Consider the following 57671-nt stretch of genomic DNA (forward strand, 5'->3'; position numbering starts at 1 on the left):
TGCAACACCCTGGTTAGATAATCGCCACGCCGTATTCGGAACGGTGATTGAAGGAGAAGATACTCTCACCAACCTAACCCGCATCGACCCCAACTCCCCAGCTGGGGAGACTCCAGATCTCATCGAAACAATAGAGATTTTGATGGTTAGCTAATCAAATATGCCGACCCTCGGGCGTCCTAAGTCAATAGTACACACTTTTTTTGCCCGGTTCTTAACACTACTAAATACCTAGCTAATCAGCATAAGGTTATGGAAAACAGAACAAACGCCCTTCAGCGACTTGATTTATTGAACATAAGATTACACAACGCTGAACTGGACGTAATCCACTACGCTGAAAACAAACCGTCATGAAGTCTGAAGTCTATAGAAATCCTTCCCAGCGCCTCAAGCCCGGTCTAACTAATCAATGGGAAGGATTTCAAGGACTCTCGCACCTATGTTGGTTGATAAGTGATTGATCAACACGGTAACGGGTACATCGTTTCTGTTGGGTTCTTTACGACTCCTAAAACTGATCGTCTCATTATCGACTTCGCGGTCACCAAGTACCGCAATATAAGGCACTTTGTAGATTTCAGCATCTCGAATCTTCGCATTCATCCGTTCACTACGACTATCGACCTCAGTCCTTATACCTGCCTTCGCAAGCTGTTTACGTAATTTTTCAGCGGGACCACTATGTCGATCAGCTATCGGGACTATCCTCACGTGTTCTGGGGCTAACCAAAGTGGAAAATCACCTGCAAAATGCTCAATCAGGAACCCAACCAATCGTTCATGGGTACCTAATGGTGCACGGTGAATGCAGAGTGGCACTTGTTTTTGATTTTGCTCATCGATATAAGTAAGCCCAAGTCGGCCGGGTTGGGCGAAATCAACTTGATTTGTCGCCAAGGTAAATTCCCGACCAATCGCGCTCTTAATCTGAACATCAATCTTCGGCCCGTAAAAAGCTGCTTCATCTTCAACCTCAATGAACTTGATGTTAGCTGACTGCATCGCATTTCGTACCATTGTTTCGGTTTTCAACCACAGGTCCGGATTATCGACATATTTCTTTCCTAAGCCATCTTTACCGTGCTTGGAAAAGCGCATGATATAATCATCTATTCCAAACAGTTCAAAGTACTTGAAGTAAATCTGTATTACCTGCAAAAATTCTTCCTCGAATTGGTCTTCCGTGCAGTAAATGTGAGCGTCATTCATCTGCAAGCTACGTACCCGCATCAGACCCATTAACGCCCCAGAATCTTCGTACCGGTAGCAGGTGCCATATTCTGCCAAACGAACCGGAAGATCTCGGTAACTACGAGGCCGAGCAGCAAAGATTTTATGGTGGAACGGACAATTCATCGGTTTAATAAAATACGTGGTGTTTTCCAATTGCATAGGTGGATACATGTCTTCTTGGTAATACGGTAGATGACCGGTTTTCAGGAAAAGCTGTTCTTTGGCAAGATGAGGACTCCTGACCCGTTGATAGCCAGCGGAATACTCAACTTCCTTTGCCAGTCGTTCTATTTCTTCTATCAAAATCGCGCCCCGGGGAAGCCAAAGCGGTAACCCCGGTCCCACGTCCTCATCTAAGACAAAAATATCTAAATCTGTACCGATTTTACGGTGATCCCGTTTTTTGGCCTCTTCGAGTTGCCAAAGATGTTGGTCAAAAGCTTCTTCTTCTTTGAAGGCAACCCCGTATATGCGTTGCAACATAGTGTTTTGTTCGTCCCCCCGCCAATAAGCACCGGCGATAGACATTAGCCGAAAGTGTGGGGTTATTGTTCCGGTACTTGGCACATGAGGTCCTCGACAGAGATCAGTGAACCCCGCAGACCCTCCTTGGCGGTAAAAGGTTATTGGTACATCATTTGGAATATTCTCAATCAAATCTATCTTGAATGGGTCTCCCCTTTCCGTGTATGTTCTTAAAGCGTCATCTCTCTCAACAAAATATTTCTCAAGACTAAGGTCCGCTGCTATGATGCGACGCATCCGCTTCTCGATCTCTTCCAAGTCTTGTGTGGTTAGGCTCCGTGGGAGATCGAAATCATAGTAAAATCCCGCATCTATAACCGGTCCTATACCCAATCGTATCGAAGGTCGGTCCTCTCCCTCAGCGACTAAATACTCAATTACGGCCTGGGCCATCACATGAGCCAAGGTGTGCCGCATAAGATCAATGGACTCTGGGTCACGGGTGGTGACTATTTTTATATTTGCACCCTCAGGAATTTCTGATAGAAGATCGCGTAGTTCCCCATTAACCACAATACCGAGTGCTGCTTTGCCCAAACCAGGCCCAATAGTAAGGGCGACTTCTGCGCCCGTTGAGTTTTTGGGAACATCTAATCTTTTGCCATCAGGCAAAACAACGTGCATTCTTCACCTCGGTCTACCAGGGAATGTTTAGCTGGGTCTTCAAAAGCACACCAACAGCTGCGTTCAGGAGCTACCCAACAACCGGTATTATATTAAAATCTCCCCTCGGCCCAATGTAGCGCAGCATTTCTTATCCCAAACTTGACTTTCTCCTTACCCATCAGACCGGTATACTGAAACATGCACCTTGTCGCCGTAGTTGGTCCTGAACCTGAACTAGAAGCTGTGCTTCGTAATCATGTGGACTCTAAACGGCGCTTCCACTTCCATCCTGTCCCTCCCGGCCCGATTAAAAAGATACTGGACTCTTTACCGTCTCTCGATTTTGCTGGGGCGCTGGTGTTTGACGAAGCAATGCAGAAAGGAGCCTTCCCTCACGTAAGCAGAAGTAGTCTTGACGCCCAAGAAGCAGAAGCTGTGGATACGGTTACAGTCACTCAAGGGGGATTGATTGGGGAATACAACCACGGCCGTGCCTTAAGCGCGGCTTTGCGTCAGGAAGGTTGGGATGCCCGAGAAGCCAAAGCTGTAGTGGTTGGATCAAATCCGCTTGCTCGAGCAGTGGCGCGGGACCTTTCTAGTATCGGCGTAGCTCAGTTGACTGTACTAGGAGAAAACCGTCCCGAGGCCGAAGCTATTCTTGGTGGACTTGCAGCGAGTACTATAACTATCGCTAGAGCCTCGAACGACCCCCTAGGTCGGGCTTACCTAGAACAAGCCGACCTGCTTGTTCGCGTTGAGCCAAAGTTCGAAATCCCAGATGACGTCCTAGGTCCCCATTTAACCGTCGTTGATCTTGGGCCGGAAGCAGTTTCGAAACTACGCGGCCAAGCCCTTCGGTTGGGGTCAATGACTCTAAATCTTCGGGACATTCAAGGCCATCATATTGCCTTGGCTCTGAAACATATTCTTGGTGGAGACATTACTCCAGGACCATTTCTTGAAGCCCTCCACAAAATCTAAACCCCCTAGTTCCCGTTACAAATTGGATTCCCCGTAAGATTAGGATCTCCACCTCGACGTTGGGCCCAGAGCACTAGCGCCTCGTTGTAGATTTCCAACGCCTGCTGCCGCAGTAAACTGTTTTGATTTATTTCCGACTCTAAATTCCGGCATCCTAAGCTTTTGCATTAGGGCCTGTATACTTAGTCGCCTATGTTGCCACCCGTTCTAACAATCCTGTTGGGAACACTGGTTTTGTCCTTTTCTTATGCTCAAAAGCCAACTGTCCATTTCGATCTCGGTTTTTCTGGAGAATTTGTTAGCGGTCGATGGAACCCGGTCCGTGTTGAATTGCGGGACATCAATGAAGCAGAGTTAGAGATTCACATTGACCAGGGCTCTCTTCTGACGGGAGAACTCCCGATGGTCTACCGGGCACGTTTACCCGGCGGTAACGGTCTTTCGGTTTTTGAAGACGATTTATACATTCCCACATGGCGACAACTTAGTTGGTTAATTAAGTCCGGCAAGAACACACTCGCTAGCGGGTCTTTTAACCCACAAGAACGATCATCTTCTCCCCTGGACATCATCGTTTCGGTTCACCCTGGTAGATGGCGGTCTTTTTATGACTCGTCCTCCCGTGTCCTAGAAACAGACCCCGGCCGACTACCGAAAAGACTAGCGGCATATAACGGTGTTAGGTCTTTACTTATAGATGGCACTTCTGAACCTCCACAACTCGAAGCCATTGCTGCTGCTGCAGCATCCGGCGTAAAGGTAATTCTTAACACCCCTTTACCGAATAGCCACGACAATCTTTCCCTCTTGGCAACATCCCCTTTAAAACGGCTTGGCGCTGGTTGGATCATAGCCAACGGTAAAACACCTGATGAATTTAGAACTTTTCTTTCGGTCCATAACGGTTTAGATGGTCCACTTTTTGAGAGAATAGTAGGTGCAATCGAGCATACTGCCCAACGCGGTGCCCCTCGGTTACTTTTGCTAGTAGTTTTGGCCATTTATAGCTTGTTAACCCTTTTTCTTCTAAGGTTAGGCAATGCTGTTGCAATAATAAGTACACTAGCCCTAGGAGTAGTATCTTCCTTAGGGGCCTGGGTTCTTCTTCCACCTGAAACTCCCAGGTTAACTTCTACTTTATCGTTAACAATCTGTGGAGGAGAATTGGCGGCTAATTTGCGGTTCCATTCAATTTATAACCGCCCTCGAGGAGAGCTCAACTTAGACTTAGTTGGTCATCCGATTGAAGATCGATCCTATGTGATCGGCCCGCGGGGTATAACATTCTCACTAGAACGGGGGGAGCGCACAACCATTTTCGCCAAGCCTATCCTTTCCCCGGCCCCCCTTGTTTGGCAAGGGAGCTCCTTAATCAATACAGGGTCAGAGAGTCTTTCCAATGTCTATGTCAATGGGTTCGGAATGCAGGACAACGAATTGTTACCGGAGTTTGCTCTGGTACCGGCGAACAAATCGACCACAGATCCGCCTAGTTTGTATCTCGACCTTGAAAACCATTTACCCAGGGGTACAGCTTTCGCCTTAGCTGGGCGAAACCTGATTATCGCGTTGCCCACTGAAACTGATATTTCTATGCCTCCTCACGAAAACTCCAAGGAGCCTTAAAGAAGATGCATCTGTTCGATTCAATAGCTTCTCAGGCTAGGCAAGCAAACTTCATTCAACTCCTGGCTCTGATTTTGGCTATCCTTACATTCGTTACCTATTCTCGGTGGGAGGTAGCCGGACACTTATTCAACAACTCATGGTTCACAGTAACCCAGGTTCGCCTATTTAGCCTTACCCTGATAGCCCTAGCTTACGGGGGTTCGTGTGCGGGTTCCCAAAAAACCAAAAAACAAACTACCGCGGCATTGGTCCTAATATTCGCCCTGGCAACATTACCCTTCGAATTGGTGTCGTATTTCCCAACCCTCCCGAGCACCTCTCTATTAACGACTATATTTATTCCTTTACTGACAGGAATAGCGTTTTATGGATTGGGCTTAGCGGTGGGTACGATGTTACTAATCATACGGAGTGGTAGTTTAATGCCGTTGGCAATAATTGGAGTGATAGTCGGGATGTTAGTTATCGATGTAAGGCTTAAAACAAATTTCCTGAATCCCTTCAAGGGGACAACATCTCCAACCTGGGAACACTCCGTAATTATAGGGATCATGGCTGCAATAACCGTACTATTTTTATTATGGCCCCAAAAAAGACAACACAACCGAGATTCTCGACACTCCCAAAATATATTTGAGCGAGTGAGCCGCTAGGGACCTGAGATAAACCATGATCAATACTTCTGACTCTCGCCGGACTAGCACCGAGATTAACCGCATTATTTCTAATGAAAAACTACACGAACGACTTTCTCTAGCTCGTTTCTTTAACATCCGAATACTCATTTGCAGTTCGATTATTTTGCCGTGTTCGCTTTTAGGCTGGCTGCTTGCGACTCCTCTTCTTATACATTCCTTAATTCTTGCACTGTGCTTGATCGTCCCTTGGAGTTTCCCGAGAGGGAAACGAGCCTCCTGGGGGTTGACTAAGCTAACCGAACAAACAGGTTTGAGTTACGAAACAGCTATGGAATATAGCAATCAAACTGACGACAAGTACGATTTAATCAAGGGCCTTAGGATGCGTCGAGAAGAAATGGTCCGGAATTTTGAAGTCCCCCGATACCCACCTTGGTGGATACCCCTTCTAATTCTTTCTATAGGGTTTTTGTTTTTACCTTCACCTGGTGGAGCAACCGAACACTTAATCCGTTTTCCCACCAATGCACTAGATAATATAGATTCCAACAAAGACTTACATACTGCGGACGACCCCGGCTCATACCTTAGGAATAATCCTGACCCCGAATTAGAACTCAGGCAAGACTTACCGAAAGAACACGTACCTAGCGAACATGACACATTAAGATCTAACCTACGCAGCGATATAGGTGTAAAGGGAAAACCTACAGACGAAAATATCCTTGCTGATTTCGTCACCAACCTTTCTAATCGCAATGCCGCCACAGACCTGACTCAATCTCAGCCAAATCCGACCACCGGACCAACGTCTCCGCAAGCCCCTTCCCCTGTTCCTGAGACCACCAACTTACTAGAAAATGCCGGAATGGCTGATCAAGGCTCATCAGACGAACCTGGAGCAGGTCCCCCAAGCGCTAGCCAGGATCTCGCGACCGACCCCGAAGGAGTCCCGGACGGCCTCTCCGGCATTGACCCCCCAGAAAATGCGGCACCTTTCCTTCAGGAAACACAATCAGTGGTTTCTGGACAAAATAATGAAACCGATTCAACCAATAAGGAATCCGTCGATACCCAAGAAGGCTTGCCCTTGCCTAGTCAAACGTCCCCTAACGATAACGAACCTAATGCAAGCCCAGAGGACGCTGTTGAAACACTGCCTGGGGAAGGAAATTTGGATGGCGACCAGCCAGGAAATGGCTCCACTCCAGGAAAACAGCTTGGGGAGGCTACCGGGACACTTCTACGCAACCAACAACGGGAGAAAGTTGAATCTGAATTCACCCCTGAATTTATAGAAGGAGTACCTTCTCGGAGTCGAAATAATCGTGGTGGTCTAACCGAGGTACATGGTGAAAAGAATTCCGTCACCTTATCGGATTGGTCGGAATTTGATTACGTCCAGACGCCTGAAAAAGCTATAACAGAGGGCCGTATTCCAGTTGATTACCAAGAGATTATTCGTAATTACTTTCGCTAGCCTCCGTCAAGGTATAACTAGTTTTTAACCAGTTTGCGAAATAGCTAGAAATCTCTTGGATGCCTAGCGTTAGGACCTCTACATAGTCGGGATCCTGGTCTATAGGAAGAATGGGTGCTGTGGCAGATTCAGTACGGTCCATTTCAATAAATGGACCGAGATACTCTCGAAGAATCCGCCCCTTCGCAACCCCTATGACTATTAACTGCAACCTGAGCGAGATCTTAACTTCCCTAACCTGCTGGAGAGGGTTAGGTAGCCCAAGGCTGAAATATTCACGTGTGGTTCGTTCAAAGTCTGGCACGCCTACCAGAACAACTAACTCAGCGCCTATGTTACGACCAATTCGAAGGGCATCATTAACTAACCGGCCAGGACCAAACGCGTGGGACCGTTCCCTCGCCCGGACAGAAGCTGGCCTAGAAAACCGAACTTCCTTGAGTTGAAAAAGACCTATTTGATCCTGAACCTTTTCAGCGAGGCCATCTAGCGCTATAGAACGTGGCCCATTGGCAATGGCGATTTCCGGCAAATTCGAAGCAGCCAGCTCACCTCGGGGAAAACATCCTATTAGGGCAACCATTAGCCCTAAGTAAGTGAAATACGCTCGGAGCACGGTAATCAAGTTTTACCCTTTTTTCGGTTCGTAGGTTAATAATTAGTTAAGGCTCCTTAACAATTGAGCAAAGATGTTTTTCCTATGGCCAAATCCTTTAACCTCAGCCTGCTTACTTCCATACCACCCTTTACTCGCTGCGCAAGACGATATTAGACGGTATTTGTAATTTTTTAGTGTTTCTTATTTCACCAACTCACCGCCGGCGAACTTATCGGATTTGGCGCCTGCACACGCCTGATCGGGCACTCCGTCATTTTGGCCTGCTTAAGCCGCAGGTAACAAACGCATGGTAAACTACACCTCGTTTAGTGTTGTGTCTACACGGAATTTAGAATTCCCAATTAGACCCTATCCACAAGCTATGCTCGGCACAGTGAGGTAGGCTCGCCCCTGGATAAAAGGAGTTATCTTGAGTCTAGTCCTTTACAACACGCAAACCCGCGCTAAAGAAGTGTTCACTCCAATTACCCCAGGTCGGGTCGGAATTTACTTTTGTGGCCCAACCGTTTACTCCGAGCCTCATTTAGGACACGCTCGTGGTGCTGTAATTTTTGATGTTTTACGTCGTTGGCTCAGGTCTGAAGGTTATTCGGTCCGTTTAGTGTCAAACGTCACTGATGTTGGTCACTTAACTGACGATGGCGATAGTGGTGCTGACAAACTTATCCAGCGGGCCAAACTTGAACAGTTGGAGCCTATGGAGATTGCCGAAAAATACTTCTGGTTGTACTTTGATGGCCTGGCTGCATTGAATGTACAACGTCCAGACGTCATCCCTAGAGCTACAGGACATATACCAGAACAGATTGCTATTACCGAAGAACTTATTAATCGTGGCCTTGCCTATGAGCGTAACGGGAGTGTGTATTTCAAAGTATCAAAATGGAACCAATACGGGGAGCTGTCAGGTAGAAATCCCGAAGATCTTTTAGAAGGAACTCGGGTACAAGTCCGTACAGAAAAGGACGACCCAAGAGATTTCGCATTGTGGAAACGAGCTGAAAAGGAGCACTTGATGCGTTGGAACAGCCCCTGGGGAGAAGGCTTTCCTGGGTGGCACTTAGAGTGCACAGTCATGAGCACAAAATACCTAGGCAACGAATTTGACATTCATGGAGGTGGACTTGACCTTGTCTTTCCGCATCATGAATGTTAATTGGCACAAGCTCGTGGAGCCGGTATGCCCTTTGCCCGGTTTTGGCTGCATTGGAACATGATAACTCTTGGTGGGGAAAAGATGGCCAAATCGAAAGGCCACTTCATAAGCCTGAGCCAGTTATTTGAAAATCACCATCCGTCTGAAATCCGTTTCCATCTCCTTCGCTCTCATTACAGAAGCGTTTCAGAATTTAGTGAAGAATCCCTAGCATCTTCATCTTCAGGACTCAAACGCCTATTGGACGCCCACAACTTACTATCATCAACGCCCGACCAAAAGGGGATTACTCCCGACACGTCGAACCCCTTCACGACCCATCTTGAATCTTTTCAAAAAGCAATGAAGGACGACTTAAACACCCCGAAAGCTATCGCTGTTTTGTTCGATGCGGCGCGAGATGTTAACCGCGCTATAAAAAAAGGGGTCTCAGATTCTCTTCCGGACGCCAAATTCCTCTTCAACTATGGCCTCTACGAAATACTAGGCCTCTCCCCAATCAATGACCAGAACATAGCTACGACTAGATTAGATGGTCTAATAACAATGTTGATAGGCCAGAGAGATCTAGCGCGACAACAGCGAAATTACGCACAGGCCGACAAGATTCGAGATAACCTTCACGACTTGGGAATTATCCTTGAAGACGGTCCGGATGGAACCAACTGGAAATTAGATTAGAGAACTGGAAACTAACCTAGCCTGGGTACCCCCACACTTTATAGATAATCTTCGGTACGTCAGTAAGGGTCTTAGCATTCCTGAACCGTTCCGCCTCCGGCCCATAAACAATTAGTGGAACGGGATTACGGGTGTGCAGACTTGTGTTCATTTCTTCGATATTGCCATGATCGGAAGAGATTATTAAAGTTGTGTTTAGACCAAGCTCTTCCAGCACGCCACCTATAACCTTATCAACCTTCTCGACGATATCTAGAGCCTCTTGAAAGGAACCTCGGTGGCCCACCCGATCTGTCATCCAGAAGTCAAAAAACGTAAACGTGTGCTTCCGTGACATCTTGGCCAAATCATTACCTGCCTCGCCAGGAGATAGGGGATTTAAATTAGGAACGGTTTTCCTAAGTGCTTCACGAGTAATGTCACCACTCACCGCCTCCCGATCAACCAATTCGTTTATTGAAGCCAGTTTTCCGCCCGAAGCCAGAGCTGCGTAAACGGGCACATTTACCCGGAACCGACGACGTTCGAGGGCCTTAAAGTACGAAGGAGGATAAGCGTTTGCTAAAATAGCACCACCCCGAAAACAATTAGCCCTAGAAAATAGAGTCCCTTTATCTAGAGCTGATTTAAGGGTTGGACCAGGCCAGGGACCGTAATGGCCAGACATCACCTCCGCACCATTTATTCCGGCAATTAAAGAAGTTTGGCCTGTTGCAGACTGCGGTAACCCATCAAAGCCTAGTGTAGCGTCAAGCCTTGCAAACAGTACCCGCTGGCATCGTCTTTCTAGTAGAGTCCTGGTTAATTTACCTCCAATTAAATTGGTTAAATAAGGCGTTCTGGCCAAAACAAACGGGTTGGCCTCTTCATGATCTGGACCAATCCCAACTCCGTCTAGGAACAGGAAGAGGAACTTGGAACCCATTTACCCTATGCCTACTGCCCCTTTTACTTTATCAAGTACCGGCCAGGCTATTTCTCGCGCTCGTTGCGCTCCTTTGTGAAGAATTCGGTCTAGCTCTGCTGGATCTCCCATATAGGAGTTAAACTTTTGTCTAATCGGCTCAAGTTCGTTAAGCACCAAGTCGGCAACAGCAGATTTCAGATACCCATAGCCCTCACCTTCGAACTCGGCTTCGACTTGTGATTTTGCTAAGCCTGATAATACGCGATAAATAGTCATTAGGTTGAGAACGCCTGGCGAAGCATATTTAAATCGACATTCTCGTCCCGAATCTGTTACCGCAGACATAATCGTCTTCCGTACGACCTTCTCAGAATCTAGAAGGTTGATGGCGTGCCCGACCCTTTCTTGATCAAAGCTTTTGCTCATTTTGATGGTGGGATCGTCCATTCCCATAATTTTTGCCCCAATATCAGGAATACTCACTTGCGGAAGGGGGAACACCTCCCCAAAAAGGTTATTGAAGCGAGTGGCTATATCTCTTGTCAACTCCACATGTTGGCGCTGATCTTCTCCTACTGGTACTAAGTCTGTATTGTATAGAAGAATATCTGCTGCCTGAAGAACAGGGTAATCAAGGAGTCCTGTTCCAATACTAGCGGTTGTTTGGGATTTGCTTTTGAATTGAGTCATCCTCTGTAACCATCCAAGTGGCGTGGTGCAATTCAATATCCATGCTAGTTCAGCATGTTCATGAAGATGAGATTGCACAAAGACAATATTTCGGTCAGGCTCAATCCCGCTTGCAAAAAACAACGCCGCAACTACTCTAGACGCCTCGCGGAGTTTTTGGGGGTCTACGGCTTCTGGAATAGTTAACGCATGTAGGTCAACTACACAAAAAATATTGTCTCTTTCTTCTTGGGACGCTACCCATTGCCTCAGAGCTCCTAAGTACGTACCGAGATGCAGGGTACCTGTCGGTTGCACCCCGGAAAACACCCGAGGCAAAGAATCTTTATTGGACATATGGGACGAAACGTTGGTCGAGCTAGATGGTTCCATGCCACCAGTATAGCTGTGCCCGATTAAGTTGCCGTGCAGTTTCTTGTTCGAAGAAGCCAGCCAAAACCGATTTTGCCTATAACGTCCCACCTAACCAATTTTGTTGGCCACAGTTTAAATTGGCTGACTGCACCAAACAATCCAGCGATTAAGTAATACATTGGTTGGGGGTTCAATGTTCAACATCGAGCTCTAACCATCTGAAGGGGTTCATGGGTACTCCCCGAAGCCGCACTTCCCAATGAAGGTGTGGGCCTGTCGATAACCCCGTTGACCCTACATACCCGATGACCTGCCCCCGGTTCACCCAATCTCCAGTCTCGACCAACATGCGAGATTGATGGCAGTAAATACTTGATAGACCCGCCCCATGATCGATCACAACTACTCCTCCCCTAATTGAGAAAAACCCGGTTTCAACCACGACGCCTGAATTGGTTGCTAGGATCTCAGTGCCCGTTTTTGCAGCAATGTCGACCCCAGAATGTGGATAGATCTCAGGTAATCCGGGGTATCGTCGGCCTTGTCCGAAAGCTCCAGTAATAGGTCCGATAACGGGAACCCTGAAGCTACTCTGCCATAACCTGTCGATCCGTCCATCCCCATAATCTTTCCTTAATCGAGATTCTTCGATGACCCTCTCCTTCAGGTCCAGACTATTTAAATTACCTGACCCGAATTCTAAATTAAGTACGGGGTGGGCATACTCTAAAATCCTGACTGTTTTTTCAACGGTTCTTTCTTCCCGGAATTCGTCAACAATCCTCCCGGTAAAACTGATCACCCGATTATCGGAAACCAGGTCTATGCTGCCAAAAGCGTAGCCAGACGTGCCAGAAACAAAAACCGGGAGCTCCTGATCTCCAGCCAGAATTTGCACCGCTTCTACCCAAGCGTCCTGGTCACCCAAACCCTCCCAACTAAGACGAATAACGTATGGATCTCCTCGATAAATAGAATCAGCAACGTGGATCTCGACTTTTTGAGCTCTTATTGCGTTAATTTCTCTAATTTCAATAACTGTATTACCGGCATTGTCGCGAGCGGTAACCGTCAAATTTTGCAATCCAGGCTGTCCGGAAAACAAGGTCCTCGAGTCATGCGCCGTAACCTTTTTTATGTCGTCTCCGTATTCTAACTCTACGCTAACCAGTGCGTTGGCAGTGACAAATACCGGGAATGTTTCATCTGCTAGAACTTGCTCTTGAACCTGGACTGATATTTCTAATGGGTTACCAGTGGCCATTGATACTGAAAACCAGCCAGCGAAAACTAAATATGTGGCAAGAGAAATCCTCCGGCACATTCGCTGTAGTGACCTATCTACCTCACCACCCAAGCCGAGTTTCACCCCATATGGGAAGCCCCTCGACAAGGACGTTAGGTGGGTCGATTCCATTATTTTTGGGTTAAGCCTTTTGGCTGGTGATAAACGGTAGATTCCTATAGATCTGGTCGGCATCTAAACCATAACCGTAAACAAAGGCATCCTCTATCTCAAAACCTAGGTAGTCTATTCCGACTTCGACAAGTCTGCGCGAAGGCTTAGATAGTAAAGCAGCAACTTTAACGCTAAGCGGTTCTCTGCCTTTCAGATATCTCAGCAAATACTGCATCGTTAACCCGGTATCAACAATATCTTCAACAAGAATTACATGCCGATTTTTCAAACTTTGATCTAGATCTTTGGTTAATCTAACCTCGCCGCTGGATTCCGTCCGGGAACCATAACTAGAAACAGATAAGAAATCGACGGTTATTGGAGCATCAATAGCGCGCACCAAATCCGCTAAAAAAATAAATGCTCCATTAAGCACACATATGAGATGGGGGCTCTGGCCCGCATAGTCACGACATATAGCTGACCCTAATTCTTTAATTCGCGTTTGAATGACCTCGGGATCGAGTTGAACATTTCCAGCTCCAGAGGAAAATATACCTTTTCCGCCCACAGTCTAAACACCCCACAATATTGACTAAATCTCTGCCTATCCTTACCTAGTTAACTTCCCTCGAAAGTATACCCGGCTGCTTCCATATCATCAGCCTGTAAAATCCTGAACTGACCCACCCCTATTTTACCAAGGACTAGCTGACCTATCCGCACGCGAACTAACCTAGAAACCGTGTATCCGATTACGGTCAACATTTTGCGAATTTGTCGGTTACGACCCTGATGAATGGTAATGAAACAACCACCTTTAAGAATCTTTACTTCATCCGCGACTGCAAGTCCATCATCAATCTTTACGCCACGTAGCAACTTTTGGCGAGCGTTTGAACTAAGACTTCCTTCCCTCGTCCAAACTCTATAGCCCTTGGGAGTCCGATGCTTAGGATGAGTAAGAGTGTACGTAAGATCGCCATCTGTTGACAAAAGCATAAGACCCTCAGAGTCAGCATCAAGACGTCCTACTGGGTGTAACCCACGGACATGGGGCACCAAATCCATTACAGTAGGCCTTCCCTTATCGTCTTTTACTGTGGAAACCACTCCAACTGGCTTATGAATCATGTAGGTAATATGGGTTTTCCGCCTTAGGACCGGTTTACCTGAAACCGTGATTTCATCATTAATTCCAACTGTCGCGCCGAGATCAATAACAACACCATTGACCTTAACTTCTCCTTGTTCAATCAACTGTTCGCATCTACGTCTACTAGCTACTCCCGCTCGAGCAAGAACTTTTTGTACCCGCTGACTGCTCACGTATCCGATTTTACTCCGTTTGGACACCCTTAATCCTCTCGGTAAACACTGCTTTGGCTTACCTTAAACCGAAGAGCCCCCCAACATGTTCCTCTCCCAAGCAAATTCCTATCGGGCATCTACCCTAGATTAATGTTCCTTTACGGACCCGGCTATGTTCCAGCCTATCCTAGAAAACAGAGACACTGCTAATTTGCCTGGTACCTCAATTTTAGATCTTCCCTCCAAGGCGGTGACACCAAAATTAGATCCTTGGAATCCACTGCACTTTCCCACGTTCCGGGCTCGATCGTCCTTTCGATTCGAAGCCTGTCGGAATGACCCCTTCCCGACTCTCGGACAGCGGCCTTGCACCTTAACCCCGTTTTCGTTACCTAAATATCTATGGCTCCTGAGTGTTTACCCTCTCAGGCATTCGACTTCGGATCATTAGTTATGTCCCGGAAACACACCCCGTTATGCTTTTTGAGCTCTCTCAAGCCCATTGTTTTCAACTTATCTACTATCGCGATAGCGGGCTCATTATCGATGCAGCGACCGGAGCTGGATTTCACAGACTCTCCTAGTACCTCTTACCAAGGTTACGGTCCTCAAAACATTCACATACCTCTTGAATGGAAAGCCTGGAAACACTCTCTTATGCAAAACCTTCTGTGTTAAACTGCGCTCTTGTCGTTCCGAATCTTCGACCATGCCGAAGTGGCGGAATTGGTAGACGCGCATGATTCAGGGTCATGTGGCCGCGAGGCTGTGTGGGTTCAAGTCCCACCTTCGGCACCATTTTAATGTTTTAGGACATCACGGTTGTTTCTTTGCTAAAGCCAGCGCACTCCTAAAGGGTTACTCCTTCGACCCTTTCAAGGTTACCTAGACTGGAAAGGGTTTCTTTGACTTCCTTTAGAAGAGCGAGTCGATTCCTTTTAACCTCTTCCTCATCAGCCATAACCAGTACTTTATCTAAAAAATTATCTAGCGGCTCTTTTATAGCAAGGATCCCGCTAATCTCGTGACTTAACTCTTGTGGTCGGTCAGGAAGGTTTGCCTGCAGATCCCAAGGTATAAATGCCTTATCAGCTTTTTCTATTAACGCCCGTGTAGCCTCTCGAAATTGCCCTAAGGATTTTGCAAGATACGATTCTGCAGGATCACGAAATAGAGCTGGGTTTATTTGTCCATCAGTATTGGTTTCCCCAATTAAATTAGAAGCACGTTTAAACAGAGCCAAAAGATCAGGAAATTCTCCTATCGTGCATAAGTGCGATAGGAGAAGGGCCCGTCTAGCATTATGTATGACGGGCAGTTTTATATCAGCCGCAGCGCGGGTAATCGATGTTTTAATCCCATGTTCTTGAAGTATCGATACCATCCGCTCGTGAAGGAATCGACTCACCTCTTCAACAGTTGCCTCGCTTTCGCTATTAAGTAACGGCCGCAGTGTGCCTGCTGATATAGAAATTAGATCGCGAGCTGGTATTTTCCACCCCTGCCGATTAAGAATTCTTACTACAGCTACGGCCGCCCGTCGGAGGCCGTAAGGGTCAGTTGAGCCCGTGGGTCCTGACCCGATAGAAAAAAACCCGGTTATCGTGTCTAAGCGATCCATTACAGAAAGAAGTGCACCGACATTATTTCCTGGTAACCGATTCATTGACGCTTTAGGCAATCTCCCTTCTTCTAGTATCTGGGCAATTTCCGGCTCAAGCCCCTCACTGAGAGCGTATTCTTTGCCCATCGTGCCTTCTAGATCTGGATGTTCCGCTACCATTTCGGTGCTTAAGTCTGCCTGATAAATTGGTAAAACTTCCTCTAATTGTTTCCTTGCCTCTTTGGAAATTGCTAAAACTCTGCTGACAGAAATTGTTGACCTACGAATCCTGGCCACCTTGTCAGCAATTGTCCCCAGTTTCCTGTGGAAATTGATCCCGGATAGCCTGTCGGCATGCTCTAACAACTTGAATTTTCTGTCTGCCTCCCAGAAGTATTTAGCGTCCTGGAGGCGACCGTTGAGAACCTGCTGATAACCGTTGCGAACCACATGGACATTTTTGACCGAATTATTTGAAATAGCCGCGAAAAAGGGGGCTATTTGCCCATTTAGGCCGCTGATTGGAAAAAATCGCTGATGTTTCATCATTACGGTACGCAAGACCTCTTCAGGTAGCTCCAGATGGGAATGATCGTATTCCCCTAAAATCCCAAAAGGCTTTTCAACCAAATTCGTAACCTCGTCAAGTAAATTTTGGTCAATGGTTACCTTTAAATTCCTTTTCCCTATTGCGGCTTTCAATTCCCTTTTTGTAGCTTCGAGACGTTCTTCAACATCGACAAGCACCTCGGCTTCCGAAAGTAGCTGCACATAATCTCGAGGATCCCGAATTTCAATTGGTCCAGGAGATAAGAACCTATGCCGATAAGTAATGCTGCCGGCATTTATCCCAGCCACTTCGAAGGGTACTAACTCCGACCCGAATAAAGCTGTCACCCATTGAATGGGACGGATGAAAGAGGTTCGTCCGGAGCCCCACCTCATTTTCCTGGGAGCAGGGATCTCTTGAATAACGTTATGGAGAGTCGAAGCCAAAAGCTCAGAGGTTGGTTCGCCACCCATTTCTTTAATAGCGAATAGATAAGGGCCTCGTTCGGTTTCTTCAACGATTAGATCTTGAACTTCTAATGAATTAGCCCGGGCGAATCCTATTGCAGCACTTGTTGGAAACCCTTTTGCGTCAAAGGAAGCTATTTTAGCGGGTCCACGCCGCCGCTCCTCCCGTACCTGGGTCATTGGGCTAACGCTTTCGACAAGTACAGAGATTCTTCTTGGCGAACCATAGGTGCGAACTGGACCATGATTGACCTGAATTTTGTTAAGGACCATTTTGATTCCCGAAGCTAGCTCCAGAGCTCCCTCGGCGATATACCAACTGGGAAGCTCTTCCGTGCCAATCTCTAGCAGAAAAGGTAACATCAGCGATTCGCATCTTCCGACAGTTGTTGTTCCAAGTACTCTTTAGCGCTACGCTCGGCTATTCGTCTAACTCGTTGGACATAACTTTGGCGTTGGGTTTGGGCTAAAACACCACGGGCATCAAGCAGATTGAATACGTGCGAGGCCTTCAGAACAAACTCATACCCCGGATAGACTAATTTAAGCTCAATAAGGCGATTCGCCTCAGTTTCATAAGCCTCAAATAGGGTGGCTAGCAATTCGGGATCACTTTGCTCAAAATTATATTGACAATGCTGTAATTCAAATTCCCGGCGTAAATCTCCGATGGTCACACCATCGCTATAAACAATTTCGTAAGCGTGATCCTTATTTTGTAGGTACATTGCCAATCGTTCGAGTCCATACGTCAATTCAACGCTAACTGGTTCACTGTCAATCCCACCGATTTGTTGAAAATATGTGAACTGGCTGATTTCCATCCCGTCCATCCATACTTCCCAACCTAGTCCCCACGCGCCTAGGGTCGGGCTTTCCCAATTGTCCTCAACAAAGCGTATGTCATGTTTACCTGCATCTATCCCGATTTCGGCTAGCGACGTCAAATACAATTCCTGCACTTCTAGGGGGGAGGGCTTCAAAACTACTTGGTATTGGTAAAAATACTGAAACCTATAAGGGTTATCACCATTTCTACCGTCCGCAGGCCGTCGACTCGGCGCAATTCCCGCTACTTTCCACGCCTTGGGGCCTAGGGCTTTAAGAAAAGTGGTCGATGCGAACGTTCCAGCACCTACTTCAGTATCTTGGGGTGGCGATATAACACAACCTCGATTTGCCCAAAATCGGTCTAAGGCCATTATGATATCTTGGAAATTCATGTTCGCTCTCCCCAAAACGCGAAACGTTTACTCATTTTTCTCCACGCGACCAAAACCAAACGTAACAAATGCCCTTTTGGTAACCAACGTCGAGCGCGTACTATAACATCATGTTGATCCCTGTCGATGACACATTAGACGCCTTGCGATCTACTTGGCTGTTTACATGTGTGGAGATCCTGTGAACCGTTACGACGATCGAGCCCGCCTAGTTTTTCACTTTGCCCGCGAAGAGGGGGCTAAATTAGGTCACGCCATGATTGGGCCAGAACATCTACTTCTCGGGCTAATGCGTGAGGCAGGCACCGCTTCCCAAGTCCTTGGTGAATTTGGCGCCACTTTAGAAGGGTTCCGCCGCCAGGTCGAGGAGATGGTCGGTCGCGGAGACGGTTTGCCGCGGAACGAAACGGCCGCTATTACACCCAGAGCTCGACGCGTAATGGAATTAGCTGGATCTGAAGCCCGTAGCCTGGGAAGCAATGTCATCGCCACCGAACATATTTTACTGGGAATAATTAGGGAGGGAGACGGGGTTGCATACCGTATCCTTCAACAACTTACTCGTGATGTAGACACCGTTCGCTGGCGCATTCTTGCGGCAGCAGACCCTAAAAATCAGACGGAAGAAACATCCACACCTTTCCTTGACGAGTACGCCAGGGATTTGACAAATGAAGCGCGCGAAAAGAAGCTCGATCCGGTAATTGGGCGGGCTGAAGAAATTCGTCGCGTGATCCAGATACTATCCCGAAGAAATAAGAATAATCCGGTTTTGATTGGGGAGCCTGGTGTTGGTAAGACTGCCATAGTTGAAGGCCTTGCCCAATCCATTGTCGATGGTAATGTTCCACCTAATCTCGGCGCTGTTCGTGTACTCTCGATCGACCTACCTAATATTGTTGCGGGAACCAAATACCGAGGGGAATTCGAGGAGCGCTTACGACAACTTATAGAGGAGCTGAAAAACCCTAAGGTAATAGCCTTCATTGATGAACTCCACACCCTTGTAGGAGCTGGTGGCGCCGAAGGTACTTTAGATGCAGCTAACATCTTAAAACCCTCGTTATCACGAGGAGAGGTACAAATTATTGGCGCAACCACCATTGGCGAATACCATCGCTACGTTGAAAAAGATGCTGCTTTGGAACGGCGTTTCCAACCAATAATTGTTTTGGAATCAACCCCTGAAGAGTCTTTTGAAATCCTCCAGGGGTTACAGGAACGATATGAGGCACACCATTCTGTTTCAATCCCTGAGTCGATACTGAAGATGGCAATTCGCTACGGGGAAAGATCAATGCCGGGCCGCAATTTTCCTGATAAAGCAATAGATTTGATCGATGAGGCGGCGGCCCGAACTAGGTTAAATAAATCTTTAGGCTCGCCTGTCTTACAAACTGAAGATGGAACCCCAATAGTCAGCCGAGAGGACATAGAAGCAGTCGTGAGTTCTTGGGGCGGCGTTTATATCGATGAGAAGGATCCGGCCAAATTGGATACCGTTTTTGACCGCCTCAAAGAAAAGGTCATTGGCCAGGAATCCGCTATAGCTTCTCTTTACTCTGCCCTCCGCAGAGCTCAAGTGGGATTAGGCGGTCGAACCCGTGTTTCGGCATCATTGCTTTTTGTTGGGCCTTCGGGTTTGGGAAAAACATATCTGGCCAAACAATTAGCAATTGAGCTTTTCGGGAGCGAACGCTCGCTAACGCGATTAGATATGTCTGAATACCAGGAATCTCACACCGTTTCTAAGCTAATTGGAGCGCCGCCTGGTTATATCGGTCACGAACAAGGTGGCAGATTGACTGAAGCTGTCCGGAGGCAGCCTTTTTCAGTCGTCCTATTAGACGAAATCGAAAAAGCCCATCCTGATATTTTCAATACGCTTCTGCAGGTGCTGGATGACGGGAGACTCACTGACGGACTCGGCGCTACAGTGGACTTTCGGCGAGCTATTTTAATCATGACAAGTAATTCAGGATTCAACTCAGCCACCAAGGTGGGATTTCAAGAGTCAGGTCTGCCGGACGTTGAGATGCCCCTAAGAAATATTTTCAATCACGCATTTATGGATCGACTAGACTAAATTATTGTGTTCAAAACTTATACCGAAACCGAGACCGTTTACATAATTGAACAAATGTTGGCGGAAATTAAAATCGAACTTTCCAATAGGGGTATCGAAATATCGTTTAGTCCTGAAGTCGCACATTTCTTATGTGAACGACTGCCGAAAGGCGACAGCGTTCGCAGACTGAGAACCATAATTAGAACTGATATCGAGGATCCCTTATCGCTCGAACTCCTAAACGTAACTAACGAAGACCCAGTTCTGGTTCACGTCGAAAACGGTGACCTTTGTTTCGCTCGCCCTGTCCCGATTCTTTGAACCCACCTCTAGCTACTAATAGCCCAAGGGGACTTCTCACTTTGAATGTTTGTTTCTTTATGCTCCGAAAACCTTCTTAGGTGTAAAAGTTAAAATGCTCGGTGTATGGCGAAAATGAGCACGGTTTATCGGTGCCGAGAATGCGATAGTCAATCAACATTTCCGTTAGGACGTTGTCCTCGTTGCGGTGAATGGGGAACCATGGAACCCCGGGCTGAGACACCTGCTCTAGATATTGATAACCGGATCGCCGAAATGAATTCGGCCCCGTCCGAATTGACTCGACTTTCGACAGTACAAGTAGATGACTCATCCCGACGTTCGGCCGGCATTCCTGAAGTCGACCGGGTATTAGGGGGGGGTTGGGTACCAGGGGGTGTTCTTCTCTTAACCGGAGAGCCTGGTGTTGGGAAATCAACATTACTGCTTCAATTGTCTGACCTTGCAGCCTCAGTAGGCCATCAGACCTTATACATCTCGGGAGAGGAATCTCTGTCTCAAGTGAAACTACGAGCTAACCGAATCGGAGTGAAAGCTGATCTAGCCTTAACACGCGAAATCAACGCTCATGCCCTAGCCCATCACTTCCAGAATACTTCAACAGATTTAGTGATAATCGACTCAATTCAGTCCATTCTTGCAGACACCAGAAGTACCCCAGGATCTTTGACTCAAGTCCGGGACGCAAGTGCTATTCTTACCCAAGCAGCAAAATCTACAAATACCACCCTTGTCTTAATCGGACACGTTACAAAGCAGGGCGGAATAGCTGGCCCAAAGGTAATAGAACACATGGTGGACGCTACTTTAAGCCTAGAAGCCGCATCGACTTTCAAGATCTTAAGGGCCCTCAAGAATCGTTTTGGGCCTGCCGGAGAGGTGGGAGTTTTTGAGATGGGCTCGGAAGGCCTTGTTCCTTTACCCAACCCTTCTCAGGCCTTCCTTGCTGAACGTCGAGGTGACATCCCTGGTTCGGTTGTGCTTGCTGCTTTGGAGGGCCAGCGGTCACTACTTCTTGAGGTACAAGCGTTGGCTTCCAAAACGCCTCATCCTTCTCCTCGCCGGGTGGTACAAGGTTTAGATCCAAGGCGAGTTGATGTTGTCTTAGCTGTACTTGAACGCCGTGTCGGTCTTCCTTTGGCTAGCCTTGACATCTTTATCAACGTTGCAGGGGGTCTTCGACTTACCGACCCAGGGGCAGATCTCGCAGTTGCATTAGCCACCTATTCAGCGATAATCGGCAAATCATTGCCCGCCCAAACGGCTGTGGTCGGAGAGGTGGGGCTTGCGGGAGAAGTCCGATCTGTCAAACAAATGCTCCAACGCCAGAGGGAATCCGAACGTTCGGGATACCCCCATTTAATTGCACCGACGACCCAATCCACAGAACACCCTGGAATTCGGTCAGTATCAGAAGCTATTACTTTGGCTTGGGGAAACGGGGTACCAATCGATGAGTCATAGGCCACCATTAAGTCTGGTCCTCACGATTTTTACTAGCGTCTCCCTAGGACTAGTGTTTTTCTGGCTTTCGGGTATCTTACTTCAAAACGGAGTTATTGAAGCGTCAAGCAGTCGAATATACATCACTTTGGTAGGCATATCTTTGGGCTCTTTGTCGACTCAACCAACGCTTCGGTTGATCAAATTTTTTACCCGCCAGATTTTGGCGAGAACAACCATCAGAACCAAAATCGACCTCCCCTCAGTATTCCTTGGAACAGTACTTGGGCTCCTCAGTACCGTTTACATAGATCACATTCTGACTCTAAATAATGCTTATGACCCTTACCGATCAGGAATAATAGCTCTAGCATTGATATTGGCTTTCTATTGGTTGAACGCAACCTTGATTCGCCGTTTCACATTCATTCGAACGCTCAACAGATCATTGTTCCCCTCTGACCCAATATTAACAGACAGCAAGGTCCTGGATACTTCCGCCCTAATTGATGGAAGACTAAACGCTATCATCAATTCCCACTTCTTAGAACCCCCATTCTTAGTCCCAAATTTCATCGTAAAAGAACTCCAAAATCTAGCCGACACCTCTGAACCTTTGAAGCGGCAACGTGGTCGGGCGGGCCTTGAATTGCTTAACCAACTATTCCGTAGCGGACCGTCTTTCATTCAACTGTTTCCTTTCGATCAGCTTCAAAATAAACCAGTTGACGATCGTCTCGTATCATTGTGCACCACTTTCAGAACTACCTTAATTACGACTGACTATAATCTCACTAGAGTTGCGCAATTAAGTGGAGTCCGAGTACTAAACATGAATATTTTGGCGACTGCTATGGTGGCTCCAGTCTTACCCGGCGACCAACTCTCCGTAGCTGTCGCCCAGAAGGGTCGGGCACGTGGACAAGGCGTCGGTTTTTTACCTGATGGCACAATGGTGGTCATCGAAGCCGCGCAAGACCTTCTCGGGAAGCAAGTCTCCGTGATAGTGACCCGAAACCTGCAGAGCGAAACGGGCAGAATGATCTTCGCAAAAGTGGCTTAGGTCAAGTTTAACCTTGACACTTACTCTGCTCGATGAGTATCGTCTGGACACTTGCTGTATTATGGGGCCTTAGCTCAGTTGGGAGAGCACCCGCTTTGCAAGCGGGAGGTCGCCGGTTCGAGCCCGGCAGGCTCCACCAGCTGTTTCTCGACACGTCAAACTCCTATAGTCGCCTCTTCCGCCTGGCTAGTCCAAATCAAACTAGCTAACTAATCGTTTAATTCTTTTTTAAATTTAATTCATACATGTCAGGTATAGATTAAATGCGTCCAATGCAATGTCAAATACCACCCAGCCTTCAGCAATACTTATGTTAAATTGTAAGGGGTAGAACACTTTAAGTGCTTCGAGCGCCTAAAGCCCTTGCATTTAGGTGCTCTTTCCTGGAGGTAGGTCTGTACAACAGTAAACACCTTTCCACTGGCCGGACGTGGATAGCAAAACTATCTTTCGAATATTTCGTCTGCAAGACTGGTAGAGGCGCCTGATGCCGCAATATTTTCCACCTATAGCTAATGCCTTTGCGAAATGGACCGTTATCGGCGGTTTTATCTTTACGGTGTTATTGGTAATTACGCTCGTTATTTTTGCAAGAACTAGTAATAATAAGGTTGGCGTCCCAGTAGAACAACCAGTCGCTTTCGAACACAGTCTTCATGCCGGTGAACTTGGCTTAGATTGTCGTTACTGCCACTCCTCGGTTGAAATCGCGGCTACGGCTAGCATTCCCCCCACCGAAACGTGTATGACCTGTCACTCCCAAATACGCGTTGGTGCTCCCGCGTTACAAACCGTACTGGAGAGCTGGGAAAACAATACTCCGATCCGGTGGAATCGAGTACACGACCTAGCTGACTTTGTGTACTTCGATCACAGTGCCCATGTTGCCAACGGCGTGGGTTGTCGTTCATGCCACGGTCAGGTTGACGAGATGGCCGGAATCTGGAAGGCTGAACCGCTTACGATGGGGTGGTGCCTCGACTGCCACCGTACGCCCGAGCAGTTCGTCCGTCACCGTAGCGAGGTATTCAACATGTCATATAAACCCCCAGCCAATCAACGTGATCTTGGAGGCGAGTTGGTCAAGACATACCATATAGCCTCTGACAAGCTCCCTCAGTGTTCGACGTGTCACCGATGAGCACTGAACCCAGCATCTCATTAATTAGGCAAAAGCTTGAGTCGAGTTCTGGTAAAGACTTCTGGAAGGGACTGGATGAACTAGGTGAGACTGAGGAATTTACCGAATTCCTAGAGAAGGAATTCCCTCGGCAAGCTGCCCCTCTCGCCAGCGCCGTAGACCGTCGCGACTTTCTTAAGATTTTAGGAGCCTCTTTAGCTTTCGCCGGCCTTTCCGCTTGCGCACGACCGGGGGCACCTAGTGAGAAGATAGTTCCTTACGTAAAAGCTCCGGAAGAAATGATACCGGGTCAACCGCTGTTTTTTTCCACAGCTATCAATAATGGTGGTTATGCTGAAGGCATCCTTGTAGAAAGTCACCAAGGCAGACCTACTAAGATAGAAGGAAACCCCGATCATCCAGCCAGCCTTGGCGCGACCAGCGCTCGGACCCAAGCCACCGTGCTAACAGTTTATGACCCCGACCGCAGTCAATTCATTTCCGAAAACGGCGATCAGCGGACCTGGGCTGAATTCACGGAAGCTTTAGAAACCGCTCTGAGGACCCTCGATAATGGTGTTGGCTTGGCCATTCTTACTGAAACGGTAACCTCCCCTTCGTTGAGTAGCCTTTTGAATCAGGTGATTTCCCGGTACCCAGGGGCAGCATGGTATCAATATGACCCTACTCACGACGATGCAGCTACCAAAGCTGCCGAAGCATCTTTCGGCCAAGCTGTGAGCATCCAACACGATTTCAGTAAGGCTGATGTAATCCTTTCTTTCGATTTTGACTTTACAAATGAGGGCCCCGGTAATCTACGCTACGCTAAAGACTTTTCGCGCAAAAGGCGAATTAGACAGGCTGGTGAGGAAATGAACCGCCTCTACCAGTTGGAAAGCTTTCCAAGTCCAACGGGGGCTTTAGCAGACCATCGGATACCGCTTAACCCCTCGGAAATCGCCGCTTTTGCAGCTAATGTCGCCCGGGGCTTGGGCATAGATGCTCCTGACGTCCCCCTTCCAAGTGATACCGAGTCCTACCTAGAAGCAGTTCTGGAGGATTTGCAATCAAATAAAGGCAATAGTTTGGTATTGGCAGGACCTAATCAATCACCGGATTTACACGTACTTACTCATTCCATAAACGAGGTACTTGGCAATATTGGTAACACAGTCACGATTCACGAGCCGGTGGAAGTGAACCCTGTAGACCAAACTGCGTCCCTAAACGCGTTGAGTGACAGACTTTCCAACGGCGAGGTTCAGGTTCTATTGGTTTTAGGAGGGAATCCTGCCTACAATGCCCCAGTTGGATTGGGTCTTAAAGAATCGATTAAAGCCGTTCCCTTCAGCCTTCACCTTGGTGATTATCGGGATGAAACTGGAGTTCTCACCACATGGCATGTCAACCGAGCTCACTATTTGGAAGCATGGGCCGACTCAAGAGCCTATGACGGGACCGTTACGATACAGCAACCCTTGATCTCTCCGTTTTACGGAGGTCGCTCTGATCTCGAAATTTTAGCAGCAGCATTAGGAAAACCGAACGCAACGCCTTACGAGACTGTCCAAGACCACTGGAAGCAGCAGGTGTCAGGAGATTTTGACGCGTTTTGGCGCTCGGCCCTTCATTCGGGAACGCTTGAAGGAACTAGCGCGAAGCGTTTAGATTTAAAACCTAACCTTCTCGAAGTGCATTTCCCTGAAAGTTCGGGAACAAGGATCCTCGTGCGGCCTGACCCGACCATTTGGGACGGTCGACACTCCAATAATGGATGGTTGCAGGAGTTACCCAAGCCCTTCAATAAAATCACTTGGGAAAACGCAGCGTATTTATCACCTAGGACGGCTGAAGAATTAGGGGTAAGAAGTCATCAACTTTTGAACCTATCGGTTGGCGAACGAACAGTTACGGTTCCAGCTTGGGTCCAGCCTGGACAGGCAAAAGATACAGTTGTATTAACGATGGGTTACGGTCGACAGGAGGCCGGCCGGATCGGTAACAACATAGGGGTAGATGCCTTTTCTCTTCTTAACGGTGACGAAAACTTCGATGCGCCAGTTCAAATCGAATTTGCCAAAGGCAAGGCACGGTTAGCGACGACACAAGTCCATCAGAACCTGAATGGGACTGGAGAACGTAGGCATATTATTCGATCTGGGACAATCGGTGAACTTAACGAACATCCTGATCACGTACCATTTGTTCATCCAGTCGAACATCACACTGAGGACCTTTATCCAGATTACGAATACAATGGCTACGCTTGGGGCATGGTAATCGATATGACTGTGTGTAACGGTTGTAATGCCTGTATTACAGCTTGCCAATCAGAAAACAATATACCTATTGTCGGGAAAGAGCAGGTGCTTATTGGTCGTGAATTACATTGGATCCGGGTAGATAACTACTATCGCGGGGACATTGACGACCCAGAAATACACCATCAGCCAATGCCTTGTCAGCAATGTGAAAAGGCTCCATGCGAACCGGTATGTCCCGTTGGCGCAACCGTACATGACCACGAGGGGCTAAATGTTATGGTCTATAACCGTTGTGTCGGAACACGCTACTGTTCCAATAACTGCCCCTACAAAGTACGTCGCTTCAATTTCCTGCAGTACGCTGAGCTAGATACCACTTCAACAGAATTATCCTTAGCCAATAATCCAGATGTGACGGTGCGTAGCCGTGGGGTCATGGAAAAATGCACCTACTGCACACAACGAATTTCTCAAGCCCGGATCACGGCGGACAACGAAGATCGCAAAATTCTTGACGGCGAAATCATTACGGCTTGTCAGGGCGCTTGTCCCATGGAAGCAATTGTTTTTGGAGATATTAATGACGCTACCAGCGATGTTTCTATCGCAAAAACCTCCCCGCTGAACTACACAATGCTTGAAGAATTGCAAACAAAGCCACGTACAAGCTACTTAGCGAAGGTAACCAACCCCCATCCTCTCCTCGCACCAAAACAATCGGGTAGCCACTGATGGGTTTAGCCTCCGGGGACAGGGACCTTGTTGAGACCCAACGAGTAATTGGTAACGGGCAGACATACGGCAATGTTGACGATGTAATCAATGACCCGGTTCTAGCTGGGCCGTTCAAAACCCCTATGTGGTGGTGGGTAGGCTTTGGCATAGCAGGAGCCTTCCTGGTCATGTACTTAGTCTCGATTGTCTGGTTAATCACAAAAGGCACAGGAATTTGGGGTAATAACGTTCCCGTGGCCTGGGGAATGCCCATCATCAATTTTGTCTGGTGGATCGGAATTGGGCACGCAGGAACTTTGATCTCAGCTGCTTTGCTACTTTTCCGCCAACCTTGGCGCACCTCGATAAATCGTTTTGCCGAAGCCATGACAATATTTGCTGTAGTGTGCGCAGGACTCTACCCCATTCTTCACTTGGGCCGGCCGTGGGTGTTTTATTGGTTGATGCCCTATCCTAATACCTATGGACTTTTTCCCCAATTCAGGAGCCCACTTGACTGGGACGTTTTTGCTATAGCCACGTACGGGAGTGTTTCTGTACTTTTCTGGTTCATTGGTCTTGTGCCAGATCTAGCTACCTTAAGAGACCGTGCGCAAAGTAAATTTCAACGTCTCCTTTACAGCATCCTGTGTTTAGGTTGGAATGGTTCCGCAAAGGGGTGGCAACGCTATCAAAGGGCATACCTACTCCTAGCAGCCTTGTCATTTCCTCTTGTCTTATCTGTGCACAGTACAATCGCAATGGATTTCGCTGTAGCCCAGGTACCTGGATGGAACAACACCGTAATGCCGCCGTACTTCGTTGCTGGCGCCGTATTCGCGGGGTTCGCCATGGTTCTTATCCTTGCCATCCCTCTAAGAAGGGCCTTCGGTCTGGAAAAGCTCATAACTATGCGCCACCTTGATAACTCAGCAAAATTAATGTTGGCCACGGGACTGGTTGTCGTTTATGGGTATGCTGTTGAAATTTTCATGGCTTGGTATAGCGGGGTGGAATTCGAACGGTATATGATCTTTAATCGAATCCTCGGAGCAGACCACTGGTGGGCTTTTTGGCTACTGATTCTTTGCAATGCAGTTGCAATCCAACCTCTTTGGTTCAGGGCTGTCCGTCAAAGTCCATTTGCTTTGTTTATTATTTCGATTATCGTATCGATCGGAATGTGGCTCGAACGCTTCGTAATTATTTCCGTTACGCTTACTAAAGACTTTCTCCCCTCTTCCTGGGGAGACTATAAGTCAACTTTTTGGGATTGGTCGCTTTATCTTGGCTCTTTTGGTTTATTCACCGTACTATTCCTACTTTTTATCCGCCTGTTACCGGCAATAGCCTCTACGGAAATGAAAGAACTCATTCACCACGATAAACATCATGGTAGTGATTCTTTCGAAGATATCCGCCTCGATTACTTCAAACAACCTAAGGAGTCAGGACATTGAGTGTCTCTAACTTCAAATCCCCCCTTTATGGATTGGTCGCCGAATACAGTGAACCTGAAAGCGTCACAGACGCCGCGAATATGGCCCGAAAAGCTGGTTATACCGCAATTGATGCCTACACTCCATTTCCAGTAGAAGGCCTTGATGCTGCTTTAGGTATGGAGCCGACTCGCCTGGGTTGGGTAGTTTTGGCGGCTGGAATTCTAGGTGGATTAGCTGGATTCTTCATGCAGTGGTTCGCGAACGTAGAGTTCTACCCGCTTAACCTAGGAGGTAAGCCTTTAAATAGTTGGCCGAATTTTGTTGTGATTACCTTCGAGTGCACGGTGCTCATCTCGGCCTTCACAGCGGGGCTATTTATGCTAGGCCGTAACGGCCTGCCGAGGGCATACCACCCGATCTTCAACACCCCAAATTTCGAAGCCGCGACCCGTGACCGCTTCTTTCTCTGTATTGAAGCTACCGATGAGAACTTCGATTTGGTGGGTACCAAAGATTTCTTAAACGAAACCGCCCCGAATGCCATATCCGAGGTGAACCTATAATGATTGGTTCCCCTTCAAGGCGCCTGTCTGTCCTCCTAACTACCGTTACGCTAATCCTTCTTTTAACTGGCTGCGGGATGAATATGTTTGACCAGCCGAAGGCAGAAGTTTATGAAGAAAGCCCATATTTCGACAATGGTTCCTCTTCACGCGAATTAATCGAAGGTACCGTTTCCCGTTCGGAAGGCGCGGTAGCCGTATCATATTTAACTGGCTCAGATGAAAACGGCCTACTCACCGAAGTGCCGTTAGACCTTACTATCGAACTTCTCTATCGTGGCCAAGAGCGCTTCAACATATATTGTGCTCCTTGTCATAACTACAATGGTGACGGGAATGGAGTTATAGTCCAAAAGGGATTCCCTCAACCAACTAGCTTTCATGTGGATCGCCTCCGCACGGCCCCCGTTGGATACTTTTACAGCGCTATAACCAACGGCTTCGGTCGGATGTTCAGCTACGCATCGAGAGTACCCCCAGAAGACCGTTGGGCAATAACTGCCTATATAAGAGCCTTACAGCTCAGTCAATTTGCTGGACCCGAAGATCGGATCCAAAATACAACCCTCGAACCCAACCTAGGGGAGGTTCAGTAATGCAGGTGGGACCGTCGTATTTAACCCTCGGTCGACTAAAAACCGGTGCTCTCGGTATAGCGATCGTTGCTCTCATGCTGACTTTGATAAGGGCTATCGGATCAACAGAGAACTTTTTCGAATCATACCTTCTTTCCTTTCTATTTTGGTTAGGGTTAGCCTTAGGATGCTTCGTTCTGTTGTTGGTTGTTCATCTAGCCGGTGGTTCATGGGGTGCGATTATCCGAAGGCCCCTAGAAGCGGGAGTTGCCGTCATCCCCTTGATGGCTCTATTGTTTATCCCGTTGTTATTTGGCTTAGACCAACTGTTCTCATGGACTGACCCTGAGTACCTCAAAAGTCATCCTACAGTTGCTATAAAAACGGGATTGTACCTAAACATTCCTTTTTTCATTGTTAGGGCAGCCCTCTATTTTGTCTTATGGTTAGCCGGAGCCATTATATTTATACGTCTATCTGGACAACAAGATAATACGCACCTCAATAGCGGAAAGATTGCTTATAGAATGAAAGGTTTCGCTGGCGTATGGATAGTGATTTACATTCTTACCATGACATTTGCAGCTACAGATTGGGCAATGTCCTTAACTCCTGTTTTTTGGTCAGGCATCTACCCCGTCATCCTTATGATCAGCCAAGCCATTACAGGCATGGCCTTCATAATCATTGTGATGTCTCTTCTATCCCGAAAATTACCTCAAATAAATGCATTATTGACCGGTAAACGGCTGCAGGATTACGGAAATTTTCTCATGGCTTTTACAATGTTTTGGGCCTACACAAGCTTTTCTCAACTAATAATTCTGTGGTCAAATAATGTTGTCGAAACGGCGAGCTGGTACGTCCTCAGGCTAGGAACTGGTTGGAATATCGTAGCGGGTTCACTTCTAGTCTTTGGTTTCTTCGCACCCTTCCTGATTCTTTTCTCTAGGTGGGTAAAGCGGAAAAAACTAACCCTCTCTCTAGTGGCCGTTTGGGCTATCGTAGTTCAAATTACCAATATATTTTGGTTCATAGTTCCAACCTTTGCACGTACCGGAATCCAAATTACAACCTTAGACATCACAATATTTATCGGTATAGGGGGCCTTTGGTTATGGGTCTTTGCCCATGCTCTGGCCGCTCGTCCAATCATTCCACTCAACGATCCAAGGATATCCCAGGTGACCTCTAATGGCTGAACCCACCCGCCAATATATTTTCAACGAAGGTCAAATTCGGACCATGTTTATTGCCGCAAGCATTCTTTCCATCTCGGTAATCGTGGCACTCTTATTGCTATTATCTACACGACCACAAGGTCAACTAGAGCAACCTGACCGCACTATTTTTCTTCGTACTTTGAGTAAGGCCACCAGTACCCTCCATACCACTGGGGCCCCCGAGGAAGCTCTCTCTAACCGGATCGATATCGAACAGGCCATGCAGCTAGTAGCCACCCGCGGAGCGGCTTTCCCATTTACCTTAACGGAAACAGCCATTTTGACCGAAGATACCTCTTCAGACGGTGCAACAACTTCCCCTCCAGAAAACAACACTGAAACGCAGGTCCCCGTGGCAACTCTTGACGGCGGAGTTGTTTACAACAATTGCTTGGGTTGCCACCAGGCGAATGGAGCGGGAATTCCTGGGGTTTTCCCTTCCTTGGTGACTCACGCACCAATACTTTTCAATGCACAAAGTTCCGAACTTAGCGGTCGAACCTATCTAATCCATCTCTTGCTCTTCGGGCTTCAGGGAGAAATTACCGCCGGGGGTATAACTTATAAAGGAATTATGCCTGCATGGCCTCAACTTTCCAATGCCGAGATTGCTGCTGTTCTTAACCACATTCTGTCGAATTGGGAAAATAGTAGCCTCTTGAACCAATTTGTACCTTACACTGCTGAAGAAATCGCAGAACAAAGAGATTTAGGCCTAACCCCACAAGACGTGTACTTAGAGCGGAAAACACTTTCTCTTCCCTAATCCCGAGAAAGTATTTTCCGCTATCAGGAAAACCAATTTAAGCAACCGGAGGCACGTCATGAATTCTCAGTTGGCAACCAGAATGGCTCGTCTCGGTACGGAAACCGCCTTTGCAGTTTCTGAAGACGCAAACAACTTCAAAGCTGAAGGAAATAAAGTTTATCCTTTTCACCTGGGCGATATCGATCTCCCAACCCCTGCAAACATTATAGAGGCAGCCCACAGAGCCATGATAGACGGCAAAACTGGCTACGACCCCTCAGCCGGTATCATGCCACTACGGGAACTCCTAGCAAGCACCATTGGAAGGGATCGTGACGTAAACTACGGTCCCGAAAATGTCGCCGTTCAACCAGGCGGCAAACCAGTGATTAGTAAATTTTTAGAGATTTTCATGAACCCAGGCGATAGCGTACTCTATCCAAATCCGGGATTTCCAATTTACGAATCACAAATAAACTACCTTGGAGGCAAAGCTGTTCCCTACGCCTATAAGCCGAGCGACACTGGATTCAAAATCGATCGCGAGGCCCTTGAGAAAAGCATTAATAATTCCACTCGCGCAATAATATACAACAACTACCAGAACCCGTTAGGCGCTGAATCTTCGCCAGAAGAGATGGCCTGGTTGGCTGAGGTCTGCCTCAAACACGACCTAATGGTCCTGTCGGATGAGGCCTACTATCATATCCTTTACAGTGGTCAACCCCAAAGCATTGTATCGATTCCAGGCATGAAAGAACGTACTATTATCCTGCAAACTTTTTCGAAAACCTACGCTATGACTGGCTGGCGCTTAGGCGCAGCCATAGGTCCTTCTATGTTTATTGACCAAATAGCAAAACTCAATGTGAATATAGAGTCCTGTACAAATCATTTCATCCAATATGCTGGTATCGAAGCTTTGGAGGGGGACCAAACTGGTACTTCGGAAATCTTGGGAACCCTCAAGGCCCGGCGAGACCTTTTATTTAAAGAGCTAAGCACTATTGGTGGCCTAAATGTATCTAACCCTAACTCTACGTTCTATCTGTTTCCGGATGTCACCTCTATCTACGAAAAATCCGGTGCCGACTCTCTCGAGATTTTTCGGTTAGATACCCTGCGTAACACCGGAGTTGCATTTTGTACCCGAGAGCATTTTGGAAGTCCTCATCCAGAAGAGGATCGTGTTTTCCTTCGTTTCGCCTTTTCTGGAATACCAGAAACAAGCATTACCGAAGGCCTGGCTGGCCTGAAAGCCTATTGGGAAGCCCTTTAATTCTGTAGACCTTTGTTTAAGTTTTGATTTGGTGCTCCAAAGTTTCTAAACTTTTTTGCCTAAAAGCCTTAATTATGAAGCTTGTAGTGACTCCCTCTCCCAAGAGCAATTCGAATAACCACACTACGGGCCTATAGCTCACAATAAGTGGGTTTGCCTTTCTTTTGCGAAGCGTTATCTCCCGAGGACCTAAAGATCTAATTGAGCTAGATGCGCATTATCTTCAATAAATTCCCGTCTTGGTAATACTTCGCTACCCATCAACATTTCGAACGTCTCGCTGGCTTCAAAAGCATCATCGATAGTGACCCGGAGTAGTACGCGAGTTTCGGGATTCATTGTGGTTTCCCAGAGCTGCTCGGGATTCATTTCGCCTAAACCTTTAAACCGTTGGACCTCGTAGCGCCGTCCCTTACTTTCTTTGAGGGTTTTCTGAAGACCTACTTCGTCGTAAACATACGCTAGTTCCTTGCTCCTACCAAATCTGACTCCATATAGAGGAGGCTGTGCGATATATAAGTAACCAGCGTCGATTAAAGGCCTCATATAACGGTATAAGAAGGTCATTAAAAGTGTTCTAATGTGACTACCGTCAACATCGGCATCGGTCATAATGATTATCCGGTGATACCGGACATCTTCTAGATTAAAGTAACTATCATCACCTGTACCTTCAATACCAGCTCCAATGGCAGCAACCATGGCTCTGATCTCAGCATTTTGGAGAATTTTTCCAATGTTAGCCTTTTCTACGTTAAGGATTTTACCCCGCAGTGGCAAAATAGCCTGAAATCTTCGTTCTCGGCCCTGCTTAGCACTTCCGCCCGCAGAATCACCCTCAACGATATATATCTCGCTCACAGTGGGGTCTTCTGCCTGACAGTCCGCAAGCTTGCCTGGTAATTCATCGTTGTCTAGAGGATTAGCTCTACGCACCAAATCTCGCGCCTTCCGGGCCGCCTCTCTGGCTTTAGCTGCGTTCGCTGCCTTTTCTATAATAGTTTTGTCAACCCGAGGGTTCTCTTCTAGATACTCCCCAAATTTTTCATAGACCACGGATTGGACGGCTGTCTGGGCCTCTGGATTCAAAAGTTTAACCTTGGCCTGAGACTCGAACTGAGGCTCAGACAATTTCACAGATATGACACAGGATATACCTTCTAGAAAATCTTCCCCAGTAGGAGCTGCCTCCCCTTTTTTAACTAGATTCTTCGATTTAGCATAATTATTAAGAACCCGGGTATAGGCCGTCTTAAAACCGGTCAGATGGGTTCCGCCATCCCGATTTGTTATCATGTTGGCATACGTGAGTACAGTTTGGCTGTAGTCATTGGTATGTATTAAACCAACCTCAACCTCGATCTCCTCATTGGTTCCTTGAACTTGGACATCGGCCCGACTACGTAAGAAAACGGGATCATCATAAATGGTCTTGCTATCGCCACCAATGTCCGCAGCAAAAGCACCGACTCCCCCCTCCTCAAGAAATTCTTCTTTCCTGTTATCGTTATTGCGTAAATCGACAAGGACGAATCGAACTCCTCCGGTGAGATACGCCAATTCACGAAGTCGCCGGCGAATCCGTTGGTACTCGAATGACCGTACGTCCCTAAATACTTCTGGGTCAGGGCAGAAAGACACGGTCGATCCGGTATCTTCCTTTTTAACCTTACCGACCTCCTGGGTCGGGAAGGTTACCTCTCCATTTTCAAATCGAATACGGTATTGCTTACCGGACTTGCGAACTTCTGCCTCTAAAAAAGTAGATAAGGCATTTACAACAGAACTACCTACCCCATGGAGCCCTCCAGACACTTTGTAGGCGGCCGAATCAAACTTTCCGCCAGCATGAAGTTCCGTAAAGATAACTTCAATTGCAGGTCGGCCTTCTTTTTTCATCATCTCGACTGGAATCCCACGACCGTTATCATCGACAGATGCCGAACCATCACTATTGAGCGTGACTGTTACTGTATCGGCATATCCGGCCAGAGCTTCATCAACTGCATTGTCGATAATCTCAGTCAATAATTGATGGTAACCGTCCAGTCCAGTACCGCCTTGGACATACATCGCCGGCCTTTTCCTTACACCTTCGAGACCTTTGAGCACTTTGATGCTATCGGCTGTGTATTCAGTCAACTCGATGCCTCCGGGAAAATCTAATTGGGGATCTTTAAGTATACGAAGCAAATCTCAATTGCACACAATGATTTTACCGCGTTTAGCCCAATTGCGTCAAACGATTAACGAGGTCAGGGACGTGAGATTTGTCATTTCCGTTAGAAATTTTCAAGTTCTAATACAAAGCCCTGCATAACTAAAGAACTTTGGTCGAGCTATTCCCTTATCTGACCTTCACCTTCGACCAGATATTTATGAGTTACGATCTCATTAAGTCCCATGGGGCCCCGCGCGTGAAGTTTCTGAGTAGAGATTCCGATTTCCGCACCAAACCCGAAAATGTAGCCATCGGTAAACCTAGTCGAGCTGTTTACGAACACGGCAGCAGCGTCGACCTGATCTAAAAATAATTTGGTTGAAACTTTGTTGGCCGAGATAATAGCCTCGCTATGTTGAGTTCCATAGGTATTAATATGGAGGATAGCTTGTTCCACTGAGTCGACTATTCGCACAGCTATTTTAAGATCCAGGTATTCCTCGCCCCAATCTTTTTCGGTTGCGGCACTAGCCTCGGCAAATTTTTCCCGCGTTTTTTCACATCCCACTATTTCCACTCCGGCTCCCTTAAGTTTTCGTAGCAAGCTAGTCAAGACTTCGGAAGAAAACTTTTTGTGAACGAGGAGGGTCTCCACAGAATTACACACACCAGGGCGCTGGACTTTTGCGTTCATTACTATAGGGATAACCATCTGATGATCTGCCGAAGAATCGATAAAGATATGACAATTCCCAATCCCGGTTTCTATCACAGGTACTTTAGCGTTTTCTACGACGTGATCGATAAGCGAACCACCGCCACGTGGAATAACTAAATCTATTTTGCCTCTGGCGCTGAGAAGTTTCGTAACCATCGCTCTCTCTGCCGAATCGACCAGTTGAACCGCATCAGCTGGTATGGAGCATCCCTCAAGGGCTCGCCGGATTACAGCGACGATTGCACGATTGCTAGACAACGCATTGCTGGATCCACGAAGAACGGCGGCACTACCCGCTTTTAGAGCGAGGCTAGCGGCATCAACCGTCACGTTAGGACGAGACTCATAAATCATCGCGATTACCCCGAAAGGTACAGTGATCTTCTGAATCTCTAACCCGTTGCTAATTTGCCATTGATCAACGACTCGATGGAGTGGGTCTGGTAATCTTGATATTTCGACAACAGCGTCTGCAATATCTTGAATTCGATTGCTGGAAAGTTCAAGCCGGTCGACAAGAGCTGCGGATGTACCGCGTGTTAGCTCTTGCTTTACATCGTACGAATTGGCCTTGAGGATTGTTTTTTTCTCAGCAACTATAGCTTCTGCTATTGCGACGAGTCCAGCATCACGATCAGCATTACTAAGTGACCGACTAGCAATTCTAGCCTTTGAAAGTGAAGAATCTAGGTCCTTTTCCGTCCAAACTTTCATGAATTTACTATATCACACCTCCCATAGCGGGGGGAAATATGTTTAAACTTCACACTATGACGTATCCTTACGGACAGGACCCAAAAGTTGCAGTAATAACGGGCGCTGGGGGCGCAATTGGTAGTACGGTTGCGGAATATTTCGCGAGTCGTGGTTGGTCGTTAGCTCTTTTTGATCGTGCATCTCGGGTATCAAAACTGCAGGACCAATATCCCGAGGCTTCGGTTCACATCGCAGACCTCACTCAATCCCTAGCAGTTCGCCGCGCAACGGCAGAAGTCATATCCTTGCACGGAAAAGTAGATGCCCTTCTTTGTTTGGCTGGTGGTTTCGCGATAGGGGAAGCAGTCAATACAGATTTCAATAATATTGAGGCACAGATTTCGGTAAACTTCAAAACTCTTTTTGAAGTTACCTCTTCACTGCTGCCTCATATGGTGAATCGTCAATCTGGTTTTATTCTTGGGATCGCAGCGGCCGCAGCTCTCCGAGGGGGGAGTCGGATGTCAGCTTATGGAGCTTCCAAAGGAGCCCTAGTGGGTTATCTGCGCTCGTTAAGGGCTGAAGTAGGACCATCAGGATTAAGCGTCAGTATTTTGTATCCGATGGGTACAGTTGACACGCTGGAGAACCGTAGAACCATGCCGGACGCAAATCCGGATGATTGGATTTCGCGTCAGCAAATAGCTGAAACAATCTATTTTCTAGCAACTAGGCGTACAGGGGGGCTGGTACATGAGATAAGTCTGCACGCCAATTAAAACACCAGCCATACTCTTGGAACTGTTGTTCAAACAGTAGCTCTTTTTGACGTCCATCTCCCAGATTTAATAGTGCCGTATATTTCAGTGGCTGGATCGAGCTTTAATGGGTTTCTATCGAAAATCGTGAAATCAGCATGAAACCCAGCACGAATCATTCCTGAACAATGGTCCCAGCCTATTGATCTAGCGGCGTCTACAGTATAGGCTCGGGCGGCTTCTAAGGGTAAAATTGCCTCCGTTGAGCCCAAAATCTCCCCTCTTAAACCTCGGCGGAAAACTGCCGCAGTAAACCCTGCTAGGAGATCCGGACTCGCGATTGGGGTGTCGGACCCAAAAATTATTAATCCTCCGGCTGATAAAAGACTTCTAATCGGGTAAGCTCGATGAACCCGATCAGTCAATTTAGCCTTAACCGTTTTAACATCTAGAGCTAGGTGTATTGGTTGAATCGACGCAGTAACTTCAAGGTCGCTAAATCTCAATATATCTGCTTCATGAACATGTTGAGCGTGTTCGATCCGAGGAGGTATCTTGAAGTTAGACAGCAGAGGCGATAAGTTCGAGATTACATCAAGCACGGCTCTATTTGCAGCATCTCCAATAGCGTGGGTAACAGGAATTAGTCCGGCTTCAAGGGCTAAGGGAAATCGCTGTGCTAGCTCGGCTGGAGTGTCGACGGCCATCCCTTTTGTTTTTGTTCCTGTATACGGTTCCAACATCCAGGCTGTTTCTGGTCCTAACGCACCATCGGCAAAAAACTTGGCACCTCCTATGGAAAATTGTTCGCTCCCTTGCCCAGTCGCAAGCCCTATCGCTGAGGCGGCCTCAATTTCCTGTTGGGGTATGCAAGCCCAGACTCTTACGGGAAAATCGGCGTCACTTGCTGCTGAAGCAATGCCCCGCCAATAGGAAGACGGTTCATAAGCCATATGATGAGCAGTTGTGATTCCATGGTTAGCTAGATCCTGAGCAGCTTCATGCGCAATTTGGTGTAATTGTTTTTGCGTGGGTTCAGGAATGACGCGAGTTACGACCGAAATTGCTTTTTCCAATAAAAGTCCCGAAAGCCGGCCTTTTTTGTCCCGATGAAATATCCCACCGGAGGGATTAGAAGCGTGTTCATCAATCCCTGCCATTTTCAAAGCTATCGTGTTGACCCAAGCTGCATGGTGATCCTGAGAAAGCAACAGCACTGGTTGGTCAGGAACAATTTCGTCAAGAACTTTTGCTGTTAATCCGCGATCTTTCCATAACGGGAGCGGAAGTCCATTACCCCGTATCCATTCCCCACGAGGAACCTGCCGTGCTTTCTCAACTACAGCTTCTAAGACTGATTCAAGATCATTGCTTCGCCCCAAGCGCAGTTCCCTAAGTTCGAGACCATGTTGCATGAGGTGAACATGACAATCATGAAATCCTGGAAACACTGTGGCGCCGTTGAGATCAATGCCTTTGGCCCCGATCCCAACGGCGGCCTTAACTTCTTCGTGTGGTCCAACTGCCAGTATTTTCCCTCCGGCAAAAGCAACTGCTTGGCCTTCCGGATTACGATCGTCCATCGTATACACTTGGCAATTATGGAGAATCGAGGGTTTCACGAATCAATTTTTCCAAACTTGTTTTTATTACAATAACTAATTGTTACTCGAGTCACGGTCGGGTACTCGCTAACTCAAGTATTACCTCATAATCATCTGGACATCGTGGATCGTCGAGTGCCGCGACATTCCTTCCCGAATGATCACAACGGTCACACTGGCTAACAATTACCCAACCCTTTTTCCCATTATATTCAACACATACCGGTACAAGTAGGCCATTGCAGGTACTAAGACGGTCACCCGGCATGTTATCTACGTGAAGCGAGTACAAGCAATAGGGGCAATGATTCCTGTAACTACCATTACAAAGGGGCGGTACATCCTTACCACAGTTTGCACAAACAAACCCTTCATTCCGGCCTTTTGTGGTGAAACGCTTCACGTAACTAAATCACCTTCCTGGAATTGTCAAACCCGAACAATATTGGTTGAGGTAAGCCCATCAACACGACTAAAAATATTACGAATAGGTCACTGGAAAGAACGTCACAGCCTTTCCGCCTTTAATCAGACATACATAACTCTCCAAATCTTGATCAGCGCTACGAATTTATTAGGGTGCTGCCCAAATTTCTTTGAAACAGGGCGTCTAATTTCGGTTCTCTTCCCATAAATTCAAAGAAAAGCGTCTTTGGCTTTTCACTGTTCCCGCGGGAAAGTACGGAATCAACAAATTCTCGACCAGTATCTCGATTAAAAATCCCTTCCCGTTGAAATCTGGTAAATGCATCTGCATCCAAGACTTCGCTCCACTTATAGCTGTAGTATCCTGCCGCATATCCGCCAGCGAATACATGAGAGAACGCTGCTAGGAAATGATTGTGAGAAAACTCTGGCCGAATAGAAAAGGGCTCCATAATCATTTGGGCGAACTGAATAAGGTCCTCGTCAGAATCGGGATCAAAACGAATATGGCAGGCGAGATCCACCGAACCGAAACTCAGTTGACGCATCTGAGCTCCAGCCTCCATGAAATTTCTCGCCGATATCATCCGGTTAAAGAGGGTTTTAGGTATTGTTTCGCCAGTCTCGACATTTAATGCAAATAAATCTAATGCTTCCCGCTCCCAAATCCAATTTTCCATTATTTGAGATGGCAATTCTACCCAGTCCCTAGCTACATTTGTCCCAGCACGGCTGGGTATTTCCACATCGGACAGTAGATGATGCAACAAGTGTCCGAATTCGTGAAATAAGGTACTGACTTCTCGATGGGTGAGAAGAGCTGGCTGTCCACTTTGAGGGGGGTTAAAGTTTGCTGCCATCAAACCCAAGTGAGGAGAAAATCCATCTTTGGTAGGACCACCGGTGATAAGGGAATTCATCCAGGCACCAGCCTGTTTAGATTCCCTAGGGAAAAGGTCTGTGTAGAATGATCCGAGAAAGGTTTTCGTTTCGTCGCGAACATCGTAAAACTGCACATCTGAATGCCAAATTTGATCATTTGCACGGGGTTCAACGACAATACCAAAAAGCCGATGGCAGATCTCAAACAATCCCTGCAAAACATTATCGAGTGGAAAGTAGGGCCTTAGCTCTTCTTCGTCTAGAGAATATTTCTCTTGACGCATTTTCTCAATAAGATAGGCAGTGTCCCAGGGCTCTAGTTTTTCGATACCCTGACAAGACGCGTACTCCTCGAGTTTTGCAACTTCATCTTCGAAATAGGGTAAGGTGCGTTCGAAGAGTTTTTCCTCGAACTCCACTGCCGCGACTCCAGAACCCACCATGTTTACCTCGAGCCGAAATTCGGCAAAATTGGAATAACCTAAAAGACTTGCTTGCTCTCTCCTAAGTTGCAATATACGCCGCATAATACTCCGATTATCGTAACGCCCAGATGCGCCACGATTCATCATTGCCTCGTACATAGTTTGCCTAAATTCACGTCGGTCTGCATACCGCAATACTGGTTGAACTGAAGGAAGTTGTAAGGTAAACCGGTATCCATCTTTACCATTTTGCTCAGCCGAATAACGAGCGGCTTCGACAAACGAATCAGGAAGTCCTTGAAGTTGATCTTTTTGTCCAATCACCAAGTCGAAATCATTCGTAGCATCAAGTACATTTTCTGCAAATTGGGCCTGCAATGTGCCAAGCTCTATGCTTATTTCCTCAAATCTACTTTTTTCGCTTGGTGATAATTCCGCACCGGATCTTCGGAATTCTTCAATCGTTAATTCTAGATGCCTTTGTTTAGAGGCGTTTAGAGTTTTTGCTTCTTCTGTTTTTGTAAAGCTTTGAATAACCTGCCATAATTCTTGGTTCGTTCCTAGGCTTGCATAAAATTCGGAAAACTCTGGAAGAACCGTTCTATAAGCATCGCGAAGAGCGGGTGTTGTTGATACAGAAATAAGGTGAGCCGTTATTTGCATGGGCCTATCAAGTTACTCTTGAAGTCGCTCTAAAGCTCCTAGCGAGTTATCGTACGTCCTGGTCCTCGTGTCTTTAACAATAGATTCAAGGTGATTCTTTGCACGTTCTATCGCGTACCGAACTCCTGCTATAACATGGTCGGCCTTAATTTCTCGAAATGGAACCAAAAATTCTTTAGACAAAATCGGGTTCATAATTTTCCTTTCAACTATCTAAAGTGATCTAGATCACGTGGGGCAACTACCTACAGTTTACAAGGTGGATGCCATACCTATTTACCTCGTGCAACCGTTATTCGTTTTTATGCTATGAAAGCCTTTGCTGTGACCGAGTACCCTTCGACCGACAAAAGGCCTGGGTTTGGAGATCCGACTGTATTTTTTCGGTAAGGTGTGGCACAGCAAAGGCTTCCAGCCAAAAAGGCCCTGACGGTACTGTACGGGTCTAGTGTCCTGCGTTTACCCGTTTACCCTTCAAGGGTTTTCAGGGCTCGATGATACGATAGGGCTACAAAACGTAGGAGGAATGTAAATTGAGTCAGGAAGTTTTCAATACAGATGTCGTAATCATCGGTGGTGGACCCGCAGGTTTAACAGCGGGTATGTATACCGGCCGTGGCCAATTAGATACGATTATTTTGGAGAAAGGCCTCCCGGGTGGCCAAATTTCCCTTACGGATGAAGTTGAAAATTACCCTGGTTTTGACGAGATGATCACCGGTCCCGAACTATCTCAAAAAATGGTTCGACAGGCTGAAAAATTTGGCGCAAATATTGTTATGGACGAGGTATCAGCTCTTTCAGTTAAGACCGATGGAGGCTTCCTAGTTAGAGGCTACGACGCTGAGTACCATGCCAAAACTGTAATTTTAGCAACAGGCGCCAACCCTCGTGCTTTGGATATCCCAGGGGAAGAAACGTACTTTGGACGGGGTGTTTCTACATGCGCTACTTGCGACGGATTCTTCTACCGCGGCAAGAGCGTAGTCGTAATCGGTGGTGGAGATGCTGCTGTTGAAGAAGGAATGTTTTTAACCAAATTTGCGGACACTGTTACTGTAATACATCGGCGGGACGAACTCCGGGCCAATAAGGTGGCGCAAGAACGTGCTCTGAACAATCCGAAAATGAAATGGGTTTGGAATACTATTGTCGAAGAGATTCTCGGCCAAGACGGACAAGTCGTAGGTGTTAACACCCGAAATGTCCAAACCGGAGGTACCGCAACAATTGACGCAGACGGAGTATTCGTTTTTATTGGTCATATTCCCAGTACATCTTATCTAGAGGGAGTAGTAGCTCTTAACCAAACCGGTTACGTAGAAGTTTCTAATGAAATCTATACCGATGTTGAGGGAATATTTGCCGCAGGCGATATAGCCGACGAAGTATATCGTCAATTATCGACGAGTGTCGGGGCGGGCACAAGAGCCGCAATGGCAGCTGAACGGTGGCTGGCCGAGAGGGAGTCTTGATACTATTAAACCCCTAATTGATGTTATTCATTCTCGTGATCAGTCACTTTTCCAACTGATAACCTAATTAGGTTTCGCTTTCGAATCAACCTCGCCTGAGAATAACCCCACCTGTTCATCATCTGATAAAAGAACGTCTATTACGTGATCAAGAGCTGTTGATATGGCTTCATCAAAATCAGACACCTCTAACACTGGGACACTAGCCTCCCGGGCTTGGTCTACAATGAATTGTTGTAAATACCGTATTTCTTCAAAATGGTCCAGATACCGCTTGGTACCCCTAGCGCCATTCTGCATATTGTTCCGGAGGCTGAAATGTCGGCGATGGGTTTCTTTTCCACGAACAGTCAAAACAAGTTGTATCACCGTTGCTTCCGTTTTAATTATTGGCGCAATCCCAGGAACAATGTGGGCCCCTTCCATGATGACAGAAGTCCCTTCATAAACATTACGCTCTACAATACCGTTGAGAGCTGCTCCTAGCTGCCGAACTTGTTGCAAGAATCCTCTAACAACCCTAGTGCGTTGTGGTCGTAAATCCTCTGGCTCAGTCGGGAGCAACTCAGCTCGCCAAACATCGTAGCTGGAGCTGTGTAAGATCGGGCTAAGATGTTTCCCTATAAGGGATCTTAGGGCCTCTCTTACGGGATCAGAACCAACAATTCGCGGAATCCCTAGCCTATAACCTAGTTCAGCGGCAAATGTACTTTTACCAACGCCAGGAGCGCCCCCGATTAATACAATAATGGGCCGGATATGACGCTGAAGTTGGCTAATTAAGCTATACCTACGGCTAAACTCTGACCCATATTCCTCGAGGAGGATGCCTTCAGTTTCTGATCGAAGTTCCGCTCGGGAAATGAACCGATCTTCCCTGTGCCCCAATTTTGCTTCGAGGACTCTTGCTAGATGGTGAGAAATATCAGGAGCTAACCCGGTAGCCATAAGAGAGCGAGCTAGAATTCCCCGGGAAAATGGAAAAGAATCCCCTTCAGATTCAATGATGCGAAGTTCCGCCAGGCTTGTTACACGACCCTCATATTGCTTTCTCGCCTCAATCCCATGTCGCATCTCTAAAATTTCCCCGACCTGTGATAGGTATTCCGACCTTGGTATCTCCTCACGGCCACCTGAACGAAAAAATTGTTCTATGTAGGCGGCTGTTGAGTTAGACTCCTTAATGCCCATCCCTATAGAGTTCAGCTCTGCACTTAGAATGCGTTGTGAAAACTCCTCTTGTTGGTTTTGGTCCATTATCACGATTGGCACGAAAGGTGGGATTTGCTTACCAAGTCGTTCTGCAAAGTCCTGGCCTTCTGTTTTTTTGACTTTTTCTATTGCATAAGCCATCAGTTCTACGTGTTCAAGGCGTTTAGGTGCAATCCCGTTAAAGTGTTTTTCGATACTTTGACTAATCGTGATAGCCCGCTCAGTAGCTATTCCCACTGATTGCAAAGCCTCAATCATTCCCCGTGATGGAAATGATATTTCTTTGTCTGCAACGACCAATCGTAATTTATGACTTTTCATACCACCTGTGACTCCTTAAAGAAAGGCTATCACAAGCAATGTGAAGTTCGTAGGATCCTCAGGAGATTATGTAAGATACTAGCGGTAAATCCCCATATTTTTCTCTTTCCAACAGAATACGTGAATACTTCACGATCCCTACCAAATCTTTGACCAATTTCTACCGTGGGTTCTGCATCAAGTAGTTCCTTTAACTCAATTCTGAACGCCTCAGATACTTCTCCGGGATTAAGTTTCAACACATCCTCTTTTTTTTGAATAGCTACAACTGGGGTCGCTACATAACCCGCAGGCGAACTTATGTCATCAAGGCGCCCCACGATTGACCCACACTCGATGTTTAGACCGATCTCCTCAAACGTTTCTCGCCTTGCGGCGTTAACAACTCCTTCGCCCTGTTCCACCTTTCCTCCTGGGAAAGCGATTTGGCCTGGGTGATTTGTCAAGTTTAGAGATCTAACAGTGAATAACACTTCCAAACCGACTGGTCCCAAGAGAATTGGGACAAGGACAGCAGCGCGCTGGAAACCGTCGACATGAAAGGTTTTAGGGGGTTCGTTCTTTATGTTTTCACGCAAACTATTTACTAGTTTAGTTTTGTTCATATTCTAAACGATGTCACGACCCTGTAAGCTTCCGATTAATGATGTCGCGCAACTCCAATTCCGGATCTATCCCATGTCGAACAGCAAGACAAACAATGGCCCAAAGATAGTCAGCCACATATTTCGGATCATCTTGATAATCGTTAAGGAGATCCTCGCTTTCCCTGCGTTCGTCCCATTTTTGGAGTTTGCAGATCTCGGCAGCTCGTTTTAAAGCTGGCAAGCTATTGGGGACCTCATTTCTTACTGGAGCCGTCCCCCGTTCTTCCCTTTTTATGGCCTCCCAATTAGCAACAACTTGATTAACCCCATTTACGTTTGCGCTTCCGAATACATGCGGGTGGCGACGGATTAGCTTTTCAACTATTGCCTTTTCGATTTCTGAATACCCGAACGTGCCCTCTTCTTCACCGATAACGGCATGGAATGCTATTTGGAGCAATACATCTCCAAGCTCCTCAACTATGGCTTCTGTATCACCATCGTAAATTGCATCCACTGCCTCAGCGGCTTCTTCTATTAGGTAGGAACGCAGGCTATCATGGGTCTGCCTTTGGTCCCATGGACATCCATCCGGCTGCCGCAGCCGCCTAAGGATGCTCATAAGTTCCTCCATGGGATCCATGCTACCTTGAAATTACCGTGGAAGTCGTACTAGCGCCCAATGCCTCCCAGTAGGGTTTCCGTCTCTACGGTGGGAAAAAAATGTTTCTTTATCACAGTGCGTACACATACCAGTGTTTTGGATTTTAGATTCCACCACTCCAGCTTTAACCAATTGCAAAATATTTGCCGTCACCAAATCCAGATATATGCCCCTAGCGCCATCTTCTTGAAGGACCTTATCCCCAAAGGGAGCTAACCTAAACCTGTCCGCCACCTCCGGACCAACCTGATAACAGTTACCTGATATTCCTGGGCCTATGGCTACTCTAAGATCTGAAGGATAAGAACCATATCTTTTCGTCATGGTTTCGACAACAGATAGAGCAATGCCAGCTAGGGTCCCACGCCATCCGGCGTGTGCAGCTCCAATCACTTTTTTAACTGGATCATGCACCAACAACGGGTAACAATCAGCCATGGAAATGACCAGCGTATTATCTGGCTGGTCGGTTACCATGCCATCAGCCCTCTCTACAAACCAATTAGGTTTGGCCTCTACAATACGAGCGCTGTGTATTTGGGAAAGCCCGCAAACATTATCTATGTCAGAACCAAACTGCCTTAGCACTCTATCTTGGTTCCTTTTCACAGACCCGGCTCCATCCCCAGTACTCTTGCTAAGGTTGAGGGTGCTATAAGGAGCCTGGCTAATCCCACCATTACGTGTCGTAAATGCATGCTCAGTGCCAAGTGAAGTTACGGTTATAAATTCAAGATTTTTTAAAATTCTTGCACCTCCAATCGACTCTGGTTTGACGATGCTTTATAAAAAGGTCCACATCTACCATGTTGATACGAAGCCTCCTCCCGATTATAGTAAAATTTAACCTCTAAAATAGACCTTGATTTGGGAAACATTTAGCGAAGCCTTGGATGACCTGGGTTCACAAATTAGCCTGGTTTCTTCGGCTATAGGTAACCAAAACAGCTCTATTGTCGTTTATGTCAATCTGATTAACGGTTAACGTTTTGTACTAAGTAGTCATCGGAACTTGGATGTTACCTGGAAAAACTGAATTCTACTATTGTGCACAATGTTCCGTGTACAGGGTAAATTTGACGATATTCACCCTGTACACGGATAGGTGATTAATAGTAATGCTTTTTCGCCTTTTTATTAGTAGTTTCTTTCTAGTAATACGAGACTCGGAACGGCATCTAGCAACCATTCCGTTACCGCATGCACAGCGCCACGAACGGTAGGCGTGATAACTGGATCGCCAAAAGTCTCTAACCTTACAATAAGGTTCGAGTCAGGCCGCGGATGGGCTACTATAAGAAGCTGTTGTACTAGCTCAGGATCATTCACTGTCACACGAAACATCCAACGAAACTGGGATACACCGATCGTTTTTGCAACTTCGTGGATTATTACGTGACCGTCAGCGTATTGCTGAATACTTTTTTCGAATGAAGCTGTTTCGTTACTAAGCGTTCCTTTAAGGATGGCGTGAGGCATGACCTTGACCCTTTCCAGGGAGGGGCGAGAAATTTGCTTGGCAATTCCACGGTTTTCAAACTCCCTATAATAAATCGGCTTTCCGAGAGACGTCCATTTCTGGGCGTATTTAGTTCCGAACACCTCTTTCGGGGGTTCCGTTAGAATAACGTCAAATAATTCCGTAGCCCGGACTTCTTCTTCAGCAGCAACAACGTACTCGAAATGATCGGTAGCAAGTTTAATTTTTGCAAGTGGCTTTAACCGAGAAGAAGCAGCCTCTAGAAATGAGTGTCTCAAAAGTCGATTCGTACGGTGCCGTTCTTTAGGCCAAGGATCAGGAAAGTTAATCGTTATGGAAGATATTTCTCCATGGCCAAACAAGTGCCACAACCCAAATTGCGCACCGACTTTAAGAAGACGAATGTTAGTTATACCTTCCCGTCTAACTCGCCGGGCTGCCCTATATAAACTAGTTCCAGATATTTCCAGGCCCACGAAACGTGCGTTTGCTGCCGCTTTTGCTTGGTCAGTCAAGTATCGACCATCGCCAAATCCTACTTCCACATGGAGGGGCCCTGAAAATCCAAATGCGTCTACCCAATCGACGGGGAACTTTTTCTTCCGCCATGGATAGAAAGAACGGGTACTGCTATCGTTTTCCCAGTCTTGTTTGTACAGCCCCACAGAGCCATACCATAACCTGCTTAGCGCAATTCAATGCCTTAGGAATCACAGATTAGTCCTTTACTGTATTTACCTTAGGTTTATTTTGTACCCCGCAAGGCTCGCGAAACACGGTTTGCCTAATTGTTCGGGATCAACAAAACAGGAGGTATCGTTTGCCTATTCAGTATAATAGTAATGTGCTTCGTCGCATGAACTTCTATCTCTTGCGCGAAGTCTTCGGACTTTTTTGTCTCGGGGTAGCCACTGTTTGCCTGCTCCTTTCGGTCGACTTCCTCGTGATTTTCTCTCGGTTCTTGGTACAGCAGGACGTCAACTTGCATTCGGTAGCATTGCTCCTAAAGTTTAAGGTCCCTTGGTTTCTCCATCTCGCGCTACCGGTAGCCGTAGTCTTGTCCGTTCTGATAGCAACCGGCCGGTTGGCTAAGGACTCAGAGCTTAAAGCTGCTTATCTACTTGGGATCAGTCCAACCTACTTTCTTCTCGGCCTCTTTCTATTTGGGCTATTTGTTAGTGCCCTTGCACTGCTGAACAACGGTTGGTTAGAACCCAATGCCGAACGATCTTATCGCGCCTTAGTTGATAGTTTTTTCTATAGCCAGCCGCCCCAGGAGACTCGTTTTAACGTTGCTTATGCGTTAAAAGACGATGGTATTTTCTATGCTTCCCGAGTACGGAGAAGCCAGTACGAACCCCAAAGTGCAAATCTTGACGGGATATTAGTCTTACTCAATGACGGACGGGCAATTAGTGCGAAACAGGGGATCTGGCGAAGTATAGATCAGACATGGGAACTAAAGGAACCGCTAGTTTACTTATCTGGGAGGAAGATGGCCATAACTGATTCCATGGTTATTCCTTTTAGCCTAAATTCGGATCCAAGTACCACACTTGCCAAGAGCGAAACACTCACATTAGGGCAACTTAATCGGCAATTACGGGATATCAATAATGCGGGAGGTGTCACTAGAGACATCAGATTCCAGCTACACCGAAGATTAGCTGATGCGAGTAGTGCTGTTGTTTTTGTCGCAGTTTCCAGCGCACTTGGCTTGCACCTTAGACGACGCTTAGCTAGCCTAGCGTGGGCCATTATCCTTTTACTTGGCTTCTGGGCAATATGGACTTTGTCTGGCGACCTTCACAGTCGAGGGCTTGGGAGCTCAATCGTATTGGCATGGCTCACTCCTGGCATCGTCGCTTTGTTAGGAATACCGTTGGCTCTTTCGAGGTTGCGCACCTAATGCGCCTTAGTTTATACCTCATAAGAGAAATACTGCCTCTATACCTAGCTTGCCTGATGTTAGTAATAATCTTATTCCTGATTAGTTTTATAATCGGCCACCTACCGAACATACTTGGCCAAGGGATTACAACTGGTATGGTTGCCAAATTCTTAATATATAAGTTGCCATCTACAGCTTCTTTCGGCATTTCGCTGGCCCTTCTCTTCGCGTCCCTAATCGGCCTAACCCGCCTGACTCAGGACGGTGAGATTAAGGCTACTCTGTTGTTAGGGGTCGGCCCCGGGGTTATAGCAAGGCCCATCATTTTTGTTGGCTTAACTGTCAGTATTTTAAGCTTTGCCAACAACGAATTCGTTGTCCCTTGGAGCGAACATAAAGCGTCCAACCTTCGAAAAGAGATGTTGCTAAGGGGAGCTAAAGTTCCCCTTGTTGAGGGAAACTTCTTCGCCGATTCACTTGGTAGGCGTATTCATGTTGAATCGATCCTCCCGGATAAACAGTTAACCAAAATAACGGTGATTAAACCTGGGGGTTTGCAGGGTCCAACCGAAGTGATCCAGGCTAAAGAAGGTACTCTCAACTCGACGACCAGCGACTGGAGTTTGTCTGGAATAATATTGCGTCTTTACCGTAAAAATCATCTCGTCCTTAGAGTAACTGCTGACCACGGTGACCTACCTGTCCAAGGTCTTTTAACAACAGATAATCAAACTGCCAACCTCATACATTTACCACTGAAAGAACTTCTGAAACGCCTTGCCGTAGGTACTAATCACGGTAATTCGGCAGAGTTAACAGCGCTACACAGAAAATTTTCCGAACCACTAGCTGCATTGGTCTTTGCTCTGTTGTCTCTGGCAGTAGTCTTGTCCTCGTTCAAATGGACAATACCCTTAGGAATAACTCCAATTCTCGTGCTTACGTTCGGTTATTACGCAACATCAAGTGCCGCAAGGATACTAGGAGAGCAAGGGTTGGCCTCGTCCTGGCTAGCAGGTTGGGCACCCTTATTTATATACGCTATCTTGGGGTTAGGATTTTTCCTTGTGAGTTGGCGGCGTTAATGTACCCCCTAATCTATTCTCAACCTACCTTTTACGTTCAGACGCAACTAAAGGTGTGGGCAAATCAAGGCTTTAGTGTGGAGTTAGAATCTTAAGTGCACTTTCTTCACAGAACAACGTTCATTTTTTTAGTAACTCTAGTAAGCTGGGCTTTTGGATTGCGAATCGAACTGAGTAGTGCAGATCGCTTAGAGCTCCGTAACGTCGATCTACCTGACGGCTCCGAAGTAACTTTGTATGTCATTCACGGTAATCCGGCTGTCATTAGTTTTGGTAATCAGAAGATTATCGGAGAGACAGTCGAATTTGATCTGACAAATCAAATCCTGCGAATCATTGGTGATGGAACCTACTACTCAGGTACAGAAACAGTGCAAGGTAATGATCTTGAATTAGTTATTGATGACGAGCTTTTTTCAATTGCTGACGTAGTGATTGTAACCTCAGCAATTGATGTCTATGGTGACAGCGCAAGCAAAGTTCCTGGACAAATTAGCATTATAGCGGGCCGCTTTAGCCCTTGTAGTCGTTGCTCTCAAATAGTCGAAGACTACGGCTTCAAAGCTGACCGTCTCGAATTATTTCCAGGTGACCGGCTCGTTGCTTACGAGGTCACAGTTTTAATTCGTGGGGAACCGTTCTTTGATTTACCCTTAATGGTCCTCCCTCTGGCCGGTGCTGAATTTAGTCCACAGTTTGATCTAATAGCTGGTAGTTCTACTGAAAAAGCTCGAGTCACTGTTCAATGGCCTTACGTGTCTAGTTCCAATGCCTTCGGTAAATTTTCAATCAATTATTTCGCGGATGTTAATCCGACTAATTCTAATTTCCTCGCAAGAATGCTCCTGGGAGGGGAAATTACCCAGTCTTATCTGGGGGGAAGCCTACGTCATCGTTTCTTCACAGAAAAAGGTCACGGTGAAGCCGAGTTGGAATACACTCCCAGCTTCATAGTTCCGGAAATAGTGGGGGGAAAGACAGCGGATTTTTTCAAAACGAGATTTTTTTACTCGCTAGATCCCGAACCGCAAAATACTGGACCTACCGATTTTCTCTTAGAACGCAATGATGCTACTCGAAACAGAATAGTCCAATACCTTCTGAGAGCTTCTGGATCACACGATCTTTTAGAAGCGACCTTTAAAACACAGGGTTTCTTGGACCTTAGCCCTAAAGACTCCATTGAAGGGCCTAATTATGACGATTTGGCTATCCCTAGAAAAACTATAGCGGAGTTTGGCATCTCATCTTCCCAGATCGCTGCCTTACGTTTAGGAAGCTTAAGCCTAGAGGACCTCCATCTTGCGATTGGAATCTTCGAAGACTCCCCACATCCAACTAACCGAGATGTGGCCTCTAGTGATCATGTCACAGCTGCTAGAATCCTTGAAGGGCATACTCTAACACTAGACGCATTATCGCCTTGGAAGGGAATGGAATTAGCTGGAACAACTAAATTCGCTGGAAGATATTACGATTCAGGCGAGCGCCTAATCGATTGGGATACCAACGTTAAAGGCTCTCAAGCCTTCGGGCAAATTGGCCTCTTTTCAGTGTCCTTCTATAGAGATATCAACGAAGGCCAAACTCCATTTTTATTTGACCAAAATTATCCTAAAACGGAAACTTCCGTGTATTTCAACCTCGATTTAGTACCTTTGAACTGGCTCGCAGTTACAATCAATGGGGGTTATGGTTTCCAAAATAGTCGGTCTCCTCGTACGGTAGGCTTCCAACCCATGATCACCACACTAAACTTTTTACAAAACTCTTCCTGGATTACAGGTAGTTTAAGCCATCAAACAGACCTCAAGGGCGATCCTGGGACTTTGCTTGTCCAGGGGGCGGTTAACACTTTTAATAATGGTTTAAAAACGAATCTAGTTGTCACCCATATCCAGGATCTGAAAGGGGAATTTCACCCTAACGAGAACACCCAGTTTAGCGACACAGAAACGCAACTAAATGCCGAATTCGGATTTGGCGATTGGTTCGTTGTTGGGGCGACTGGAGGCTACGCTTACTCCCCTCCTCATATCGACAATTCAAACGACAGTTTGGAATTCTGGAACGATTTAGAGTTACATTTAGAAGTTGGAACAGTAAACGAAAAGGACCAAATCCCGGGATTGGGTTTAACCTACGCTCGAGATTTGAACACCGGGAGCTTTTCCAGTTTTGACTACGAATTCTCTGTAAGTCTCGGACCGATCAGCCTAAGAGCGTCCGAACAATTTGGCCGTCAAGGGAATACACTACCTATAGGTTCATATAACCTCGGTTGGCGCGATATAACCTCTTTAAGCGCGTCAGGATTTCATCTCCTTCAACCTTCTTGGCTTGGGCTAGCAAGAGAGGAAGGAAACACTGAAACTTGGGAAATAGAATTGCTCGATACCCCTAGAAACGGACACCCCAGTTGGCAGGTTAGTTTCCGCACTCAAAGCGCTATTCTAGAAACCGCTACCGACTCCAGAATGAACGGTACCCGAGGGCTACAAAATTCTGAGATTCAAACCAATTTGCGCGTATCTAACGAATATATTGGCCCATTCCAGTTCGGGGTAACTGCCTTTGCTGAGCTAATGTTAAAGGATCACTCTCGGCGGCACATATTTCTACGGAGCGCCAATATAAATCTTCATTCACAGCTGCTAAACCTCGTGGGGCTTCAGGGAAAACTAGGTTTCCTTGGGGAATTTGATCAGGTGAACGCGATTTACACTCGTTCTCGGTTGACCATTTCAGATTTTGCGGTTACCGTTAATCCCATCAAGGGGCTCTATTTTGGGACCATGATTGACGACGTTTGGGATTTTTCTGGAACAACTCACGGACAGTATCCTTGGAATTTTCAGCCTAAACTTTTCGTAGCACTAGATCGTTGTTGCTGGGGTTTCTATGCTCATTGGGATAGCCAGTCTGGACAAATTAAGTTAGCTATAGGTGGTCCGGGTAACGGAAAGGTATTTATGCAGGAATTTGACACCCCATTATTCTTGCAAACTCGACAGGGGCGGCTATAAGCGATGCTAAATAGGCGACATTTTTTCTCCGGACCGAAGCGTCTCTACAAAATGTCGAGCCGTGTATTTTATGTGGTGCTGACAGTATTTCTATTATTACTAGTCGGCTGCACCGGGTCCATCGGTAATTACCCGCCTCGTTTATTGATTGTTGGCCTGATAGAGAACTCCACCCCGCAATTGGCCCTGATTGAGGATACATTTCTGACCTCTAATGCCATACCTAACAGAATTCGTTTCATCGAAAACTCGCGCAGGACAATCGCCGAACCAGCGATAAGTTTTGATGTGGTCGAGCGCAACGGTGATCGCAGTGAATTATTGGTTCTAAGCCGCAGTAGCGATGACCCATACCAGTCTTACTTTGACTTTTTTAATTTGTCAGGGATAGATCCCTCTTCACCAAGTGCTTTCACTGCAACTCGCACTCGCATAGACCTTTCGGCGCTAGTTGGCGTGGCAGGTTTTTGCCCAACTGAAGCAGGAATATCTCGGGATGGTCAATCCGCAATAGTTTTCAGTGACAGAACTTTTTGTAGCGGAGACGACTTTCGGGCTATATATTTCCTCGACCTTGAAACAGAAACGGTTGTCGATACGATTGATAGCGAGCCCATTTTTGGGGCTGGGATCTACATTGACCAAGATCTAGGGAAGGCCTACTTTCTTCTCGATGAAATTTCTACGTCGCTATATTGTGTAGACCTAGACGGTAAGAACCGCGCCTTAATTTCAGACGGATTGGGACTGAGCGACCCAATCGATCTAGGTCAGGCGGGCCAAACCTTTGTTGTCCTTCAAGATGATTCATTTCAAACTATAGATTTTAGTACGTCGCCGCCTACTCTAAACTCACCCGTGGTAACACCGTCCAACTCATCATTATTAATTGAAAGCCCCAGAAACCTTGTCCCTGAGATCTTGTTTCTAACAGGTAGTAACCTTTTGGCTTATCATGACGAGAGCACTGCGTCAGGAGAGACTTTCGCCAGTACAGCTTTGAACGGGATAATAGAGCCTGAGTTAGGTTTCGCTTATTTGATTCTGGAGACCGGCCTGCAAATCTTCGACCTGATTTCTTTCGACTCAAGTTTAAACTCAATTATAAAAAATTATTCTATCCACGAACTCACAATCCCAGGACCTATTTCATGGACCAAAGGTTTGTTACTAGGTGCCATGCGTTAAACCTTTACTTCTCTCGAAAGCATCACGAGTGCATTTTTCGCTAAACCCAAACCAGCTAACCGGCCTCAGGCCATTTCAAAAGTTTTAATACCTTCAACAATTTTTTCAACAACCCTACGCTCGATACTATCTTGAGCATTCTTAAGTGCATTATAGACAGCTCGACTGTTTGATCTCCCATGGCCGATAAACGCGTATCCTTTGACTCCCAAAAGCGGTTGGGCGCCATACTCTGAAGGATCTAAACGTTGAGCTACTTTCCGCAGAGCTGGCCTCACAAACAAACCACCGATTCTAGCCCAAACAGTCGATCTAACAGCTTGGCGAAGCCATCCAAATATGGCCCGAGCTTCCCCTTCAGCAAGTTTAAGTACAATATTACCTGTGAACCCATCGGTCACAATGACATCAGCTGCGCCAGAAAACAGATCTCGTCCTTCTACATTCCCGACGAACCTTAATCCAGTGGTCTTGCTCAATATTTCATGAGCGCTACGTGTAAGTTCGTTCCCCTTGTGAGGCTCCTCACCAATGGAAAGAAGTCCAACTCTAGGACTCCGGACATCCAAAACCTCACGTACGTATATGGCGCCCATGATGCCAAATTGTTGAAGGTACTGTGGTCGACAATCAGCATTAGCCCCAATATCTAGCAATCCAACCATCCTTTTGTCCAAACGAATAGTGGTGAAAATAGCTGGCCTCGCCACCCCGGTAATCCTGCCAAGACTCAACAATGCGGCCGTCATAGTCGCTCCTGAATGACCCATCGAAATGCATCCACTTGCGTCTCCGTTAGCGACTAGTTGCATTGCAACTGAAACACTTGAATCCCGTCGCTTCCGAACATCAACTGCGTGATCATCCATATTTATTACATCACTAGCATGGACAATAGGCAAGCTTAGGCCTTTCCTCCCCAACTCTTTCTGTATAATTTCTTGGTTACCTACAAGAACGATTGGTATGCCATCAGCAGCTGCGATTCCAGCTCCTATCACAGCTGTTTCAGGCATTAATTCACCACCCATGGCATCCAACGCGATTGGTTTCATAAGTTACCAGTATAGATTGCAACCCTGTTCCTTTAGCCGGGCTAGACTAAGACAGTGGATGTTAGAACTTTCAAAGCTCCGGAAGGTGAACGCCTTGACGTCGCAATGGCGCAAGCTCTTGAATTATCGCGAACCCATGCTAAGGACCTCGTAGATGACGGTTTTGTCACCATCGACGGGCAACCAGTCGGGAAACCAGCTACGAAATTACGCGGCCAAGAGACGGTATCGGTTATTTTGCCCCCGACCAAGCCAATGCGGGTAGTACCGGAATCGATTCCACTAGAAATCCTTTACCAGGATGATTCTTTAATAGCTGTTAATAAGCCTGCAGGCATCATTGCTCACCCGACGGCTACCGTTAGAACTGGCACCGTGGTTAACGCGCTTCTTGGCCGATTTGACCTGTCTAAAGAACGACTGTTTGACCCAACTGAAAGTGACTATAGGCCTGGTATCGTTCATCGGCTTGATCGGCATACGTCGGGAGTCATGGTTGTAGCAAAAACTAACAGCGCCCACAAACACCTTTCAGCTTCCTTTAGGAAACGACTAACAGAAAAGGAATACATAGCCGTCACCGTTGGGACCTTCGAGAATGACATAGATATCGATGCCCCAATCGGACGGCATCCGATACGCCGTCAAACCATGACAGTGGGTGGTTCTAACCCCAAATCAGCTTCTACAGCTTTTCGTATCGTCGCCAAGACACAGAACTTTACCTTGATACGGGCTAAACCTCACTCCGGCCGAACACATCAAATAAGGGTCCATCTTCAACATCTTGGTACCCCTATACTCGGAGATGATGTATACGGAAAATCATCTACAGTCATTATTCGACAGGCCCTTCACGCGCATAAATTGTCATTGCCTCATCCAAAAGATAATTTAGCGATAACTTTCGTAGCAGAACCTCCCTCGGATATTATTCAAGCGTGGATTAAGCTCGGGGGTAATTGGCCTCCTAAACTCCTCGGTGAGGTTTCTGGCTTAACTTCAGAAGACATTCAGCCAGAGTAATAAGCCGCAGTGTTAATAGATAGCCTTTACGTCGCCTGTTTAATCGTGTAACTTAGTCGTTGATTAGGGCAGCACTAAGATTCGGGGAAAGGAGCAATCCTGATGAAAAAACCGTTGTCTTTCATTACAGCCGCAACTGTCGTCTTCAGCATGGCCTTTTCCCAAGTAGCGCACCAACCGAGCCAAGGTGGTGAGGTTTCTGTGGCAATCACAGCTGATCCTCCAGGTTGGGACCCCAGTATTTCAACCTCGCAGGAAATTCCGCGAGTCATGTATCACAATGTCCTAGAGGGATTGGTTCGCTTTAACCGCGCCGGAGATATCTTACCTGCATTGGCTACGAACTGGACAATAAGCAACTCTGGTCTTACTTGGACCTTCGAAATCCGCCGTGACGTCAAATTCCACGACGGCTCCGATTTCACTTTGGCCGACATAGTTGCGAAATTCAATCGGGCTCGGGACCCCAATTCCGGCCACACAAACCATCACTACTACTCAGCTATTGAGGCTGTTACAAGCGATGATTCTGCATTCACAGTGAGCTTCCAGTTATCCCAACCTAGTTCGAGTCTTCTATACAATTTAGCGCGCCCAGACTCAGTGATCTCCCCCGCCAGCAAAGTAGATACTCAAAGAAGCGCCCCAATAGGCACCGGGCCATTTAAATTCATAAGGTACGTTGAGGGTAGCGAAGTTAGATTAGAACGTTTTGAAGACTACTACATTAGTGGATTTCCGTATCTGGATACAGTGACTTTTCGGATCATTGGAGACCCTAATACTCGCTTAGCAGCTCTTCGTGCTGGTGATATAGACATGATCGGTGTAGCCCTGAGTCCCGAACAGTGCCTTCAAATCAAAAACGAACCCGATTTACGTTGCACAGAAGGAACTGCCACGACTGAGATCACATTAGCAATGAATAATACCCGGGGGCCGTTGGCGGATAAGCGCGTTCGGCAAGCTATCACTCATGCTATAGACAAAAACACGATTGTCAATGGAGCAATGTTCGGTCTAGGCACGGTGATCGGTACCCACATGAGCCCCGCAGAATCCTACTATCTCGATCTGTCGGATACTTATCCTTACGACCCGAACAGAGCACGCCAATTACTCGCAGAAGCTGGGTTCGAGGAGGGAGAATTATCTCTTTCACTAGAATTGCCAGAACCTTACAACATCGAACGCCGAAGTGGTCAGGTCATTGCACAGCAACTTGCAGAGGTCGGTATCGATATTGCTCTGTCTGTAGTTGAGTGGGGCACCTGGGTTCAACGTATTTTTCTGGGTAGAGATTACGACATGACTATCATCGGTCATAGTGAGCCGAGGGACATAAACATATACGCAAATCCTGATTATTACTATGGTTACAATAATCCCGTTATAGGAGAACTCCTAAAGCTTGCTGAGGCTTCTGGAGATTACGCCTCCCAAGTGG

The 57671-nt window shown here is 46.8% G+C and carries 42 protein-coding genes, 2 tRNA genes and 3 pseudogenes (1 of these 47 running past the window's edge); 27 read left to right on the forward strand and 20 right to left on the reverse strand.

The genetic code is table 11. The features are described 5' to 3' along the window. The first annotated feature begins 43 nt into the window (after window positions 1-43). The gene (locus CMO31_00210; GenBank protein ID MAZ52431.1) at window positions 44-154 is read left to right on the forward strand and encodes a hypothetical protein; all 111 of its coding nucleotides are present in this window, start codon (window positions 44-46) and stop codon (window positions 152-154) included. 251 nt (window positions 155-405) lie between these two features. Here CMO31_00210 and CMO31_00215 read toward each other — a convergent pair whose 3' ends face one another. Then, on the reverse strand, window positions 406-2385 hold the full coding sequence (locus tag CMO31_00215; GenBank protein ID MAZ52432.1) for a threonine--tRNA ligase: 1980 nt from the start codon (window positions 2383-2385) through the stop codon (window positions 406-408). A gap of 180 nt (window positions 2386-2565) precedes the next feature. Here CMO31_00215 and CMO31_00220 point away from each other — a divergent pair, with 180 nt between their 5' ends. The 4 genes from CMO31_00220 to CMO31_00235 all read left to right on the forward strand — a co-directional run bounded on the left by CMO31_00220 (window position 2566) and on the right by CMO31_00235 (window position 7095). Beyond that, window positions 2566-3348: a hypothetical protein gene (locus tag CMO31_00220; GenBank protein ID MAZ52433.1), complete on the forward strand. Its 783-nt coding sequence runs from the start codon at window positions 2566-2568 to the stop codon at window positions 3346-3348. A 234-nt stretch (window positions 3349-3582) separates the two neighbouring features. After that, the gene (locus CMO31_00225; protein ID MAZ52434.1) at window positions 3583-4974 is read left to right on the forward strand and encodes a hypothetical protein; all 1392 of its coding nucleotides are present in this window, start codon (window positions 3583-3585) and stop codon (window positions 4972-4974) included. Between the two features lie 5 nt (window positions 4975-4979). Beyond that, window positions 4980-5630: a hypothetical protein gene (locus CMO31_00230; protein MAZ52435.1), complete on the forward strand. Its 651-nt coding sequence runs from the start codon at window positions 4980-4982 to the stop codon at window positions 5628-5630. A 16-nt stretch (window positions 5631-5646) separates the two neighbouring features. Beyond that, complete coding sequence (locus tag CMO31_00235) at window positions 5647-7095, forward strand: hypothetical protein (protein MAZ52436.1); 1449 nt, start codon at window positions 5647-5649, stop codon at window positions 7093-7095. Here the strand turns inward: CMO31_00235 and CMO31_00240 are convergent. Beyond that, complete coding sequence (locus CMO31_00240) at window positions 7073-7711, reverse strand: hypothetical protein (protein ID MAZ52437.1); 639 nt, start codon at window positions 7709-7711, stop codon at window positions 7073-7075. The genes CMO31_00235 and CMO31_00240 overlap by 23 nt on opposite strands. Window positions 7712-8123: 412 nt before the next feature. Here CMO31_00240 and CMO31_00245 point away from each other — a divergent pair. Beyond that, a pseudogene (locus CMO31_00245) lies at window positions 8124-9551 on the forward strand (cysteine--tRNA ligase). 16 nt (window positions 9552-9567) lie between these two features. Here CMO31_00245 and CMO31_00250 read toward each other — a convergent pair. From CMO31_00250 to CMO31_00270, 5 genes are all read right to left on the reverse strand, one after another. Next, window positions 9568-10476 (reverse strand): hypothetical protein, encoded by a 909-nt coding sequence (locus CMO31_00250; protein MAZ52438.1) that lies wholly within the window; start codon window positions 10474-10476, stop codon window positions 9568-9570. After that, window positions 10477-11484 carry a tryptophan--tRNA ligase gene (gene trpS, locus CMO31_00255; GenBank protein ID MAZ52439.1) on the reverse strand — a complete coding sequence of 336 codons (1008 nt, stop codon included), beginning with the start codon at window positions 11482-11484 and terminating at the stop codon, window positions 10477-10479. It abuts the gene before it with no gap. A 208-nt stretch (window positions 11485-11692) separates the two neighbouring features. Further along, window positions 11693-12826 carry a hypothetical protein gene (locus CMO31_00260; protein MAZ52440.1) on the reverse strand — a complete coding sequence of 378 codons (1134 nt, stop codon included), beginning with the start codon at window positions 12824-12826 and terminating at the stop codon, window positions 11693-11695. Between the two features lie 103 nt (window positions 12827-12929). Beyond that, complete coding sequence (hpt, locus tag CMO31_00265; protein ID MAZ52441.1) at window positions 12930-13457, reverse strand: hypoxanthine phosphoribosyltransferase; 528 nt, start codon at window positions 13455-13457, stop codon at window positions 12930-12932. 65 nt (window positions 13458-13522) lie between these two features. Then, window positions 13523-14257 carry a pseudouridine synthase gene (locus CMO31_00270; GenBank protein ID MAZ52442.1) on the reverse strand — a complete coding sequence of 245 codons (735 nt, stop codon included), beginning with the start codon at window positions 14255-14257 and terminating at the stop codon, window positions 13523-13525. A gap of 666 nt (window positions 14258-14923) precedes the next feature. Here CMO31_00270 and CMO31_00275 point away from each other — a divergent pair. Continuing rightward, window positions 14924-15010 (forward strand) — tRNA-Leu (locus CMO31_00275). A 52-nt stretch (window positions 15011-15062) separates the two neighbouring features. Here the strand turns inward: CMO31_00275 and CMO31_00280 are convergent. Beyond that, a complete protein-coding gene (locus tag CMO31_00280) occupies window positions 15063-17195 on the reverse strand; it encodes a glycine--tRNA ligase subunit beta (GenBank protein MAZ52443.1) in 2133 nt (710 codons plus the stop codon). Further along, window positions 17195-18055 carry a glycine--tRNA ligase subunit alpha gene (locus CMO31_00285; GenBank protein ID MAZ52444.1) on the reverse strand — a complete coding sequence of 287 codons (861 nt, stop codon included), beginning with the start codon at window positions 18053-18055 and terminating at the stop codon, window positions 17195-17197. Before CMO31_00285 ends, CMO31_00280 begins: the two co-directional genes overlap by 1 nt. Before the next feature lie 181 nt (window positions 18056-18236). On the opposite strand from CMO31_00285, the pseudogene CMO31_00290 reads away from it, so the two are divergent. The 12 genes and pseudogenes from CMO31_00290 to CMO31_00345 all read left to right on the forward strand — a co-directional run bounded on the left by CMO31_00290 (window position 18237) and on the right by CMO31_00345 (window position 32881). After that, a pseudogene (locus tag CMO31_00290) lies at window positions 18237-20444 on the forward strand (Clp protease). 105 nt (window positions 20445-20549) lie between these two features. After that, complete coding sequence (locus CMO31_00295) at window positions 20550-21908, forward strand: DNA repair protein RadA (GenBank protein MAZ52445.1); 1359 nt, start codon at window positions 20550-20552, stop codon at window positions 21906-21908. Further along, window positions 21898-22950, forward strand: a complete 1053-nt coding sequence (locus tag CMO31_00300) for a hypothetical protein (protein ID MAZ52446.1) — start codon at window positions 21898-21900, stop codon at window positions 22948-22950. Before CMO31_00295 ends, CMO31_00300 begins: the two co-directional genes overlap by 11 nt. A gap of 63 nt (window positions 22951-23013) precedes the next feature. Continuing rightward, window positions 23014-23089 (forward strand) — tRNA-Ala (locus CMO31_00305). Between the two features lie 348 nt (window positions 23090-23437). Continuing rightward, window positions 23438-24091, forward strand: coding sequence for a cytochrome C (locus CMO31_00310; GenBank protein MAZ52447.1), 654 nt, complete (start codon window positions 23438-23440; stop codon window positions 24089-24091). Next, window positions 24088-27069 (forward strand): molybdopterin oxidoreductase, encoded by a 2982-nt coding sequence (locus CMO31_00315; GenBank protein ID MAZ52448.1) that lies wholly within the window; start codon window positions 24088-24090, stop codon window positions 27067-27069. Before CMO31_00310 ends, CMO31_00315 begins: the two co-directional genes overlap by 4 nt. Further along, on the forward strand, window positions 27069-28511 hold the full coding sequence (locus tag CMO31_00320; GenBank protein MAZ52449.1) for a hydrogenase: 1443 nt from the start codon (window positions 27069-27071) through the stop codon (window positions 28509-28511). The genes CMO31_00315 and CMO31_00320 overlap by 1 nt, the downstream gene beginning before the upstream one ends. Further along, on the forward strand, window positions 28508-29056 hold the full coding sequence (locus tag CMO31_00325) for a hypothetical protein (protein MAZ52450.1): 549 nt from the start codon (window positions 28508-28510) through the stop codon (window positions 29054-29056). The genes CMO31_00320 and CMO31_00325 overlap by 4 nt, the downstream gene beginning before the upstream one ends. Beyond that, window positions 29056-29652, forward strand: a complete 597-nt coding sequence (locus tag CMO31_00330; protein MAZ52451.1) for a quinol:cytochrome C oxidoreductase — start codon at window positions 29056-29058, stop codon at window positions 29650-29652. The genes CMO31_00325 and CMO31_00330 overlap by 1 nt, the downstream gene beginning before the upstream one ends. Next, the gene (locus CMO31_00335; GenBank protein MAZ52452.1) at window positions 29652-30833 is read left to right on the forward strand and encodes a hypothetical protein; all 1182 of its coding nucleotides are present in this window, start codon (window positions 29652-29654) and stop codon (window positions 30831-30833) included. The genes CMO31_00330 and CMO31_00335 overlap by 1 nt, the downstream gene beginning before the upstream one ends. 373 nt (window positions 30834-31206) lie before the next feature. Further along, window positions 31207-31620 carry a cytochrome C biogenesis protein CcsB gene (locus tag CMO31_00340; GenBank protein MAZ52453.1) on the forward strand — a complete coding sequence of 138 codons (414 nt, stop codon included), beginning with the start codon at window positions 31207-31209 and terminating at the stop codon, window positions 31618-31620. A 58-nt stretch (window positions 31621-31678) separates the two neighbouring features. Further along, on the forward strand, window positions 31679-32881 hold the full coding sequence (locus tag CMO31_00345) for an aspartate aminotransferase (GenBank protein MAZ52454.1): 1203 nt from the start codon (window positions 31679-31681) through the stop codon (window positions 32879-32881). Window positions 32882-33070: 189 nt separating this feature from the next. On the opposite strand, the gene CMO31_00350 is transcribed toward CMO31_00345, so the two are convergent. After that, window positions 33071-35023 (reverse strand): DNA topoisomerase IV subunit B, encoded by a 1953-nt coding sequence (locus CMO31_00350; GenBank protein ID MAZ52455.1) that lies wholly within the window; start codon window positions 35021-35023, stop codon window positions 33071-33073. Between the two features lie 197 nt (window positions 35024-35220). Further along, window positions 35221-36474 (reverse strand): glutamate-5-semialdehyde dehydrogenase, encoded by a 1254-nt coding sequence (locus tag CMO31_00355; protein ID MAZ52456.1) that lies wholly within the window; start codon window positions 36472-36474, stop codon window positions 35221-35223. 38 nt (window positions 36475-36512) lie between these two features. Here CMO31_00355 and CMO31_00360 point away from each other — a divergent pair, with 38 nt between their 5' ends. After that, the gene (locus tag CMO31_00360) at window positions 36513-37235 is read left to right on the forward strand and encodes a short-chain dehydrogenase (GenBank protein ID MAZ52457.1); all 723 of its coding nucleotides are present in this window, start codon (window positions 36513-36515) and stop codon (window positions 37233-37235) included. Window positions 37236-37264: 29 nt separating this feature from the next. Here the strand turns inward: CMO31_00360 and CMO31_00365 are convergent, their stop codons facing one another. From CMO31_00365 to CMO31_00375, 3 genes and pseudogenes are all read right to left on the reverse strand, one after another. Then, window positions 37265-38797 carry an amidohydrolase gene (locus CMO31_00365; protein ID MAZ52458.1) on the reverse strand — a complete coding sequence of 511 codons (1533 nt, stop codon included), beginning with the start codon at window positions 38795-38797 and terminating at the stop codon, window positions 37265-37267. Between the two features lie 91 nt (window positions 38798-38888). Further along, window positions 38889-39221 carry an RNHCP domain-containing protein gene (locus CMO31_00370; GenBank protein ID MAZ52459.1) on the reverse strand — a complete coding sequence of 111 codons (333 nt, stop codon included), beginning with the start codon at window positions 39219-39221 and terminating at the stop codon, window positions 38889-38891. Window positions 39222-39381: 160 nt separating this feature from the next. After that, window positions 39382-41409: pseudogene (locus tag CMO31_00375) on the reverse strand (oligopeptidase A). A 338-nt stretch (window positions 41410-41747) separates the two neighbouring features. Here CMO31_00375 and trxB point away from each other — a divergent pair. Continuing rightward, complete coding sequence (gene trxB / locus CMO31_00380) at window positions 41748-42689, forward strand: thioredoxin-disulfide reductase (protein ID MAZ52460.1); 942 nt, start codon at window positions 41748-41750, stop codon at window positions 42687-42689. A gap of 63 nt (window positions 42690-42752) precedes the next feature. On the opposite strand, the gene CMO31_00385 is transcribed toward trxB, so the two are convergent. From CMO31_00385 to CMO31_00405, 5 genes are all read right to left on the reverse strand, one after another. Beyond that, window positions 42753-44222 (reverse strand): hypothetical protein, encoded by a 1470-nt coding sequence (locus CMO31_00385; GenBank protein MAZ52461.1) that lies wholly within the window; start codon window positions 44220-44222, stop codon window positions 42753-42755. Window positions 44223-44251: 29 nt separating this feature from the next. After that, the gene (locus CMO31_00390; protein ID MAZ52462.1) at window positions 44252-44827 is read right to left on the reverse strand and encodes a coenzyme A pyrophosphatase; all 576 of its coding nucleotides are present in this window, start codon (window positions 44825-44827) and stop codon (window positions 44252-44254) included. Between the two features lie 13 nt (window positions 44828-44840). Next, the gene (locus tag CMO31_00395; protein ID MAZ52463.1) at window positions 44841-45443 is read right to left on the reverse strand and encodes a nucleoside triphosphate hydrolase; all 603 of its coding nucleotides are present in this window, start codon (window positions 45441-45443) and stop codon (window positions 44841-44843) included. Window positions 45444-45464: 21 nt separating this feature from the next. Beyond that, a complete protein-coding gene (locus CMO31_00400) occupies window positions 45465-46253 on the reverse strand; it encodes a hypothetical protein (GenBank protein ID MAZ52464.1) in 789 nt (262 codons plus the stop codon). Window positions 46254-46610: 357 nt separating this feature from the next. Continuing rightward, entirely contained in the window at window positions 46611-47648 is a 1038-nt protein-coding gene (locus CMO31_00405) for a tRNA (guanine-N7)-methyltransferase (GenBank protein ID MAZ52465.1), read from the reverse strand. Window positions 47649-47797: 149 nt separating this feature from the next. Between CMO31_00405 and CMO31_00410 the strand changes: the two genes are divergently transcribed. From CMO31_00410 to CMO31_00425, 4 genes are all read left to right on the forward strand, one after another. Continuing rightward, entirely contained in the window at window positions 47798-48862 is a 1065-nt protein-coding gene (locus tag CMO31_00410) for a hypothetical protein (GenBank protein ID MAZ52466.1), read from the forward strand. Further along, window positions 48703-49929: a hypothetical protein gene (locus CMO31_00415; GenBank protein ID MAZ52467.1), complete on the forward strand. Its 1227-nt coding sequence runs from the start codon at window positions 48703-48705 to the stop codon at window positions 49927-49929. The genes CMO31_00410 and CMO31_00415 overlap by 160 nt, the downstream gene beginning before the upstream one ends. Window positions 49930-50024: 95 nt before the next feature. Continuing rightward, window positions 50025-52955 carry a hypothetical protein gene (locus CMO31_00420; GenBank protein MAZ52468.1) on the forward strand — a complete coding sequence of 977 codons (2931 nt, stop codon included), beginning with the start codon at window positions 50025-50027 and terminating at the stop codon, window positions 52953-52955. A 51-nt stretch (window positions 52956-53006) separates the two neighbouring features. Further along, window positions 53007-54143, forward strand: a complete 1137-nt coding sequence (locus CMO31_00425; protein MAZ52469.1) for a hypothetical protein — start codon at window positions 53007-53009, stop codon at window positions 54141-54143. A gap of 65 nt (window positions 54144-54208) precedes the next feature. Here the strand turns inward: CMO31_00425 and CMO31_00430 are convergent, their stop codons facing one another. Beyond that, a complete protein-coding gene (locus tag CMO31_00430) occupies window positions 54209-55198 on the reverse strand; it encodes a phosphate--acyl-ACP acyltransferase (protein MAZ52470.1) in 990 nt (329 codons plus the stop codon). A gap of 54 nt (window positions 55199-55252) precedes the next feature. Here CMO31_00430 and CMO31_00435 point away from each other — a divergent pair, with 54 nt between their 5' ends. Together CMO31_00435 and CMO31_00440 are read left to right on the forward strand one after the other, a co-directional pair. Then, the gene (locus tag CMO31_00435; GenBank protein MAZ52471.1) at window positions 55253-56224 is read left to right on the forward strand and encodes an RNA pseudouridine synthase; all 972 of its coding nucleotides are present in this window, start codon (window positions 55253-55255) and stop codon (window positions 56222-56224) included. 102 nt (window positions 56225-56326) lie between these two features. Further along, on the forward strand, window positions 56327-57671 hold the 5' portion of the coding sequence (locus CMO31_00440; protein MAZ52472.1) for an ABC transporter substrate-binding protein. The gene runs 161 nt beyond the window's last position; only the first 1345 of its 1506 coding nucleotides appear in the window; its start codon is at window positions 56327-56329; its stop codon lies off the right edge, out of view.

Source organism: Trueperaceae bacterium, from assembly GCA_002707365.1.
GTDB lineage: Bacteria > Deinococcota > Deinococci > Deinococcales > Trueperaceae > UBA6957.

Coding starts and splice junctions, on each gene's coding strand:
- CMO31_00215 (MAZ52432.1), bottom strand. CDS start 2,385: ATGCACGTTGTTTTGCCTGATGGCAAAAGATTAGATGTTCCCAAAAAC.
- CMO31_00220 (MAZ52433.1), top strand. CDS start 2,566: ATGCACCTTGTCGCCGTAGTTGGTCCTGAACCTGAACTAGAAGCTGTG.
- CMO31_00230 (MAZ52435.1), top strand. CDS start 4,980: ATGCATCTGTTCGATTCAATAGCTTCTCAGGCTAGGCAAGCAAACTTC.
- CMO31_00235 (MAZ52436.1), top strand. CDS start 5,647: ATGATCAATACTTCTGACTCTCGCCGGACTAGCACCGAGATTAACCGC.
- CMO31_00250 (MAZ52438.1), bottom strand. CDS start 10,476: ATGGGTTCCAAGTTCCTCTTCCTGTTCCTAGACGGAGTTGGGATTGGT.
- trpS (MAZ52439.1), bottom strand. CDS start 11,484: ATGTCCAATAAAGATTCTTTGCCTCGGGTGTTTTCCGGGGTGCAACCG.
- CMO31_00260 (MAZ52440.1), bottom strand. CDS start 12,826: ATGTGCCGGAGGATTTCTCTTGCCACATATTTAGTTTTCGCTGGCTGG.
- CMO31_00280 (MAZ52443.1), bottom strand. CDS start 17,195: ATGTTACCTTTTCTGCTAGAGATTGGCACGGAAGAGCTTCCCAGTTGG.
- CMO31_00285 (MAZ52444.1), bottom strand. CDS start 18,055: ATGAATTTCCAAGATATCATAATGGCCTTAGACCGATTTTGGGCAAAT.
- CMO31_00295 (MAZ52445.1), top strand. CDS start 20,550: ATGGCGAAAATGAGCACGGTTTATCGGTGCCGAGAATGCGATAGTCAA.
- CMO31_00300 (MAZ52446.1), top strand. CDS start 21,898: ATGAGTCATAGGCCACCATTAAGTCTGGTCCTCACGATTTTTACTAGC.
- CMO31_00310 (MAZ52447.1), top strand. CDS start 23,438: ATGCCGCAATATTTTCCACCTATAGCTAATGCCTTTGCGAAATGGACC.
- CMO31_00315 (MAZ52448.1), top strand. CDS start 24,088: ATGAGCACTGAACCCAGCATCTCATTAATTAGGCAAAAGCTTGAGTCG.
- CMO31_00320 (MAZ52449.1), top strand. CDS start 27,069: ATGGGTTTAGCCTCCGGGGACAGGGACCTTGTTGAGACCCAACGAGTA.
- CMO31_00330 (MAZ52451.1), top strand. CDS start 29,056: ATGATTGGTTCCCCTTCAAGGCGCCTGTCTGTCCTCCTAACTACCGTT.
- CMO31_00335 (MAZ52452.1), top strand. CDS start 29,652: ATGCAGGTGGGACCGTCGTATTTAACCCTCGGTCGACTAAAAACCGGT.
- CMO31_00345 (MAZ52454.1), top strand. CDS start 31,679: ATGAATTCTCAGTTGGCAACCAGAATGGCTCGTCTCGGTACGGAAACC.
- CMO31_00355 (MAZ52456.1), bottom strand. CDS start 36,474: ATGAAAGTTTGGACGGAAAAGGACCTAGATTCTTCACTTTCAAAGGCT.
- CMO31_00360 (MAZ52457.1), top strand. CDS start 36,513: ATGTTTAAACTTCACACTATGACGTATCCTTACGGACAGGACCCAAAA.
- CMO31_00365 (MAZ52458.1), bottom strand. CDS start 38,797: ATGGACGATCGTAATCCGGAAGGCCAAGCAGTTGCTTTTGCCGGAGGG.
- CMO31_00385 (MAZ52461.1), bottom strand. CDS start 44,222: ATGAAAAGTCATAAATTACGATTGGTCGTTGCAGACAAAGAAATATCA.
- CMO31_00390 (MAZ52462.1), bottom strand. CDS start 44,827: ATGAACAAAACTAAACTAGTAAATAGTTTGCGTGAAAACATAAAGAAC.
- CMO31_00395 (MAZ52463.1), bottom strand. CDS start 45,443: ATGGAGGAACTTATGAGCATCCTTAGGCGGCTGCGGCAGCCGGATGGA.
- CMO31_00425 (MAZ52469.1), top strand. CDS start 53,007: ATGTCGAGCCGTGTATTTTATGTGGTGCTGACAGTATTTCTATTATTA.
- CMO31_00430 (MAZ52470.1), bottom strand. CDS start 55,198: ATGAAACCAATCGCGTTGGATGCCATGGGTGGTGAATTAATGCCTGAA.